The sequence below is a fragment of the Arthrobacter sp. RIT-PI-e genome, from assembly GCF_001187915.1.
Lineage (GTDB): Bacteria > Actinomycetota > Actinomycetes > Actinomycetales > Micrococcaceae > Arthrobacter_D.
This window is the reverse complement of sequence record NZ_LGIU01000045.1, coordinates 57672-113250: the sequence shown is the minus strand read 5'-3', so window position 1 is coordinate 113250 and position 55579 is coordinate 57672. Positions and strand designations below refer to the sequence as shown.

Annotated in this window: 50 protein-coding genes, 1 other RNA gene and 2 pseudogenes (1 of these 53 running past the window's edge); 28 read left to right on the top strand and 25 right to left on the bottom strand. The window is 69.7% G+C overall.

Annotated elements, in window-relative coordinates:
- The 4 genes and pseudogenes from AC792_RS05815 to AC792_RS17505 form a co-directional block, all read left to right on the top strand.
- Window positions 1-967, top strand: a pseudogene (locus AC792_RS05815) (DUF58 domain-containing protein); the annotation flags it as partial.
- Window positions 964-1551 (top strand): hypothetical protein, encoded by a 588-nt coding sequence (locus AC792_RS05810; protein WP_049829618.1) that lies wholly within the window; start codon window positions 964-966, stop codon window positions 1549-1551. The pseudogene AC792_RS05815 and the gene AC792_RS05810, both read left to right, overlap by 4 nt.
- A 14-nt stretch (window positions 1552-1565) precedes the next feature.
- Window positions 1566-4835 carry an ATP-dependent RNA helicase HrpA gene (hrpA, locus tag AC792_RS05805; RefSeq protein ID WP_200903375.1) on the top strand — a complete coding sequence of 1090 codons (3270 nt, stop codon included), beginning with the start codon at window positions 1566-1568 and terminating at the stop codon, window positions 4833-4835.
- On the top strand, window positions 4736-5581 hold the full coding sequence (locus AC792_RS17505) for a DUF3418 domain-containing protein (protein WP_200903374.1): 846 nt from the start codon (window positions 4736-4738) through the stop codon (window positions 5579-5581). The genes hrpA and AC792_RS17505 overlap by 100 nt, the downstream gene beginning before the upstream one ends.
- 6 nt (window positions 5582-5587) lie before the next feature.
- Here AC792_RS17505 and AC792_RS05800 read toward each other — a convergent pair whose 3' ends face one another.
- Complete coding sequence (locus tag AC792_RS05800; protein WP_049829617.1) at window positions 5588-6028, bottom strand: HIT family protein; 441 nt, start codon at window positions 6026-6028, stop codon at window positions 5588-5590.
- A 295-nt stretch (window positions 6029-6323) separates the two neighbouring features.
- Window positions 6324-7148, bottom strand: coding sequence for a sulfurtransferase (locus AC792_RS05795; RefSeq protein WP_049829616.1), 825 nt, complete (start codon window positions 7146-7148; stop codon window positions 6324-6326).
- Window positions 7149-7294: 146 nt separating this feature from the next.
- Here AC792_RS05795 and AC792_RS05790 point away from each other — a divergent pair, with 146 nt between their 5' ends.
- Window positions 7295-8380, top strand: a complete 1086-nt coding sequence (locus AC792_RS05790) for a PLP-dependent cysteine synthase family protein (RefSeq protein ID WP_049829615.1) — start codon at window positions 7295-7297, stop codon at window positions 8378-8380.
- 40 nt (window positions 8381-8420) lie between these two features.
- Here AC792_RS05790 and AC792_RS05785 read toward each other — a convergent pair whose 3' ends face one another.
- A complete protein-coding gene (locus AC792_RS05785; RefSeq protein WP_049829614.1) occupies window positions 8421-9080 on the bottom strand; it encodes an MBL fold metallo-hydrolase in 660 nt (219 codons plus the stop codon).
- Window positions 9081-9158: 78 nt separating this feature from the next.
- On the opposite strand from AC792_RS05785, the gene AC792_RS05780 reads away from it, so the two are divergent.
- The 3 genes from AC792_RS05780 (at window position 9159) to AC792_RS05770 (ending at window position 10911) form a co-directional block, all read left to right on the top strand.
- Window positions 9159-9692: a Fur family transcriptional regulator gene (locus AC792_RS05780; protein ID WP_049829613.1), complete on the top strand. Its 534-nt coding sequence runs from the start codon at window positions 9159-9161 to the stop codon at window positions 9690-9692.
- Between the two features lie 44 nt (window positions 9693-9736).
- Window positions 9737-10279 (top strand): MarR family winged helix-turn-helix transcriptional regulator, encoded by a 543-nt coding sequence (locus AC792_RS05775; RefSeq protein ID WP_049829612.1) that lies wholly within the window; start codon window positions 9737-9739, stop codon window positions 10277-10279.
- Between the two features lie 89 nt (window positions 10280-10368).
- Window positions 10369-10911: a MarR family winged helix-turn-helix transcriptional regulator gene (locus AC792_RS05770; RefSeq protein ID WP_082177503.1), complete on the top strand. Its 543-nt coding sequence runs from the start codon at window positions 10369-10371 to the stop codon at window positions 10909-10911.
- Between the two features lie 30 nt (window positions 10912-10941).
- Here AC792_RS05770 and AC792_RS05765 read toward each other — a convergent pair whose 3' ends face one another.
- The 6 genes from AC792_RS05765 to AC792_RS05740 all read right to left on the bottom strand — a co-directional run bounded on the left by AC792_RS05765 (window position 10942) and on the right by AC792_RS05740 (window position 18133).
- On the bottom strand, window positions 10942-11814 hold the full coding sequence (locus tag AC792_RS05765) for a metal ABC transporter permease (RefSeq protein ID WP_049829610.1): 873 nt from the start codon (window positions 11812-11814) through the stop codon (window positions 10942-10944).
- Between the two features lie 4 nt (window positions 11815-11818).
- The gene (locus AC792_RS05760; protein ID WP_200903373.1) at window positions 11819-12658 is read right to left on the bottom strand and encodes a metal ABC transporter ATP-binding protein; all 840 of its coding nucleotides are present in this window, start codon (window positions 12656-12658) and stop codon (window positions 11819-11821) included.
- 46 nt (window positions 12659-12704) lie between these two features.
- Window positions 12705-13694, bottom strand: coding sequence for a metal ABC transporter solute-binding protein, Zn/Mn family (locus tag AC792_RS05755; protein WP_049829609.1), 990 nt, complete (start codon window positions 13692-13694; stop codon window positions 12705-12707).
- A gap of 49 nt (window positions 13695-13743) precedes the next feature.
- On the bottom strand, window positions 13744-14880 hold the full coding sequence (locus AC792_RS05750; protein WP_082177502.1) for a hemolysin family protein: 1137 nt from the start codon (window positions 14878-14880) through the stop codon (window positions 13744-13746).
- The gene (locus tag AC792_RS05745; RefSeq protein ID WP_082177501.1) at window positions 14877-16304 is read right to left on the bottom strand and encodes a hemolysin family protein; all 1428 of its coding nucleotides are present in this window, start codon (window positions 16302-16304) and stop codon (window positions 14877-14879) included. The genes AC792_RS05750 and AC792_RS05745 overlap by 4 nt, the downstream gene beginning before the upstream one ends.
- A gap of 377 nt (window positions 16305-16681) precedes the next feature.
- Entirely contained in the window at window positions 16682-18133 is a 1452-nt protein-coding gene (locus tag AC792_RS05740) for a GuaB1 family IMP dehydrogenase-related protein (protein WP_049829608.1), read from the bottom strand.
- A gap of 206 nt (window positions 18134-18339) precedes the next feature.
- On the opposite strand from AC792_RS05740, the gene AC792_RS05735 reads away from it, so the two are divergent.
- From AC792_RS05735 to AC792_RS05710, 6 genes are all read left to right on the top strand, one after another.
- Window positions 18340-22176: a multifunctional oxoglutarate decarboxylase/oxoglutarate dehydrogenase thiamine pyrophosphate-binding subunit/dihydrolipoyllysine-residue succinyltransferase subunit gene (locus AC792_RS05735; RefSeq protein ID WP_049829607.1), complete on the top strand. Its 3837-nt coding sequence runs from the start codon at window positions 18340-18342 to the stop codon at window positions 22174-22176.
- Between the two features lie 123 nt (window positions 22177-22299).
- Complete coding sequence (locus AC792_RS05730) at window positions 22300-22899, top strand: GDSL-type esterase/lipase family protein (protein WP_082177500.1); 600 nt, start codon at window positions 22300-22302, stop codon at window positions 22897-22899.
- Between the two features lie 229 nt (window positions 22900-23128).
- Window positions 23129-24892, top strand: coding sequence for an ABC transporter family substrate-binding protein (locus tag AC792_RS05725; RefSeq protein ID WP_049829606.1), 1764 nt, complete (start codon window positions 23129-23131; stop codon window positions 24890-24892).
- 101 nt (window positions 24893-24993) lie between these two features.
- Window positions 24994-26526: an ABC transporter permease gene (locus AC792_RS05720; RefSeq protein ID WP_049829605.1), complete on the top strand. Its 1533-nt coding sequence runs from the start codon at window positions 24994-24996 to the stop codon at window positions 26524-26526.
- A gap of 8 nt (window positions 26527-26534) precedes the next feature.
- Window positions 26535-27569, top strand: coding sequence for an ABC transporter permease (locus AC792_RS05715; protein WP_082177498.1), 1035 nt, complete (start codon window positions 26535-26537; stop codon window positions 27567-27569).
- Window positions 27569-29353 carry an ABC transporter ATP-binding protein gene (locus tag AC792_RS05710; RefSeq protein WP_049829604.1) on the top strand — a complete coding sequence of 595 codons (1785 nt, stop codon included), beginning with the start codon at window positions 27569-27571 and terminating at the stop codon, window positions 29351-29353. The genes AC792_RS05715 and AC792_RS05710 overlap by 1 nt, the downstream gene beginning before the upstream one ends.
- A 109-nt stretch (window positions 29354-29462) precedes the next feature.
- Here AC792_RS05710 and AC792_RS05705 read toward each other — a convergent pair whose 3' ends face one another.
- Window positions 29463-30428: a zinc-binding dehydrogenase gene (locus AC792_RS05705; protein WP_049829603.1), complete on the bottom strand. Its 966-nt coding sequence runs from the start codon at window positions 30426-30428 to the stop codon at window positions 29463-29465.
- Between the two features lie 159 nt (window positions 30429-30587).
- Here AC792_RS05705 and AC792_RS18170 point away from each other — a divergent pair, with 159 nt between their 5' ends.
- Window positions 30588-30662, top strand: coding sequence for a 50S ribosomal protein bL37 (locus AC792_RS18170; RefSeq protein ID WP_369299106.1), 75 nt, complete (start codon window positions 30588-30590; stop codon window positions 30660-30662).
- A gap of 113 nt (window positions 30663-30775) precedes the next feature.
- Here AC792_RS18170 and rsrA read toward each other — a convergent pair whose 3' ends face one another.
- Entirely contained in the window at window positions 30776-31036 is a 261-nt protein-coding gene (gene rsrA / locus AC792_RS05700; RefSeq protein ID WP_049829602.1) for a mycothiol system anti-sigma-R factor, read from the bottom strand.
- Window positions 31033-31833 carry a sigma-70 family RNA polymerase sigma factor gene (locus AC792_RS05695; protein ID WP_082177495.1) on the bottom strand — a complete coding sequence of 267 codons (801 nt, stop codon included), beginning with the start codon at window positions 31831-31833 and terminating at the stop codon, window positions 31033-31035. Before AC792_RS05695 ends, rsrA begins: the two co-directional genes overlap by 4 nt.
- 237 nt (window positions 31834-32070) lie before the next feature.
- Here AC792_RS05695 and AC792_RS05690 point away from each other — a divergent pair, with 237 nt between their 5' ends.
- The 10 genes and pseudogenes from AC792_RS05690 (at window position 32071) to AC792_RS05650 (ending at window position 41418) form a co-directional block, all read left to right on the top strand.
- Complete coding sequence (locus tag AC792_RS05690) at window positions 32071-32619, top strand: DoxX family protein (RefSeq protein ID WP_049829601.1); 549 nt, start codon at window positions 32071-32073, stop codon at window positions 32617-32619.
- Between the two features lie 71 nt (window positions 32620-32690).
- The gene (aroA, locus tag AC792_RS05685) at window positions 32691-33989 is read left to right on the top strand and encodes a 3-phosphoshikimate 1-carboxyvinyltransferase (RefSeq protein ID WP_235436412.1); all 1299 of its coding nucleotides are present in this window, start codon (window positions 32691-32693) and stop codon (window positions 33987-33989) included.
- Window positions 33986-35116: a ribosome small subunit-dependent GTPase A gene (rsgA, locus tag AC792_RS05680; RefSeq protein ID WP_049829599.1), complete on the top strand. Its 1131-nt coding sequence runs from the start codon at window positions 33986-33988 to the stop codon at window positions 35114-35116. Before aroA ends, rsgA begins: the two co-directional genes overlap by 4 nt.
- Before the next feature lie 59 nt (window positions 35117-35175).
- Window positions 35176-35985 carry a histidinol-phosphatase gene (gene hisN / locus AC792_RS05675; RefSeq protein WP_049829598.1) on the top strand — a complete coding sequence of 270 codons (810 nt, stop codon included), beginning with the start codon at window positions 35176-35178 and terminating at the stop codon, window positions 35983-35985.
- Between the two features lie 39 nt (window positions 35986-36024).
- On the top strand, window positions 36025-36804 hold the full coding sequence (locus AC792_RS05670) for a class I SAM-dependent methyltransferase (protein WP_049829597.1): 780 nt from the start codon (window positions 36025-36027) through the stop codon (window positions 36802-36804).
- A 15-nt stretch (window positions 36805-36819) separates the two neighbouring features.
- Window positions 36820-37737 (top strand): metal ABC transporter substrate-binding protein, encoded by a 918-nt coding sequence (locus AC792_RS05665; protein WP_049829596.1) that lies wholly within the window; start codon window positions 36820-36822, stop codon window positions 37735-37737.
- Window positions 37738-37799: 62 nt separating this feature from the next.
- Window positions 37800-38234, top strand: a pseudogene (locus AC792_RS17705) (metal ABC transporter ATP-binding protein); the annotation flags it as partial.
- A 309-nt stretch (window positions 38235-38543) separates the two neighbouring features.
- Window positions 38544-39452 carry a metal ABC transporter permease gene (locus AC792_RS17495; RefSeq protein WP_049829627.1) on the top strand — a complete coding sequence of 303 codons (909 nt, stop codon included), beginning with the start codon at window positions 38544-38546 and terminating at the stop codon, window positions 39450-39452.
- Window positions 39452-40180: a metal-dependent transcriptional regulator gene (locus AC792_RS05655; protein ID WP_049829595.1), complete on the top strand. Its 729-nt coding sequence runs from the start codon at window positions 39452-39454 to the stop codon at window positions 40178-40180. The genes AC792_RS17495 and AC792_RS05655 overlap by 1 nt, the downstream gene beginning before the upstream one ends.
- 140 nt (window positions 40181-40320) lie before the next feature.
- On the top strand, window positions 40321-41418 hold the full coding sequence (locus AC792_RS05650; protein ID WP_049829594.1) for a carboxylate-amine ligase: 1098 nt from the start codon (window positions 40321-40323) through the stop codon (window positions 41416-41418).
- Between the two features lie 112 nt (window positions 41419-41530).
- Here the strand turns inward: AC792_RS05650 and AC792_RS05645 are convergent, their stop codons facing one another.
- The 4 genes from AC792_RS05645 to smpB all read right to left on the bottom strand — a co-directional run bounded on the left by AC792_RS05645 (window position 41531) and on the right by smpB (window position 45025).
- The gene (locus AC792_RS05645) at window positions 41531-43675 is read right to left on the bottom strand and encodes an alpha-galactosidase (RefSeq protein WP_049829593.1); all 2145 of its coding nucleotides are present in this window, start codon (window positions 43673-43675) and stop codon (window positions 41531-41533) included.
- Window positions 43676-43717: 42 nt separating this feature from the next.
- A complete protein-coding gene (locus AC792_RS05640) occupies window positions 43718-43945 on the bottom strand; it encodes a hypothetical protein (protein WP_049829592.1) in 228 nt (75 codons plus the stop codon).
- 123 nt (window positions 43946-44068) lie between these two features.
- Window positions 44069-44436, bottom strand: a transfer-messenger RNA (tmRNA) gene (gene ssrA, locus AC792_RS16275).
- A gap of 115 nt (window positions 44437-44551) precedes the next feature.
- Window positions 44552-45025, bottom strand: coding sequence for an SsrA-binding protein SmpB (gene smpB / locus AC792_RS05635; protein ID WP_049829591.1), 474 nt, complete (start codon window positions 45023-45025; stop codon window positions 44552-44554).
- Window positions 45026-45256: 231 nt separating this feature from the next.
- Here smpB and rfbA point away from each other — a divergent pair, with 231 nt between their 5' ends.
- The gene (rfbA, locus tag AC792_RS05630) at window positions 45257-46138 is read left to right on the top strand and encodes a glucose-1-phosphate thymidylyltransferase RfbA (RefSeq protein ID WP_049829590.1); all 882 of its coding nucleotides are present in this window, start codon (window positions 45257-45259) and stop codon (window positions 46136-46138) included.
- 105 nt (window positions 46139-46243) lie between these two features.
- Here the strand turns inward: rfbA and prfB are convergent, their stop codons facing one another.
- The 9 genes from prfB to AC792_RS05585 all read right to left on the bottom strand — a co-directional run bounded on the left by prfB (window position 46244) and on the right by AC792_RS05585 (window position 52697).
- Entirely contained in the window at window positions 46244-47359 is a 1116-nt protein-coding gene (gene prfB / locus AC792_RS05625) for a peptide chain release factor 2 (RefSeq protein ID WP_049829589.1), read from the bottom strand.
- Between the two features lie 93 nt (window positions 47360-47452).
- On the bottom strand, window positions 47453-47959 hold the full coding sequence (locus tag AC792_RS05620; RefSeq protein ID WP_326947774.1) for a pilus assembly protein TadG-related protein: 507 nt from the start codon (window positions 47957-47959) through the stop codon (window positions 47453-47455).
- Window positions 47956-48396: a hypothetical protein gene (locus AC792_RS05615; RefSeq protein WP_049829587.1), complete on the bottom strand. Its 441-nt coding sequence runs from the start codon at window positions 48394-48396 to the stop codon at window positions 47956-47958. The genes AC792_RS05620 and AC792_RS05615 overlap by 4 nt, the downstream gene beginning before the upstream one ends.
- A 115-nt stretch (window positions 48397-48511) precedes the next feature.
- Window positions 48512-48937 (bottom strand): TadE family protein, encoded by a 426-nt coding sequence (locus AC792_RS05610; protein ID WP_049829586.1) that lies wholly within the window; start codon window positions 48935-48937, stop codon window positions 48512-48514.
- Entirely contained in the window at window positions 48938-49153 is a 216-nt protein-coding gene (locus AC792_RS05605) for a hypothetical protein (RefSeq protein ID WP_049829585.1), read from the bottom strand.
- Between the two features lie 30 nt (window positions 49154-49183).
- Entirely contained in the window at window positions 49184-50125 is a 942-nt protein-coding gene (locus tag AC792_RS05600; RefSeq protein WP_049829584.1) for a type II secretion system F family protein, read from the bottom strand.
- Window positions 50122-50979 carry a type II secretion system F family protein gene (locus tag AC792_RS05595; protein WP_049829583.1) on the bottom strand — a complete coding sequence of 286 codons (858 nt, stop codon included), beginning with the start codon at window positions 50977-50979 and terminating at the stop codon, window positions 50122-50124. Before AC792_RS05595 ends, AC792_RS05600 begins: the two co-directional genes overlap by 4 nt.
- Window positions 50976-52202 (bottom strand): CpaF family protein, encoded by a 1227-nt coding sequence (locus AC792_RS05590; protein ID WP_049829582.1) that lies wholly within the window; start codon window positions 52200-52202, stop codon window positions 50976-50978. Before AC792_RS05590 ends, AC792_RS05595 begins: the two co-directional genes overlap by 4 nt.
- A 282-nt stretch (window positions 52203-52484) precedes the next feature.
- A complete protein-coding gene (locus AC792_RS05585; RefSeq protein ID WP_152916045.1) occupies window positions 52485-52697 on the bottom strand; it encodes a hypothetical protein in 213 nt (70 codons plus the stop codon).
- Between the two features lie 16 nt (window positions 52698-52713).
- Between AC792_RS05585 and AC792_RS05580 the strand changes: the two genes are divergently transcribed.
- Together AC792_RS05580 and AC792_RS16270 are read left to right on the top strand one after the other, a co-directional pair.
- Window positions 52714-54828: an LGFP repeat-containing protein gene (locus AC792_RS05580; protein WP_049829580.1), complete on the top strand. Its 2115-nt coding sequence runs from the start codon at window positions 52714-52716 to the stop codon at window positions 54826-54828.
- Window positions 54829-55350: 522 nt separating this feature from the next.
- On the top strand, window positions 55351-55579 hold the 5' portion of the coding sequence (locus tag AC792_RS16270; RefSeq protein WP_235436411.1) for a GH25 family lysozyme. Its footprint extends 1235 nt past the window's final position; the window shows 229 of its 1464 coding nt (coding positions 1-229); it begins with the start codon at window positions 55351-55353; its stop codon lies beyond the right edge, outside the window.

Sequence of the window (55579 nt, the reverse complement as noted above, 5' to 3'; positions counted from 1 at the left end):
CGCTGCGTCCGGAACCGTCCTACCCGAGCCCCTCGTGCAGGCGCCGCCGGTGCGGGTCAGCATCCGTCCTCCCGTGGGGCAGGGCCTGCCGCGGCCGGTGGCGGCGCGTCTGCGCGGCAGCACCGGCGGGCCCGTGTCCCGCCGACCGGGTGAGAGCACCGAGCTGCGGACCGTCCCCCCGCGCCAGCAGGGTGACCGGGTGCCGCGGATCGACTGGCGTGCCACGGCCCGCCGTTCCACCGACCAGGACCGGCCCATGGGGCGCCGCAGTTTCGCCGAGGCCGAAGCCACCGTGTACCTCGTCCTCGACACGGCACACGATCTGCCGAAAGGCCCCCTGGCCTGGTTCACGGCCCGGCCCCCCGGCCCCCGTCCGAGCTCGCTCCATCGCGCGCGGACCGCCGCAGCAGTGATCGCCTCCTCCTATCTCGGCGGGGGTGACCGCGGGGGCCCCGACGGGCTCTCGGGCTCGCGCCGGGCCCTGCGCTCGGCCGCCGGGCCCCGCCCCCGCGCCCAGCCCCGGGCACGGCTCGCGGCCCCCGGCGTGAGTCCGCGCCGTCCGCGCCGCCGGGACCCGGTACCCCCGCCGGGCTCCTTCGTGGTGCTCCTCTCCGCCTTCCTTGACGACGAACCCGGACGCCTGCTGCGGCTCTGGCACGCCCAGGGCCACCTCGTGGCAGGGGTGGACTGCGCATCCGGGGTACAGCGGACGGAGACCACGCGTGCGCAGACCTCCGCCGTGCGGCTGACGCTCCTGCGACGAGGAGCGCGTCTCGAAGCCCTGCGGAAGTCCGGCATTCCGGTGTTCGCGGCGACCCCGGCCGGGGAGGCTGCACCTCCAGGCGGACCTGGCCCGGACGGACCTGGCTCGAACGGTACGACGGCGCCCGGAGCCCGCGACCTGGAGACCGGCCTCCGGGTCCTGTCCCGGCAACGGCGGCGCGCCGCCGGCGGGAGGAGGTCATGAGATCCCGCTCCGCCCGGCGCATGGACGGAGCGCCTCCCGTCCCGGACCGGGGCGGACTCGTGCCGCTCCTGGTGATCCGCGTGCTCACCGTCCTCGTCGCCGTCGTGCTCGGGGCCCTGGTCTGGGAGGGCTCCGCCTGGATCCTGGTGCCCGTGGTCCTCGCGAGCGCAGCCGCGGTGCTCCCCTCGATCGGCCTGGTGGCCCTGTCCCTGCTGCTCCTGGTGGTCTCATACGCCGTGAACGTGCCGCCGGGCCCCGTGCTCCTGGGGTTCCTGGCCGGGATCCACGCCCTCTTCGTGCTGTACCTCCTGCTGCTGCCCCTCCCCTTGCACGGGTGGATCAGCCACACGGCCCTGCGGGAGATCGCGCTGTCCTACCTGAGGATCCAGGCCCTGGCGCAGCCCGTGGCGATCGTGTCGCTCCTGCTCGGCGGCATGCCGCCCAGCCTTCCCCTGGTGCTCGCCGGAGTGGGTGCGTTCTCCGCCTGGGCGCTGTGGACCGTGCTGGGGAGCAGCGGGAGGGGCCCGCGAGGGAAGGCTCACCCCCGAGCGAACGGGCGCCGTCCGCCGGGTGCGAGCAACTAGACTGGCGAGCAACTATGGCACTGACAATCTCCTACCCCGCGGACCTTCCCGTCTCGGAACGCTGCGCGGACATCATGGCCGCCATCGCCGCCAACCAGGTCACCATCATCGCCGGCGAGACCGGCTCCGGGAAGACCACCCAGATCCCCAAGATGTGCCTCGAGCTGGGCCTCGCCGAGCATGGGCTGATCGGCCACACCCAGCCCCGGCGGCTCGCGGCGCGGACCGTCGCCGAGCGCATCGCCGAGGAGCTGCAGGTGCCCCTGGGTGAGGAGGTGGGCTACCAGGTCCGCTTCACCGGGTCGGTGGGCCGGAGGACGAAAATCAAGCTGATGACGGACGGCATCCTGCTGGCCGAGATCCAGCACGACCGCATGCTGCGCAAGTACAGCACCATCATCATCGACGAGGCGCACGAGCGCAGCCTCAACATCGACTTCATCCTCGGCTACCTGCGGCGGATCCTGCCCGAGCGGCCGGACCTCAAGGTGATCATCACCTCCGCCACCATCGACCCCGAGCGCTTCGCCGCCCACTTCGCCGCGGACGCCGCGGTGGCGGACACCTCGCCCGCGCCGATCATCGAGGTCTCCGGCCGCACCTACCCGGTGGAGATCCGGTACCGGCCGCTGGACCAGCCGCCGGGAGGCACGGACGACAGCGCCGACGACGACGGCGAGCTCGAGGAGGAGCGCGACCCGCTCGACGCCGTCTGCGACGCCGTGGACGAGCTCTCGCTCGAGGCACCCGGGGACATCCTCGTGTTCTTCTCCGGCGAGCGCGAGATCCGCGACGCCGCCGACGCCCTCCGCGCCCGCATCCAGGCCACCACACGGTTGCGCGGCACCGAGGTGCTGCCCCTGTTCGCCCGGCTCTCCCTGGAGGAGCAGCACCGCGTCTTTCGCCCCACGGGCAGTCACCGGCGGATCGTCCTGGCCACCAACGTCGCCGAGACCTCGCTGACCGTGCCGGGCATCAAGTACGTGATCGACACCGGGACGGCGCGCATCTCGCGCTACTCCCACCGCACCAAGGTGCAGCGCCTGCCCATCGAGCGGGTGTCCCAGGCGTCGGCGAACCAGCGCTCCGGGCGCAGCGGTCGCGTCTCGGACGGCATCGCCATCCGCCTCTACTCCGAGGAGGACTTCGAGGCCCGGCGCCCCTTCACGGAACCGGAGATCCTGCGCACCAGCCTCGCCTCCGTGATCCTGCAGATGACGGCCATGGGGGTGACACGCGGGCCGAAGGACATCGCGGACTTCCCGTTCGTGGAACCGCCGGAGTCCCGGGCCGTCACCGACGGCGTGGCCCTGCTGCGCGAGCTCGGTGCGCTGAAGGACGACGGCGGGCTCTCCCCCGTGGGGCGCAAGCTCGCCCAGCTCCCGGTGGACCCGAGGCTCGGGCGCATGATCGTGGAGGCCGGTGCCCGCGGCGCCGTCAAGGAGGTCATGGTGCTCGCCGCGGCCCTGACCATCCAGGACCCCCGCGAGCGGCCGTCCGCGGACCAGCCCGCCAAGCAGCAGCAGGCCGCCGAGAAGCACAAGCGGTTCGTGGACGAGAACTCCGACTTCACCGCCTACCTGAACCTGTGGCGGTACCTGCAGGAGAAGCAGGACGAGCTCTCCTCCACCCAGTTCCGGAAGCTCTGCCGCACGGAGTTCATCAACTACCTGCGCGTGCGGGAGTGGCAGGACCTCTTCCAGCAGCTGCGGCCGCTCGCCAAACCGCTGGGCATCACGCTGCCGGCGGGACCCGTGGACCCCGTGGGCCTGCACGAGCAGGTCCACGTCAGCCTCCTCGCCGGGCTGCTGGGCAACATCGGGCTCTACGACCAGCGCAAGCGCGAGTACGCCGGCGCGCGCGGCACGCGCTTCGCCGTCTTCCCCGGGTCCGCCCTGTTCAAGAAGTCACCCGACTGGGTGATGTCCGCCGAATTGGTGGAGACCTCGCGGCTCTGGGCGCGCGTGGTCGCGCGCATCGACCCGCTGTGGGCGGAGCAGGTGGCACCGCACCTCGTGAAGCGCTCCTACAGCGAGCCGCACTGGTCCCGGAAGATGGGCTCGGTGATGGCGTACGAGAAGGTCACCCTCTACGGGGTGCCGATCGTCGCGCAGCGCCGGATCAACTACGGGCGGATCGACCGCGAGGTGGCGCGCGAGCTGTTCATCCGGCACGCCCTCGTGGAGGGGGACTGGAAGACGCACCACACCTTCTTCAGCCGCAATCAGGCCCGCCTGGCCGAGGTGGAGGAGCTCGAGAACCGGTTGCGCCGCCGGGACCTCCGGGTGGACGACGAGACCCTGTTCGAGTTCTACGACCGGCGGATCGGCCCCGACGTCGTCTCGGAACGGCACTTCGACTCCTGGTGGAAGAAGGCCCGCCACGAGGCTCCCGACCTCCTGGACTTCGACCCGGAGCAGCTCCTCAGCCAGGACGCCGCGGAGCTGGACGAGGCCTCCTTCCCGAGCGTGTGGCACCAGGCGGGCTTCGAGCTGCCCCTGGCCTACGAGTTCTCCCCGCTGACGCCGGGGGCGCACGACGGCGTCACGGTGACCATCCCCGTCCTGTTCCTCAACCAGCTCGAGGCCAAGCCCTTCCGCTGGCAGATCCCGGGTCAGCGCGCGGAACTCGTCACGGCGCTCATCAAGTCCCTGCCCAAGCAGGTGCGCAAGAACTTCGTGCCGGCCCCCGACGTCGCCCGGACCGCCGTCGCCGCGCTCGCCGCGGACTTCGACCCCGCCGTGGACGATCTCGAGACGTCCCTGGAGCTCGCCCTCCGGCGCCTGCGCGGGCACATCGTCCCGCCCGGTTCCTGGAGCTGGTCCGCTGTGCCGGCGCACCTGCTTATGATGTTCCGGATCGTCGACGCCGAGGGACGCGTGCTCGACGAGTCCCGCGACCTCGACGCGCTCAAGGAGTCCCTGGCGCCGGCGGTCAGCCGCGCCATCGCCCAGTCCCTCGGCGCCAGCCCGGCCAGTACGCGGCCGGGGACCAGCCCGGGACGCGGGACGAAGGGCGGGGGCGGGAAGCGCGGCACCGGCCCTGCAGGACGCGATGACGCCCACAGCACCTCGGCGGGCGGGGGGCGGGGTGTCCCCCCCGCCGCCGGCGCCCCGGATCCGGGCAGGGCGGGGTCGCCGCCGCGGCGCCCGCCGTCGCCGAACGCACGGGTGAGACGAGCTGGGTGTTCGGCGCGATCGAGCGGGAGGTGTCCCGCACCGTCGCCGGGCACCGCGTCACCGGGTTCCCCGCACTCGTGGACGAGGGCACCTCGGTGGGGCTGAAGGTGTACCCCACCCCGGGTGAGCAGGCCGCGGTGATGCGGGCCGGGATCATCCGGCTGCTGTCCCTGCGCGTGCCCAGCCCCGCGAAGTACGTGCTGGAGCACCTCAGCAACACCGAGAAGCTCACCTTCAGCCAGAACCCCCACGGCAGCGTGGCCGAGCTGATCCGTGACTGCTCGATCGCGGCGATCGACAAGCTGGTCCCCGAGGAGCTGCCCGGGACGCAGGATGCCTTCGACCGCCTGTACGAGGAGGTGCGGGCCGAGCTGATCGACACCGTCTTCACGGTCACCGCGACGGTGGAGAAGATCCTCGCCAGCACGCGCCGCATCCAGAAGCAGCTCAAGGGCACCACGAGCCTCGCACTGATCACCGGGCTCAACGACGTCCGCAGTCAGCTGGAGCACCTGGTGTACCCGGGGTTCGTCGCGGCCACCGGGTACGCGCAGCTGGCGCACCTGCCCCGGTACCTCCGTGGCATCGAGGTGCGCCTCGAGAAGCTGCCCACGAACGTGCAGCGCGACGGCCTCGGCGTGGCGGTGGTGCAGCGGCTGGAGGACGAGTACGACGACGCCGTGGCGTCCCTCGCCGCCGGTCGGCACCGCCCCGCGGCGCTGGGCCGGGTGCGCTGGATGATCGAGGAGCTGCGGATCAGCCTCTTCGCCCAGGACCTCGGCACCGCCTACTCGGTGTCCGAGAAGCGGGTGCGGACGGCCCTGAACGAGGCGCTCGCGGCGACCCGCTGACGCTGCTCAGTCCGCAGCGTCCTGGTCCGGGACGTAGGCGCCGTGGCCGGCGTCGCGCAGCGCGGAGCGCAGGCTCTCGGCCGCGGCGTCCATGGCCTCCGGGTCCGGGTCGGCGTCCACGCGGTGGAGGTCGAAGTCCGCGGGCGACTGCGTGGGCCAGACGTGCACGTGGAGGTGGGGCACCTCGTAGCCCTCCAGGAGCACGCCGACGCGCTCGGCGCCGAAGGCCTGCTCCTGCGCCCGGCCGATGGTCTGGGCCACTCCCATCACCCGGGTGAGGGTGTCGGTATCCGCCTCCAGCCAGTGCTCGATCTCCCGCCGGGGCACCACGAGGGTGTGACCCGGTGTGATGGGGGCGATGGTGAGGAACGCGACGACGTCGTCGTCCTGCCACACGAAGCGGCCGGGGATCTCCCCGTCGATGATCCTGGTGAAGAGCGTGGGCACGGAGCGTCCTCCTGGGGTGTCGGGATCCTGTCCGCCGTCCGTCACGTCAGCGGGCAGGGGGACGGGTCCGCGCAGCGGCGGGGGTACGGGGCGGCCTGGGGTCATGGCTCGACGCTACCGCGCCCGGCTGTCCCCGGGCCAGCATCGGGTGGACGTCCCGGCCCCTGCCCGGTCGTACCGACCCACCCGGCCGGCCGCGCCCGATCCCTGGCCGGCCGGACCGATCGCGCACCGACACCGGAGAACCGTGGTCGGTGCGCGAGCAGGCGCGGACGTCGGGGCCGGGAGGGCCCGGTCAGGAACCCGTGGCGACGGGCAGGCCCTCGGTGGTGGACCACTGCGACCACGAGCCCGGATACAGCGCGGCGCGGACACCCGCGATCTCGAGCGCGGCGATCTCGTGGGCGGCGGTGATCCCCGACCCGCAGTAGACGGCCACGGGCCCCTGATCGGCTCCGAGGTCCGCGAACCGGCGCCGTAGTTCCTCGGCGCTCCGGAACCGGGAGTCCGCGCCGAGGTTCTCCGTGGTCGGTGCGCTCAGCGCGCCCGGGATGTGCCCCGCCCTCGGGTCGACGGGCTCGTTCTCACCGCGGAACCGCTCCCCCGCCCTGGCATCGAGCACGGTGCCCTCCACCGGCGCGCGCAGGTCCTCGAACGAGACCACGGGCATGTGCCCGGAGGACAGCACCACGGTGCCGGTGGCGTTCCGCGCCTGCCCGCCCTCGACGTCGGACCCGGCCGCCCGCCACGCGGCGAGCCCTCCGTCCAGCAGGTGCACCGACTCGAACCCCGCATCCCGCAGCAGCCACCAGAGGCGTGCGGCCGCGAGATTGCCGGAGTCGTCGTACGCCACCACGGTGTCGCCGTCGTCGATCCCCCAGCGGCGTGCCGCCTCCTGCAGCGCACCCGGGGCCGGGAGGGGATGCCGCCCCGATCCCGGAGCGCCGGGTGCGCACAGCTCGCGCTCGAGGTCCACGAACACGGCGCCCGGGAGGTGGGCTGCGAGGTAGTGGTCGTGGCCGTGGGGATCACCCAGGGCCCAGCGCACGTCCAGCAGCACGGTGCGCAGCCCGGCGTCCCTGCGCTCCTGCAGCTCGCGGACTTCCAGCAGGGTCTTCATGAGCCTCCTGACGGCGAGGGGTGCCGGGCACGGGCATCCGCATCCGGTTCTTGTCGCCGTCAGTCCACCACATCCCGGTCCGCGCGGCCAAGGAGGACCGCGCCCGCGGCACACCCGGGTACGTCGGCAGCTTGTAGGCTGGCGCGATGCCCAGGTTCCCCACCCACGACAGGTCGTGGTCCGACGACGCCGTGCGCCGCATCGAGGCGGACGGCAACCGGTCCGCCGACACCCACCTCTTCGCCGTCCCGCTGCCGGAGCGCTGGGGTGTGCAGGTGTACCTGAAGGACGAGTCCACGCACCGCACCGGCAGTCTCAAGCACCGGCTCGCGCGCTCGCTGTTCCTGTTCGGCCTGGTGAACGGCTGGATCACCGAGGGGACCACGATCGTGGAGGCCTCCAGCGGGTCGACGGCGGTGTCCGAGGCGTACTTCGCGCAGCTGCTCGGGCTCCCCTTCGTCGCGGTGATGACCGCCACCACGAGTCCGGAGAAGATCGCCCTGATCGAGCGCTACGGCGGCACCTGCCGGTTCGTGGCGCACGCGTCGGAGGTCTACGCGGAGGCCGAGGAGGTGGCGCGCCGCACCCGCGGCCACTACATGGACCAGTTCACGTACGCCGAGCGCGCCACGGACTGGCGGGGCAACAACAACATCGCCGAGTCGATCTTCGAGCAGCTGGCCCTGGAACCGCACCCCGTGCCGGACTGGATCGTGGTGGGAGCGGGCACCGGGGGCACCAGCGCCACGATCGGCCGTTACCTCCGGTACAACCGGCACCCCACGCGGCTGGCCGTCGTGGACCCGGAGAACTCCGCGTTCTACCCGGCGTGGGCGGACCCGGGCGCACCCGCCGTCGGGGCACCCTCGCGGATCGAGGGCATCGGCAGACCGCGCCCCGAACCGAGCTTCGTGCCGTCGGTGATCGATACCATGATCCGGGTGCCCGACGCCGCCTCCGTCGCCGCGTCCCGCCACCTGCGCACCCTCACCGGGTTGCACGCCGGACCCTCCACGGGAACCAATCTCTGGGGCGTCTGGCAGCTCGTGGCCGATCTCGTGGCCGAGGGCCGGTCCGGCAGCATCGTGTCCCTGATGTGCGACTCCGGCGAGCGCTACGCCGCCACGTACGACGACGACGCCTGGCTGGCCCGCCACGGTCTGGACCCCTGCGGGCCCACGGACACGCTCGAGGCCTTCTTCTCCACGGGCCGGTGGCCGCTCGATCCCTGACACGCCTGCCACCATCCATCACATGGCGGCGACGACGGCATCAGATCTCGGCGGCCTCCCGGACGGCCAGGTGCCGGAACCCCGAGCCGTACCGAGCCCCGAGGCGCGTGAGGTGGCCCTCCACCATGCCCAGCCCCGTCTCGTTCAGCAAGGCGTCATGGATCTGGAAGACCTGCGGCGCCCGGACGGACACCACGAAGTCCACCACCTCCGCCAGCTTCGACCACGGGGCGTGCACGGGGACCAGCAGGGTGCCGACCTCCATGGCCTCGGGGACGATCAGCGAGTCCCCCGGGTGGTAGAGCGTGTCCTCGATCAGGAACCCGACATTGGCCACCAGCGGGATCAGCGGGTGGATGAGGGCGTGCTGGCCCCCGACGGTCCGCACGCGGAAGCCTGCTGCGGTGAACTCCTCGCCGCCCGCAACGGCGTGGATGCGCTCCCCGGCGGCAGCCCCGAGCCGCTCGGTCAGGGTTGCGGCGACCCCGTGCGGCGCCCACACCCCGAGGGACTCGCGCTCGACGAGCGCGTCCACCACCCGGTCGACGTCGAGGTGGTCCGCGTGCTCGTGCGTCACGAGAACGGCCGACGCACCCTCGAGCGCCTCGTCCACCTCGGAGAACATGCCCGGGTCGAGCACCAGCACCGAACCGTCGAGCTCGAGCCGGATGCAGGAATGGGAGAACTTGGTGAGCAGCATGCGCCCACCCTACCCAGGTCGGCGCTGATAATCTGGACCGTGGCCCAGGCCCCCAGAAGCCCGCGGAAGGGGTAGAGCATGACACCCGAGGGAACGCCCTCCACTCCTACGAGCACCTCGCCGGCGACACCTCCGGGCACGGGGTCCGAGCCGGTGCAGGCTCCCCGCAAGGGGTCCGAGCAACGGGTCACCCGTCAACGTCGGGCGGTCGGCGCAGCACTGGACGGATCGGTGGACTTCGTCAGCACCCAGGAGCTCCACCGCACGATGCACGACCGCGGTGAGCAGGTCTCGCTCGCCACCACCTACCGGATCCTGCAGTCCATGGCGGACGACGGACTCGTGGACGTCCTGCGCAACGGGGACAACGAGGCCGTGTACCGCCGCTGCGCGGTGGAACACCACCACCACCACCTCCTGTGCCGCAACTGCGGGCATGCCGTGGAGGTGGAGGCACCCGCCGTGGAGCAGTGGGCCGCACGCATCGCAGCGGAGCACGGGTTCAGCGACGCCACCCACACGGTCGAGATCCACGGACTCTGCCCGCGCTGCACGGAGTCCGCGGCACGGGACCGAGCACGGTCACGGACGGAACAGGTCACGGGCCCCTGATCCCGCGTACTGACGATCCCGCCGCCCTCCATTACGCTGGAGCGGTGACGTCCACCGACACTCCGGCACCCTTCGCCTCCGGCCCGGAACCGACTCCCGCCGGGCACGGGCCCGCGACCGGTTCCCCGGCCGAGGCCCTGGTGGACGCCGTGCGCCGCTACCGCAACGCCGAGACGGCCATGCGCGGCAGGAGCCGGGACTCGATGCACCTGGGCCGGACCGACATGGCCGCCCTGCGCTTCCTGTTCCGCGCCCGGCAGACCGGCCGGCCCCTGAACGCCGCCGAACTCGCACGCAGCCTGGAGATCTCCACGGCGGCCACCACGGTGCTCATCGATCGGCTGGTCGGCAGCGGGCACGCCGAGCGCCACCGCAGCGCCACCGATGGCCGGGCCATCGAGATCCGTCCCACGGCCTCCTCCGACTCGGAGGTGCGCTCCACCATGGGGGTGCTGCACGAGCGGATGATGGAGGTCGCCGGTGCCCTGTCAGCCGGGGAGAGGCGGGTGGTCCACGCGTTCCTCGTGGGTCTCGGAATCGCACTGTCGGATCTCGACGTCCCGGACACGGCCCTCGAAGGAGTCTGACCGGACGCACACGCGATGGCAGGTGTCACTCCCTCATGCGGACGGGCTTACCTAGAGAGATTGACTACTAGATGGTCTAGGCTGTGCATATGGAATCTTCGGGTGCACGACAAGGAGCGGGGTACTGGTACCCCGCATCCCCTGAGAGCACACCTGAACAGGTGGTCAGTGGCGTGGACGTACTCAACGCCCTCCGTGCGTACCGCACCGTCGAGAACGGCATTCGGCGAAGCCTCAGCCAGCGGCTCAACATCAACGAGACCGATCTGAGCGCCCTCCGTTTCATGCTGGCCGTGTGGCAGCGTGACCAGAGCGCCAGCCCTAAGGAGCTCGCCCTGGCGCTGGGTATCTCCAGCGCATCGACCACCCTCGTGATCGACCGCCTCGAGCGGGTCGGCTTCGTCCGGCGCCGCAGGCATCCTGTGGACCGCCGGGCCGTGATCCTGGAACCGGGCGAGAGGGCCACCGAGGAGTTCCGCTCGGCCTTCGACGTCGAACGGCGCGGCGTCCTCGCCGCCGCGGACTCCCTCAGCAGCGAGGAGACCGAGACCGTCACCCGCTTCCTCCGGAGCATGGAGCAGGCCATCGTCGACGCCGTCGCGGAGCCCGAGCCGACGCGCGAGGCCCGCTGACCACCTCGCGGTACCGGGCGCCGGGCAACGTCAGGCCTGCTGCAGCTCGGCCCGGTTCCTCCTCGCCGTCCTCCGTGAACCGATTCCACGGCAGATGACGTAGATCGCGAAGGAGATGGTGGTCACGTAGGGGCTGATCGGGATCCGACCGCCCAGTGCCAGCAGGATCCCACCCAGCACCGCGGTGCACGCGAAGACCACACTGAGCGTTACCACCAGCGCGGGCGAGGATGTCACCCGCAGGGCCGCCGCGGCCGGGGTGATCAGCAGCGCGAGGACGAGCAGTGCACCCACCACCTGGATGGACAGGGCCACGGCGACGCCGAGCAGCACCATGAAGAGGATCGACAGTCCCCGCACGGGCACACCGCGGGCCTCGGCGAGTTCGGCGTCCACGCTGGCGAAGGTCAGGGGCCGCCAGATGACGACCAGGGCCAGCATGACCAGGACGGCGCAGCCCACCAGGAGATTCAGCTGCACGCTGTCCACGGAGACGATCTGCCCGGTCAGGAGCCCGAACTTGTTGGCCGCGCGCCCCTGGTAGAGCGCGAGGAAGAGGATCCCGAGTCCCAGGCCGAAGGGCATCACCACCCCGATCACCGAGTTCCGGTCCCGCGCGCGGATGCCCATCACCCCCAGCAGCAGGGCGGCGAGGACCGAGCCCACGAGTGATCCGGCCACCACGTTCGCGCCGACCAGCAGGGCGAAGGCCGCGCCCGCGAAGGAGAGCTCGGCGATCCCGTGCACCGCGAAGGCGAGATCGCGCATCATCACGAAGGTGCCGATCAGGCCGCCGAGCACTCCCAGCACCGCACCGGCGATCAGCGAGTTCCGTACCAGCGGCAGGAGCTGGGCGTAGTTGTCGAAGGTGAAGACGGCGCTGACGATCTCCTGGAAGTCCACGGTGCTACCTGTCCTCGTGGTGGTGCGTGGTGGCGTCGGGCAGCCCCACCACCACGATCCGCCCGTTGGTGTGCATGACCTCGACCGGACTGCCGTAGAGCTCGGAGAGCACCTCACCGGTCATGACGTCGTGCGGCGTACCGATGCGGAACTTGCCGTCGGCGAGATAGAGCACCCGGTCCACGTAGTCGATCACGGGGTTGATCTCGTGCGTCACGAACACCACCGCACTGTTGCGCTCATGGCACTGCCGATCGATGAGTGCGCTCACGGCCTGCTGGTGGTGGAGGTCCAGCGACAGCAGGGGTTCGTCGCACAGGAGCACCGCCGGATCGGTGGCCAGAGCCTGGGCTGCACGGAGCCGCTGCTGCTCACCGCCGGAGAGGAGCCCTACGGGCGCGTGGGCGTAGGGCTCCGCGCCCACGTCCCGCAGGAGGGCGTCCACCCGCTCCGCGTGGCCGCGCGAACGGAACCGCGGACCCCAGCGGTGGCCGTCGACACCGAGACCCACCAGGTCGCGTGCGCGCAGCGGGGTCTCGGGCGGGAACGACTTCTGCTGCGGGATGTACCCCAGCTGCGGACTCCCGCGGCGGATGGGCCGGCCCCCGACGGTGGCCGTTCCGGCGTCGAGCTGCTGGAGGCCGAGGAGCACCCTCAGCAGGCTCGTCTTTCCGGATCCGTTGGGGCCGAGTACGGCGAAGAACTCACCCGGCCGGATGTCGAGGTCGAGACCGTCCCACAACGTGCGTCGGCCGAAGGAGAGCGCCGCCCCGCGCAGACTGATCACCGGTCCGTCCGCCGGTCGCCGCGGGGTCGTGGCCTCGCCAGTGGTGGTCGGGGACATGCGGTGCGGGTCCAGTCTGTAGAGGGGGTGGGATACGGCGGAGCGGTCAGGAGCCGAGCACGTCCACGATACTGTCCGTGTTGGCGGTCATCCAGGACACGAAGTCCTCGCCGTCGGGCAGTGTCTCGGTGAAGTCGACCACCTGCAGCCCGGCGTCCTCCGCCTCCGAGCGCACCACCTCCGTCTGGGGACTCTCGGTCTGCTCGTTGTACGCGAGGAACGCGGCCGTACCGCCGGAGACGAGTTCCTTCATCTCCTCGAGCACCGCGACGGGGACGTCACGCTCCTCCTCGACCGCCCTGCTGTAGTCCTCGGGGGTCCCGTTCTCCAGCCCGGCGGCCTCGATCAGGTAGAGGGGTACGGGCTCGGTGACGGCGACCATCTGACCTGAGTGCTCGGTCGCCAGCCCGTCCAGCCGGTCCAGGAGGGGCTGGAGGTCCTCCGCGAAGGCGTCCGCCCGGTCCTGGTACGCGTTCGCGTTGGCGTCGTCGAGGCGCCCGAGCTCCTGTGCGAGGGTGTTCGCGAAGGAGATCATCACCGGCAGGTTGTACCAGACGTGCTCGTTGAAGTCACCGTGCCCGTGGTCGTCGGCGTCGCCGTCGTGCTCTTCGTCGTCGTGCTCTTCGTCGTCCGCGTGGCCGTCACCCTCGCCCTGCAGGCCCGAGAGGTCCACCACGTTCAGTACCGTCGCGGCGTCCGCGTCCTCGATCAGCTGCTCGAGGAAGGGATCGTAGCCGCCCCCGTTCTGGATGACGACGTCCGCCTCGGAGACCGTGAGCCTGTCCTGGACGGTGGCCTCGTAGGAGTGGGGATCCTGCCCGAGGCCGTTGATGATGGCACTCACCTCGACGTCGTCCCCGCCCACCGCGGACGCTATGTCGCCGTACACGTCGGTGGAGGCGACGATCCTCAGTGGGCCGCCACCCGCCGTCTCCGGCCCCGACGCACCCTGTCCGTCCCCACCGCCGCAGGCGCCGAGCGCGAGCGCGGAGACGGTGATGAGTGCGGGAACGCCGAGACGGCGGGGGAAGGACATGGGAACCTCGATCAAGCGAATGAGAACGGTTTACGTTAGTCCCCCCAGACTAACGCAGACCACGCCCTCCGGCGTCCACGCGCGTGGAGCCTCCCGCCGGGTGCGACGTCGGTTCCGTCTCGCTGCTCGCCTCACCCGACCGCCGCGCCCCACGGTTCTGGGTCGCATCACGGATCTCCCCGATCAGCTGCTCGATCACGTCCTCGAGGAAGAGGACGCCGCGTGTGGTGCCGTCCGGGCCGAGCACGCGGGCCAGGTGCGAGCCCGTACGCTGCATGACCGTGAGGGCGTCCTCGATCTCCTCGGTGAGGGGGAGGTTGGCGAGCGTGCGCACCTTGTTCTCGGTGATCGGCCGGCGGTACATGACCTGCGGCATGGACATGATGTCCTTGAGGTGCATGTAGCCGGTGAGGTTGCCCGCCTCGTCCACCATCACGAAGCGGGAGAACCCGGTACGGCCCACGGCCCGTTCGAAGTCCTCGGGCGTGGAGTCCGTCCGTACCGTCACCAGTTCCTCGAGCGGCACCATGATGGTCTCCGCCGTCTGACCCGAGAACTCGAGGGCTCCCGTGATCAGACCTGACTCGTCCACCACGAGCCCGCTCTTGGTGGACTCCTCGACGATCGACTGCACCTCCTCGAGCGTGTACGTGGAGGACACCTCGTCCTTCGGCTCCACGTTCATCGCGCGCAGGATGTGGTTCGCCGACCAGTTCAGCGTCGAGATGATCGGGTTCACCACGCGGGCGATCATGACGAGCGGTGGGGCGAGGAGCAGCGCGGCCTTGTCGGCGACGGACACCGAGATGTTCTTCGGGACCATCTCGCCGAACGTCACGTGGAGGAAGGTCACGACCAGCAGGGCGATCGCGAACGCGATGCCGCCGGCCAGTGCCTCGGGTACACCGAGCGCCTCGATGGGCACCACCAGCAGGTGGTGGATCGCGGGTTCGGCAACCTGGAGGATGAGCAGGGAGCACACCGTGATGCCCAGCTGGGCGCAGGCGAGCATCAGCGAGACGTGCTCCATGGCCCACAGCGTCGTCCTGGCGCGCTTGGAACCGGCCTCGGCCAGCGGTTCGATCTGGCTGCGCCGGGCGGACATGACCGCGAACTCCGAGCCCACGAAGAAGGCGTTGCCCAGCAGGAGGATGACGAGCCAGAGAATGCCTGCCCAGTCGCTCATCGGTGGTCCTTCTCTGTCAGGGTGGTGCCGGGACGGTCCGGGCGTGATGCCGCGGGACCGGCGGAGCTCCGGGACACCGGCTGGTGCTCGGGCACCACGGCGTCCAGCGGCCCCTCCCCGGTCTCCTCGGTGGGAGCGGGGCGGAAGTGCAGCCGGTCGATCCGGCGTCCGTCCATGCGCTCCACGGTGATGGTGCCGGCCGGGATCCCCACGCGGTCACCGGGCTCCGTGACGCGACCGAGCTCGGCCATGATGAATCCGGCCACGGTCTCGTAGCCCGCCTCGTCCGGTACCACGAGGCCGGGGATCTGCATGGTGACCTCGTCGGGCCTCATGAGACCGGAGAAGTACCAGTCCCCCGCCGCGCTCTGCAGCACACCGGGCTGGAGCTTGTCGTGCGCGCCGGCCACCCCGCCCCCGCTCCCCTCCCCGAGGTCCTCGAGGGTGGCGACACCCGCCGTTCCCCCGTACTCGTCGAGCACGACGGCGAGCTGCAGGTTGGCCTCGCGGAGCTCGCTCAGCAGGCTGTCGAGGTGCACCGTCTCCGGCACACGCAGGACGTCGGTCATGATGGTGCCGGCGGGGAGCTCCGCGCGCTTGTGACGGGGCACGGCCACCGCCTTCTTGACGTGCACCACACCGCGGATGTCATCGGCGGAGTCGCCGATGAGGGGGAAACGCGAGTACCCGGTGCGCCGCGCGAGCTCCACGACGTCCGCCACGGTCTGCTCCGAGTCGACCACCTCCATCCGGATACGGGGCGTCATGACGTCCGCCGCGGTCTGCTCCGAGAAGTTGAAGGTGCGGGCCAGGAAGTTCGCGGTGCCCTGGTCGAGCGTCCCCATCTCGGCGGACCGCCGCACCAGCGAGGAGAGCTCCGACGGCGTCCTCGCACCCGAGATCTCCTCCTTGGCCTCGAGGCCGAAGATGTTCAGCACCCGGTTGGAGAAACCGTTGAGCACGATGATCGCGGGCTTGAACACACCGGTGAAGACGAGCTGCGGCCGCGCAAGGGCCCTGCCCACCTTGAACGGAAGGGAGATCGAGAGGTTCTTCGGGACCAGCTCCCCGATGAGCATGGAGAGCAGCGTCGCGAGTGCCATCGCCACGATCAGCGAGGTGGAGGCGACGAGCGCCTCGGAGAGTCCCAGTGCGCCGAGCGGGGTCTCGAGCAGCCGCCCCACGGACGGCTCCATGACGTACCCGGTCAGCAGGGTGGTGAGGGTGATGCCCAGCTGGCAGCTCGAGAGCTGGGTGGACAGCGACTTCAGACACCGCAGCAGGGGCTCGGCCTTCGTGTCGCCCTCGTCGATCGCCCGCTGGACGTAGGTCTGGTCGAGGGCCACGAGCGCGAACTCCACCGCCACGAAGAAGCCGGTACCGAGGATCAGCAGCAGCCCGGCACCGAGATAGATCCATTCCACCGCTACACCCCTTCCTCGGCCGTGCCGGTCGAGGAGTGCAGCGGTCCGCGTCTGAGAGGGTCCGCGAGGTCCGTGGCGAGGTTCACTGCCGGGGAGTCCGCTCCGGCGTCGGCCGGATGTCCGGCCCCGGGATCAGGCAGTGGATGGGCAAGAGGAGAGGGTGCGCCGGCCATGAGCCGGCCCCTAGAAGGACTGTCCATAAGAAGGCCAGTGTAGCGGCTCACCGGAGGCACGCGGCATACATCTCATCACTCGTGGAAAGGCCTCTTCCCACCGGTCGCCGCGCCGCCCCTAGCCATCATCGGACCGGATCGGCAGAACAGGAAAGGCCGACGGCGAGCCGACCCGGTGGTGATGTGTGTCCTCCCGGCCGGACGTCACCAGCTCTGCTGGAGCGGGCGCCCTTCCTCGTACCCCGCGGCGGACTGCAGACCCACCAGTGCCCGTTCCCGGAACTCGGCGAGGGAGGCGGCTCCCGCGTAGGTCATGGAGCTGCGCACGCCCGCCGTGATCATGTCGAGCAGGTCCTCCACACCGGGGCGGGCCGGGTCGAGGTACATCTTCGAGGTGGAGATGCCCTCCTCGAAGAGTCCCTTGCGGGCGCGTGCGAAGACGTCGTCGCGCCGGGTCCGGTTCTGCACCGCGCGGGCGGAGGCCATCCCGAAGCTCTCCTTGTACCGGCGTCCGCCGCTGTCGGTCTGCAGGTCCCCCGGGCTCTCGTAGGTGCCGGCGAACCAGGACCCGATCATGACCTGGCTCGCTCCGGCCGCGAGGGCCAGGGCGACGTCGCGCGGGTACCGCACACCGCCGTCGGCCCAGACGTGGGCCCCGAGCTCGGCAGCGGCCTCCGCGCACTCGAGGACGGCCGAGAACTGGGGGCGTCCCACCGCCGTCATCATGCGGGTGGTGCACATGGCCCCCGGGCCCACGCCCACCTTGACGATGTCCGCGCCGGCGGCCACGAGGTCCCGCACGCCGTCGGCGCTGACCACGTTGCCGGCCACCACGGGCACCTGGGGGTCCAGGCCGCGCACGACGGCGAGCGCATCCAGCATCTTGCGCTGGTGGCCGTGCGCGGTGTCCACCACGAGGACGTCCACGCCCGCGTCCAGCAGCGCCGACGCCTTCGCACCCACGTCCCCGTTGATGCCCACGGCGGCGGCCACGCGGAGCCGCCCGGCGGCATCGAGCGCGGGGTCGTAGATGGTGGAGCGGAGCGCACCCTTGCGGGTGATCACACCCTGCAGGATCCCCTCGCGCACCACCGGCGCCAAGGAGCTCCGGGCGTCGTCGAGGTCCTCGAAGGCCTTCTGGAGTGCGGCGGCGGGATCGGTCTCGAACAGGGCGGCCTCGAGCGGGGCCGGGGCCGGGCGCATCACCGACTCGAGCGAGGCGAACCGGTCCACACTCTCGCAGTCGGCGGCGTTGACCAGGCCCACGCAGCGATCGGCGTCGTCGACGATCAGCACCGCCCCGTGCGCCCGCTTGTGCACCAGGTGCAGGGCGTCGATCACGGTGTGGCCCGGCTGCAGCTTGAGGGGCGTCTCGAAGACGGGGTGACGGCCCTTGACCCACGAGGTCACCTCGGCGATCACCTCGACCGGCACGTCCTGCGGAAGCACGGCGATCCCGCCGCGCCGCGCCATGGTCTCCACCATGCGCCGCCCGGTCACGGCCGTCATGTTGGCCACCACCAGCGGGATGCTGGTGCCCGTGCCGTCGTCGGAGGAGAGGTCGACGTCGAACCGGGACACGACCTCGGAGGACGAGGGGACGAGGAACACGTCCGAGTAGGTGAGATCGGTGGTGGGCTGATTGATGAAGCGCATTTCTCTCCCTGGTTCGAGTGCCGCGAGGAGTCTAGTGCGTCCCGTGATCCCGCAGCGATTCAGGCTCTCCGGACGCCACTCCGAGAGGCCCGCTGATTGGATTGTTCGTAACGGGAGTCACTACACTTGGAGCGGGTCCAGGCTCGGCCGACGCCGATGTGCCGACCGCTCAGCGCTCAGGGTTACTACGGAAGAGGCGTATACACGTGCCAGAACAGACCAGCCACCGTCTACCTGAAGAGTTCGGCGGGAACGAGTGGCTCGTTGACGAACTGTACGAGCAGTTCCGGAAGGACCGCCACTCGGTGGACAGGAAGTGGTGGGACCTCTTCGACTCCTTCGCGGCGGAGGACGGCGGATCCACCACGGGTAACGGCGCCGCAGGGACCGATCCACGCCCCGCCGTAGCCCCGGAGGGCTCCGCGGCCCCCGGCAGCGCACCGGCGAAGGATGCCCATCCCAGCACCGAGCAGCTCCCCGTGGTGAAGACGGAGGCGCCCGCCCCCAAGGCCTCCGGCGAGTCCCCCGCGGCGACGCAGCAGAGCGGCAAGCCGCCCGTGGCGAAGGAACCGGCGAAGAAGCCGGAGACCGCGCGCGAGGACAAGCCCGCCGGCAAGCCCATCCCGGCACAGCTGCCGGCGTCCGACCGCAACGCGGAGATGGAGGAGAACAAGGTCAGCGTGCTGCGCGGACCGGCGAAGGCCATCTCCACGAACATGGAAGCCAGCCTGGGCGTCCCCACCGCCACGAGCGTCCGGGCCATCCCCGCGAAGCTGCTGATCGACAACCGCGTGGTGATCAACAGCAACCTCGCACGGGCCCGCGGCGGCAAGGTCTCCTTCACGCACCTCATCGGGTACGCGATCATCCGGGCCCTGGCACAGTTCCCCTCCCAGAACGTCTACTACGACGTCGTGGACGGCAAGCCCTCGGCGGTGCAGCCCGCGCACGTGAACTTCGGCCTGGCCATCGACATGCCCAAGCCGGACGGCACGCGCTCGCTCGTGGTGCCCAACATCAAGAAGGCCGAGACCATGAACTTCTCGGAGTTCTGGCAGGCGTACGAGAACCTCGTGAAGAAGGCGCGCGCCGGGAAGCTCGGGGCCGACGACTACGCGGGCACCACGGTGTCCCTGACCAACCCCGGCGGCATCGGCACCGTCCACTCCGTGCCGCGCCTGTCCAAGGGCCAGGCGTGCATCATCGGCGCGGGTGCGCTCGAGTACCCGGCCGAGTTCCAGGGCTCGAGCGAGAAGACCCTGGCCAAGCACGCCATCAGCAAGACCATCACGCTGACCTCCACGTACGACCACCGGGTCATCCAGGGTGCGGGCAGCGGCGAGTTCCTCAGGATCATCCACCAGCTGCTGCTCGGTGAGCAGGGTTTCTACGACGAGATCTTCGAGTCCCTGCGGATCCCCTACGAGCCGGTGCGCTGGAGTGCCGACATCCAGGTGGACCCGATGGACCAGATCAACAAGGTGGCCCGGATCCAGCAGCTCATCCACGCCTACCGCGTGCGTGGTCACCTCATGGCGGACACCAACCCGCTGGAGTACGTGCAGCGCAAGCACGCGGACCTGGACATCCGCACCCACGGCCTCACGCTGTGGGACCTGGACCGCGAGTGGCCCACCGGCGGGTTCGGCGGGCAGCCGATGCTCAAGTTCCGGGACATGCTCGGCGTGCTCCGGGACGCCTACTGCCGCACCACCGGCATCGAGTACATGCACCTGCAGGACCCGGTGGAACGCCAGTGGTTCCAGGACGAGCTCGAGCACCCCTACCGCAAGCCGAGCCGTGAGGAGCAGCTGCGCATCCTGCACAAGCTGAACTCGGCGGAGGCCTTCGAGACGTTCCTGCAGACCAAGTTCGTGGGGCAGAAGCGGTTCTCCCTCGAGGGCGGTGAGTCCCTGATCCCGCTGCTCGACGCCGTCATCTCCGGTGCCGCCGACGACGGCCTGGACGAGGTGGCCATCGGCATGGCCCACCGCGGGCGCCTCAACGTGCTGACCAATATCGCCGGGAAGACCTACGCGCAGGTGTTCCGCGAGTTCGAGGGCACCCAGGACCCCCGCTCCGTCCAGGGCTCCGGCGACGTCAAGTACCACCTGGGCACCGAGGGCACCTTCACCTCCGACGCCGGCAACGAGACGAAGGTCTACCTCGCCGCGAACCCATCCCATCTGGAGGCGGTGGACCCCGTCCTCGAGGGCATCGTCCGCGCCAAGCAGGACCTGCTGGACCAGGGCGACACCTTCCCGGTGCTGCCGATCCTCATCCACGGCGACGCCGCGTTCGCAGGTCAGGGCGTGGTGGCGGAGACGCTGAACCTCTCGCAGCTGCGCGGGTACCGCACCGGTGGCACCATCCACGTGATCGTGAACAACCAGGTGGGCTTCACCACGAGCCCCACGTCCTCGCGCTCCTCCGTCTACTCCACCGACGTCGCCAAGATGGTGCAGGCGCCCATCTTCCACGTCAACGGTGACGACCCCGAGGCCGTGGTACGCGTGGCGCAGCTTGCGTACCAGTTCCGCCAGCGGTTCAACAAGGACGTCGTCATCGACATGGTCTGCTACCGGCGTCGCGGCCACAACGAGGGCGACGACCCCTCGATGACCCAGCCGATGATGTACAACCTCATCGAGGCCAAGCGCTCGGTGCGCAAGCTCTACAACGAGGCGCTGATCGGCCGCGGTGACATCACGCAGGAGGAGGCCGAGCAGGCCCTGCGCGACTACCAGGAGCGGCTGGAGCGGGTCTTCGCCGAGACCCACGCTGCCCAGACCTCGCCGATCCCGGTGGTCTCCAAGGACCCGCAGGCCGTCTCGGACCTCGAGCGGCCCTACGCGCAGCAGTCCGACGGCGGGGAGAGCGGCAACCCTGCCACCGCCATCAGCGTGGACACCCTCGCACGCATCGGGGCAGCCCACACCGCCGTCCCCGAGGGCTTCACGGTGCACCCGAAGCTGAAGGCGCTGCTCGAGAAGCGCGAGCAGATGTCCCGCGAGGGCGGGATCGACTGGGGGTTCGGGGAGATCGCGGCCTTCGGTTCGCTCCTTCTGGAGGGCGTGCCGGTCCGCCTGGCGGGCCAGGACTCCCGACGCGGCACCTTCGTGCAGCGCCATGCCGTGTTCCACGACCGCGCAACGGGCAACGAATGGCTCCCGCTCGACGACCTCGGCGAGGACCAGGCGAAGTTCTGGGTCTACGACTCCCTGCTGAGCGAGTACGCCGCCATGGGCTTCGAGTACGGCTATTCCGTGGAGCGACCTGATGCGCTGGTGATCTGGGAGGCGCAGTTCGGCGACTTCGTCAACGGCGCGCAGACCATCATCGACGAGTTCATCAGTTCCGCGGAGCAGAAGTGGGGGCAGCGCTCCTCCCTGGTGCTCATGCTCCCCCACGGCTACGAGGGGCAGGGGCCCGACCACTCGTCGGCGCGCATCGAGCGCTTCCTGCAGATGTGCGCGGAGCAGAACATGGTGGTGGCGAACCCCAGCAATGCGGCCTCACACTTCCACCTCCTCCGGCAGCACGCCTACAAGCGCCCGCGGAAGCCGCTGATCATCTTCACGCCCAAGCAGCTCCTCCGGCTCAAGGCCGCGGCGAGCTCGGTGGAGGACTTCACGCAGGGCAGCTTCCAGCCGGTCATCCCGGACACCCTGGAGACCGCGGGGAAGGACGTGAAGCGCGTCGTCCTGGTCTCCGGCCGCCTGTACTACGATCTGCTCGCCTCGCGCCAGAAGCAGGACGACGGCACCACCGCCATCGTCAGGGTGGAGCAGCTCTACCCGCTGCCGGTGGACGAGATCAAGGCGCAGCTCGCCGCCTACCCCGACGCGGAGATCGTCTGGGCGCAGGACGAACCGGCGAACCAGGGGCCGTGGCCCTTCATCGGGCTGAACCTGCCGCAGGAGCTCGACCGCCCGGTGCGTCTGGCCTCCCGCCCGGCGTCGGCGTCCACCGCCACCGGTTCCGCGAAGAACCACGCGGTGGAGCAGGAACTGCTGCTCAAGAACGCCTTCGGTCGGCAGTAGCGGGTCATCAGTATGATGTTGGGTGGGGTCCAGGCCCCACCCGACGGCTTTAACGGCTTCCGCCCTTCCAGGGCACGGGAGCGCGCGGCGGCGACATTCATCGATCAGCACACCGAGGGACCAGTGGAACAACGCAGAATCCGGCTAGCAGCAGTGGGCGACGAACTCCTCGCGGGGCTCGGTGATCACCGGGCCCTGGGCTGGCTGGGACGCGTCATGGCCCGCACCCGGCCCGAGAACGCCTCGGTGCAGACCTTCGCCCTCCCGGCCCCGGACGAGGGCACGGAGGACCTCGCGAACCGCTGGCTGCAGGAGGCCGGACGCCGCTTCGGCGAGGGGTTCGAGAACCGCCTGGTGATCGGGCTCTCGGACCGCGACCTCGACCTCGAGCTGTCCACCGCCCGCAGCCGGCTGAATCTCGCCAACATCCTAGACGGCGCCTCGCACATGAGCGTGAAGGTGCTCGTGGTGGGCCCCCCTCCGGGTCTCGACGCCGAGCGCAACCGCCGGCTCGCCGATCTCTCGGCGGCGTTCGGGGACGTCACGACGCGCCGCAAGCACGTGTTCGTGGACACCTTCACACCGCTCCTGGCCCATGAGCAGTGGCGTCATGACCTGGCCGCGAACGGCGGGACGCCGGGTCAGGCCGGCTACGGCCTGATGGCATGGCTGGTGCTGCATCGGGGCTGGTTCCAGTGGCTCGAGCTGCCGGCGCCAGAGTAGCCGATCCTCTCCTCAGAACATCCCGTGGACACGCCGTCCGCGGGATGTTCCTTTTGATGCCGAGTCCTTATATTTCCTCCACGTAACAGTTGGGTTATTCCTGGTTCACTGAGTGTCCGGAGGCAACGATCATTCGGTAAACTGTCGGCATGTGATCCGGCTCACTTACCGGATCGCGTCTTGAGGGACCTCTTGCACCCCTCGCGCCCAGCACAGTTAGGACTATCGAATGCGTAACAAGCGCACCATCTCGCTCGCAGCCCTCTCCATCGGGGCCCTCATGCTGAGCGCCTGCGGTTCCGCGGGCGGAACGGCCAACGACTCGCCCTCCGAGGACGCCGGTGAGAACCTGGCCACCACCATCAACATCGCCATCAGCCAGGCGCCCTCCGGTTACAACGGCAACACGTCGAGCACCAACTCCGTGTACAACACGTACATCGACAACCTCACCTCGAGCGGATTCGCCGCCTTCGCGGCGAACGGCAACCTGGAGCCCAACGAGGACTTCGGCAGCTACGAGAAGATCAGTGACGATCCCCTGACCATCCGCTACACCATCAACGACGATGCCGTGTGGTCCGACGGCGTGCCGATCGACTACGACGACGTACTGCTCACCTGGGCCGCCATGTCCGGCACCCACCCGATCGAGGACGACGCCGATCTCTTCCAGGCCTCCTCCACCAACGGCTTCGCCTCCATGGAGATGATCGAGGGCGAGCCCGGCGACAAGGAGTTCGAGGCGGTCTTCACCGAGCCCTACGCAGACTGGGAAGCACTGTTCACCACGGGCACCTTCCTGCCCGCGCACATCGCCGCCGAGCAGGGCGGACTGTCGACGGACGACAACGGCGCGGCCCTCGTGGACGCCATCAAGAACGACGACCGCGACGCCCTCACACCGGTGGCCGAGTTCTGGAACTCGGGATGGAACTACCAGGTGGACCTGCCGAGCCTGCCGGACACCGCGCTGCTGCCCACCTCCGGCCCGTACAGCTACGTCAACGCCGTCAACGGGACCCTCACGCTGCAGAAGAACGAGCAGTACTGGGGCGAGGACCGCGCAGGCCAGACGGACACCATCGTGTTCAAGACCATCGTCGACGAGGAATCCGTGCAGGCGCTGCAGAACGGCGACGTGGACATCATCGAGCCCTCCAGCCCCACGGTGGACACCAAGGCCGCTCTGGAGCAGATCGGCGAGACGGTCACGGTGGACACCGGGCAGTCGCTCACGTTCTCCCACGTGGACCTCGACCAGCGCCCTGGCGCCGTCTTCGAGGACCTGCGCGTCCGCCAGGCCTTTGCGGCCTGCATGCCCCGCGCGGACATGGTGGACAAGTTCGTGACCCCGGTGGACCCGGAGGGGACGGTCATGAACCTGCACGAGTACCAGCCCGCACAGGAGGACTACCAGACCGTGCTCGACGGCGCTCCCGCGGCCCAGGGTGACGGTGTCGCCGACATCGAGCGGGCCCGCGAACTGCTGGAGGAGGCCGGGAAGACCGAGCCGGTCCGCGTCTCGATGATGCATGCCTCCACCAGCCAGCTGCGCGCCGACCAGGTGGCCCTGGTCAAGGATTCCTGCGATCAGGCCGGCTTCGAGATCATGCCCCAGCCCGAGGCCGAGTGGAGCGCCAAGCTCTCCCAGCCCGGGTCCTGGGACGCCGTGGTGTTCGGATGGGCCGGTTCCGGCCTCGTGGCCTCCGGCCAGTCGATCTACATCTCCACCGGTGAGCAGAACTACGGTGGGTACACCGACTCCGAGGTGGACAGCCTGTGGGACGAGATCGTGACGACCACGGACGCCGAGCAGGTCATCCCGCTGAAGACCGATCTCGAGCAGCGCCTCGCCGAGACCCAGTACAACGTGGTGCTCTACGCGAACCCGAACATCGCCGGGTACTCCTCGAAGCTCGAGGGCGTGGAACTGAACCCGACGCAGACCGGCATCACCTGGAACGCCTACAGCTGGACGAAGCAGAACTGACCGCAGTCCCCTGATCACGCATGAGGACGGGCAGGCCCTCGGGCCTGCCCGTCCTTGCGCCCGTCACAGCGTTCACCTGTACTGCTTCCTAGGAGCTCCCCGTGTTTCACTTCATCGCCAAGCGGACGATCATCTCGATCTTCATCCTGTTCGCAGCGACCACCCTGATGTACTTCCTCACCATCTTCTCGGGTGACCCGTTCGAGGACCTCGGTGAGACCAGCGGACCGGAGCGGGCCGCCACCATCGCCGCCCGCACCGCCGCCATGAACCTGGATGTCGCCCCGATCCCCCGCTACTTCCTCTGGCTCCAGGAGGTGGGTGGGTGCCTGATCCCCGGCGGCGACCCCTGCACCCTCGGCACCGACCGCACCGGTGCCGCCGTGCTCCCGCAGCTGCAGAACGCCATGGGTTCCACCCTGCGCCTCGTGGTGGTCGCCACGGTCCTCGCCCTGGTGCTCGGTGTGATCGTCGGGATCGTGACCGCGATCCGCCAGTACACCACCTTCGACTACTCGATCACGTTCATCTCCTTCGTCCTGTTCTCGCTGCCCCTGTTCTGGCTCTCCACGCTGCTCAAGCAGTACCTGGCCATCGACCTGAACACCTGGCTCGCCGATCCACAGGCCTCGTACCTGACGATCGCCCTGATCGGGGTGGTCGCCGGCGTGATCTGGGCGCTCGTGATCGGCGGGGACCGCCGACGTCGTGCACTGGTCTTCGGCACCACGGCCGTGGCCACCGCCGTGATGCTGTACCTCCTGCTGGTGACCAACTGGTTCGTGGATCCCGGCTTCGGGGTGGTCGGCATGCTCGTCTCCTCCGCGGGTGTGGCCGTGCTGTGGACGGCGCTGCTGGCCGGTTTCCGCCGTCGCCGGATCCTGTACGCCGCCCTCGCCGCCGGCGGGGTCGGCTTCCTCGCCTACCTGATCTCCGTCCCCCTCCTCGCCGATCCGCACTGGGCGGGCGTGGTGGCACTGCTGGCCGGTACCGTCGTGGTGGCCTACCTCGTCGCAGGTCTCATCGGTGGTCCCTTCCGTGCGCAGGCCGCGAGGATCGGCGCCGTGATCGCCGTGTCCATCGGCCTCCTGCTCGTGGTGGACCGCCTCCTGCAGGCGTACCCGACGCTGTCCGCGAAGTCCGGGGGCAGGCCCATCCCCACCACCGGGTCCGAGACCGCGAATCTCACCGGGACGTTCTGGGAGATCAACCTCGACTACGCCCTGCACCTGATCCTGCCGACCATCGCGCTCACCCTGATCTCCTTCGCCACCTACACCCGGTACACGAGGGCCAGTCAGCTCGACGTCATGAACCAGGACTACATCCGCACCGCCCGGGCCAAGGGCCTCAGCGAACGCACCGTCCTCGTGAAGCACGCCTTCCGCAACGCGATGATCCCCATCACCACCCTGATGGCCTTCGACTTCGCGGGCGTCCTCAGCGGCGCCGTCATCACCGAGACCGTCTTCGGGTGGAACGGGCTGGGCAACATGTTCGTCACCGGGATCAACAACGTGGACCCCGGTCCGGTCATGGCGTTCTTCCTGGTGGCCGGCACCGCCGCGGTGCTGTTCAACATGCTGGCGGACATCGCCTACGCCTTCCTCGACCCGCGCATCACCCTGAGCTAGGACATCCCATGAGTACTTCCGACAAGCGGCGGGACGATTCCCGCGCGTCAGCAGAGCTGTCCGAGCTGACCCTGCAGAGCCAGGACACCGACATCGTCACCCAGGCCCCCACCCGGGCGCAGACCGATCGCATCCGCACCACCGACGCCAAGAGCCAGGGCCGGTTGATCCGGGAGCGGTTCTTCCGGCACAAGGGGGCCCTCGCCGGGATCGCCCTGCTCGTGGCCATCTTCCTCCTCGCCTTCACCTCGATCGGGTACGCGGGCATCCCGGGCTGGTGGGACAAGCAGTACGACGTCCTCGCGGCCCGCTTCAACGAGGGGCGGCCCACCCTGACCCTCTGGCCCTTCAGCCTCGGCGAGCACCCCTTCGGGCAGGACGTCCTCGGCCGGGACTACTTCGCCCTGACCATGCGCGGCATCCAGACCTCCCTGATCATCGCGTTCGTGGTCGGACTCGTGGCCATGGTCATCGGCACCACCGTCGGCGCGGTGGCCGGGTACTTCCGCGGCTGGACCGAGGCGGCACTCATGCGCTTCACCGACGTCGTCATCACCATCCCCACCCTGGTGATCGCCGCGGCGGTCGCGGGGATCGTGGCACGGCACGGAGTCATCCCCTTCGCGATCTTCCTGGGCCTGGTCACGTGGACCGGCCTGGCACGTCTGGTGCGCGGGGAGTTCCTGTCGCTGCGCGAGAAGGAGTTCGTGGAGTCCGCGAAGTCCGTGGGCGCCAGTTCGGCGCGCATCATCTTCCGGCACATCCTGCCCAACACGGTGGGCGTGATCATCGTGTCCACCACCCTCGCCATCTCCGGTGCGATCCTCCTCGAGACCGGCCTGAGCTTCCTCGGCCTCGGCGTCACGGCGCCCGACACCTCCCTGGGCAAGGCCATCAACGACAACCGCTCCGCCCTGAGCGTGCGCCCCTGGCTGTTCCTCTGGCCCGGTGCGTTCATCATCGGCATCGCGCTCGCCGTCAACTTCATCGGCGACGGCCTGCGCGACGCGTTCGACCCCAAGCAGACAAGGGTGAAGCAGTAATGGCAGCACACAGTTCCACCGTCATCTCCGACGAGCAGTCCCGTCCCGCGGACGGCCCCATCCTCGCGGTCGAGGGCCTCGGCGTGGAGTTCAACGTGGACAACGAGTGGGTGATGGCTGCCGAGGACGTCTCCTACGAGATCCATCCCGGGGAGATCCTCGCGATCGTCGGTGAGTCCGGCTCCGGCAAGAGCATGTCCTCGATGGCCCTGCTGGGTCTGCTCCCCCGCAACGGGCGGTCCTCCGGGAGCGCCAGGATGCTCGGGAGGGAACTCATCGGCGCCCCGCAGAGCACCCTGCGCCGGGTCCGCGGCAAGGAGATCGCCATGATCTTCCAGGAGCCCATGACGGCGCTCAACCCGGTGCTGACCGTCGGGGAGCAGATCCGCGAGGCCGTGGAGCAGCACACCGAGCTCTCCCCGGCCCAGGCGAAGCAGCGGGCCGTCGAGCTGCTGCGCATGGTGGAGATCCCCGAGCCCGAGCGGCGCTACGACAACTTCCCGCACCAGTTCTCCGGCGGGCAGCGCCAGCGGGCCATGATCGCAATCGCGCTCGCCAACGACCCCATGCTCCTCATCGCGGACGAGCCGACCACGGCGCTCGACGTCACGGTGCAGGCCGAGGTGCTGGATCTGCTGCGCACACTCAACAAGAGGCTCAACAGCGCGGTGCTGCTCATCACCCACGACATGGGGGTGGTGGCCGATCTCGCCGATCACGTGGTGGTCATGGAACGCGGCCGCATCGTGGAGACGGCACCCACGGCGCAGCTGTTCGCGGCCCCGAAGGAGGCCTACACCCAGCAGCTCCTGAGCGCGGTGCCCCACCTCGGGTCCAAGGTGGGCGGCGTGCTGGCGGACGTCGAGGTGGTGGACGGGCGGCTGAGCATCCACGAGGAGTACGCGGAGACGTCCCTGCGCGAGCAGGAGGGTCATGCGGCCTCGGGGGTGGTGCCCGCGCTGGAACTCCGGGACGTGGACATCGAGTATCCCGGGCGGTTCCGCCAGCCGGCGTTCAAGGCGGTCAACGGGGTGTCCTTCACCATCAACCCCGGGGAGGTGCTGGGCCTGGTGGGGGAATCCGGTTCCGGCAAGTCGACGATCGCCCGGGCCGTCACCGGTCTCATCAGGACCTCCGGCGGAACGGTGGGCATCGGCGGGACCGACATCACGAAACTCAGCACACGGCAGCTCCTGCCGCTGCGCAAGAAGTTCGCGATCGTGTTCCAGGATCCGGCGGCCTCACTCAATCCGCGCCTGTCCATCGGCGACAGCATCGGTGAGCCCCTGCTCCTGCACGAGAAGCCGGGCCGGGCGGAGCTGGACAAGCGCGTGGCGGGGCTGCTCGAGGACGTCCAGCTGCCCGTGGGCTTCCGCCACCGGTACCCGCACGAGCTCTCGGGCGGGCAGCGTCAACGCGTGGGCATAGCCCGTGCGCTGTCCCTGCGCCCCGATCTGCTGGTCGCCGACGAGCCCACCTCCGCGCTGGACGTCTCCGTGCAGGCCAAGGTGCTCGAGCTCCTGCAGGAGCTGCAGCGCGAGCGCGGCTTCGCCTGCCTGTTCGTGAGCCACGACCTCGCGGTGGTGGAGCTGCTCGCCAGCCACATCGCCGTGCTGAACAAGGGCACGCTCGTGGAGCAGGGCAGCACCGAGCAGATCCTCAAGTACCCCCGCGATCCCTACACCCGGCGCCTGCTGGCCGCAGCACCGGTGCCGGATCCGCAGGTCCAGTCGCTGCGGCGCGAACAGCGCTCGGCCATCCTCGCCGCGGGGAACGCCGAGTAGGAGGAACCCCGGTAGGTGCTGCGACGGAACCGCCCCCGGTGGAAGGGGAGATCCTTCCACCGGGGGCGGTGCTGCACGCGGGCGGTGTCCTGAGCCGCGGGCCCCGACGTCAGTGGCGGAAGACGATCTTCCCGAACACGTCCCCCTCCAGCAGCCGGCGGAACCCCTGGTCCGCCTGCTCGAGCGGCAGGACGGCGTCGATGACCGGGCGCACGCCGGTGGCCACGAGGAACCGGGTCAGCCGGACCAGTTCCTCCCGCGTGCCCATGGTGGAGCCCAGGATGCGCAGCTGCAGGAAGAACACCCGGTTCAGCTCCGCCGACGGCGCCGCCCCACTGGTGGCTCCGCAGGTCACCACCGTGCCTCCGGGCACGAGGGCCTTCAGCGAGTGCGACCACGTGGCCTCCCCCACGGAGTCGAACACCACCTCCACACGCTCGGGCAGGCGCTCCCCCGCCTCGAACACCTGCTCCGCGCCCAGCTCGAGCGCCCTCCCACGCTTTGACCCGCTCCGGCTCGTGGCCCACACCCGGTACCCGGCCGCGCTCCCCAGGGCGATGAGGGCGGACGCCACCCCTCCCCCGGCTCCCTGCACCAGGATCGTGGACCCCGGTGCCGCGGGGGACACAGTGAAGAGCATCCGGTAGGCCGTGAGCCACGCCGTCGGCAGGCACGCCGCTTCCTCGAAGGAGAGCTCGGGGGGTTTGGGCACCAGGTTCCGCGCCGGTACCCACACGTGGTCGGCCATGGTCCCCGGATACCGCTCGGAGAGCAGGCTACGGCGCGGATCGAGTGTCTCGTCCCCGCGCCAGTCCGGCGAGGACACGACGCCGTGCACGATCACCTCGTTGCCGTCGTCGTCGACGCCGGCGGCGTCGCACCCCAGCACCATGGGCAGCCGTTCCTCCGGCAGCCCCACACCGCGGAGGGAGAAGAGGTCGTGGTGGTTCAGGGAGGAGGCGAGGACGCGGACGCGGACGAAGCCCTCCGGCGCCTCGGGCGGATCGACGTCCTCCACCGACAGTCCGGAGAGAGGCGAATCCGCCGACTGACGGACGGCAAGGGCGGCACGCATGCAGGAACTCCTTCGTCGACGGATGGTGCCCTCATCCTAGGCGTGCGCACCCGGATCCCGCCCGCGTACCGGAGCTGTTTAGGTGCGGTCCTCAGCCGTGTGGGAGACTGGGGTGCAGTTTCTGCACATTCACAGTGCCGGAAAGAAAAGGAGGCAGCCATGAGCAAGCGAGCACGCAAGCGTCGCGACAGGAAGCGTGGCGGCGCGAACCACGGTAAGCGCCCCAACACCTGAGTCCAGGCGTTGTCAGAGTTAACAGGAGAACCTCCGGCCCAGTAGGGTCCGGAGGTTCTTCCATGTGCAGCGGATAGCCATGACCGGGTGGTCAGCGGCCGGTCGCCGGTCCGTCAGTGGTCCGCGGTCTTCAGCTGGCTGATGCGGTCCAGGATGCTGGTCTTCAGGGTGGAGGGAGCCACTTCCGTGCAGGAGCGTTTCACCACGGAGCGGATGACACACTCCAGATCGTGCTCCTCGGCGCACTGCGGGCAGTCGTCGAGGTGGTCCTTGATGTCCACGAGGTCCTGGTGCGACAGCGCACCGTCGAGGTACTCGTAGAGCCGTTCGATCCTGGAGTCGGCGCAGTTGCCGAGGCTCTCGCAATCGCTCATTTCTGCATCTCCTGTTCCTTGCCCCGTGCTCCCGCGGGAACCGCCGTCCGTGCGTCCGTCTTGACCCCGAGGCCACGCTCGCGGGCATAGTCCGCGAGCAGCTCGCGGAGCAGCTTGCGTCCGCGGTGCAACCGGGACATGACCGTCCCGATCGGGGTGTTCATGATTTCCGAGATCTCCTTGTAGGCGAAGCCCTCCACGTCCGAGAAGTACACGGCGAGCCGGAAATCCTCGGGGATGGCCTGCAGCGCCCTCTTCACATCCGAATCAGGAAGGTGGTCCAGCGCCTCCACCTCCGCCGAACGCAGACCCAGCGAGGTGTGCTCCGCGGCCTTGGCCAGCTGCCAGTCCTCGATGGTGTCCGAGTGCGATTGCAGGGGCTCGCGCTGACGTTTGCGGTACAGGTTGATGTAGGTGTTCGTGAGGATGCGGTAGAGCCAGGCCTTGAGGTTGGTTCCCGGCTTGTACTGGTGGAATGCGGAGAACGCCTTCGTGTAGGCCTCCTGCACCAGGTCCTCGGCGTCGCTCGGGTTCCGGGCCATCCGCATCGCCGCGGAGTAGAGCTGGTCCACGTACTGCATCGCATCGCGCTCGAAGCGCGCCTTGCGATCCGCCTCGGACTCCGTGGCCACGTCCACATCGGCGTCTTCGGCGGGGTTGCTACCTGCGGGGGCTGTTGTATTCATCGAGCTGAAGTCTACGCGTCCGCGCTCCCGTGAGCCCTGGACGGCGGGACGCCGCACCGTGGTGGAGAGCTGGAAATCCGCCACCTGTGCCGTCTCGGTGGTGAGGTTCATCGACCTCTCCCTCCCTGGTCCGTTGCCATTCTGTTCACCTCTTCTCCAACCCGGGTGCCCCGGGGCTTATTCCTCCTGTACGCACCATGCACCGATGCGCCGGGGATGCGAGGGACGACCGTGCTCCTGCCGGGGATCGCACGCGGCGGGGTGACATGCAAAACTGGACCCAGCATGCTTCGTCTTGATCGTGTACCCGATGCCCGGCGGGAGACCGTCGGCAACCAGGAGGCAGTTGTGACCCTTGCCCGCGTAATCGCCCGTCCCTTGATCGCCAGCAGCTTCGTCTTCTCAGGAGTCGACAGGCTGCGGAACGCCGGTACCACCGCCCCCCAGCTGAAGCCCGTCCTCGCGGGCGTGAGCAAGGTGGTGCCGTCGGCGGCCTCGGTCACCAGCAACGAGAAGCTCGTGGGCCAGGTCCTCGGAGCCACCCAGGTGGGGGCCGCGCTCCTGCTCGGGATCGGGCGCTTCTCCCGCGTCGCCGCGCTCCTGCTGACGGTCACCGCCACGGTCAACACCCTGGTGGACTACCGCTCCGCCGATGCCTCGACGGCCGAGGGCAAGAAGGCTCGGCGCTCGCAGCTGCTCAAGAACCTCTCCCTCATCGGCGCCGTGCTCCTCGCCGCGGTGGACACCAACGGACGTCCGGGCCTGGCATGGCGCGCCGGTCACCTCGCCTCGGGTGCGCGCAGGAGTGCGGGCGGTCTCGGCAAGGACGCCCGCAAGCAGCTGAAGAAGGCGGACAAGGCCGTACGCAAGACCGCGTCCGACGTCGTCGGCTCCTGAGGTCGGTGACACCTCCACGCGGCGGGGCGCCCTTCCAGGGGAACTGGCGGGGGCCCCCCCTTCGTTCTGCCGTGGACGCGGAGTTCTCCGTCCCCGGCTCGAAGTCCCTCACCACCCGCTACCTGGTGCTCGCCGCCCTCGCCGACGGGCCCTGCCTGCTGCGCAGGCCCCTGCACTCGCGTGACTCGGCCCTCATGATCGGTGCACTGCGCGAGCTGGGTGCCGGGATCGAGGAGGTCCCGGGCGACGGCGGCTTCGGCCCCGATCTGCGCGTCACCCCGCTGCCTCCCGCCCCGGCGTCCTCCTCCGCGCGCGACCGCACCGTGGACTGCGGGCTGGCCGGCACCGTGATGCGCTTCGTGCCCCCGCTGGCCGGGTTCGTGGCCGGGACCACCACCTTCGACGGCGACCCGCACGCCCGGCGCCGCCCGATGGGCAGCATCATCACCGCCCTCCGCGGCCTCGGCCTGCCCGTGCAGGACCACGACGCCGGCTCCCTCCCCTTCACCGTGACGGGGGACGGCTCCGTGCGCGGCGGCCGCCTGGTCATCGACGCCTCGGCCTCGTCCCAGTTCGTCTCCGCACTGCTGCTGGTGGGTGCCCGCTTCACCGAGGGGCTGCACCTCGAGCACGTGGGCAAGCCCGTGCCGAGCCTGGACCACGTCCGCATGACGGTCCGGACACTGCGCTCGCTCGGCGTCGACGTGGACGATTCCGTGCCGGACCACTGGCGGGTGTCCCCCGGACCCATCCCCGCGTTCGACGTGGCGGTGGAGCCGGACCTCTCCAACGCCGGCCCCTTCCTCGCGGCCGCCCTGGTCACGGGCGGCACCGTACGGATGAGGAACTGGCCGGCAGCCACCACCCAGGTGGGGGACGAGTGGCGGCGCATCCTCCCCGCGATGGGGGCCCGGGTGGAGCTCGACGGCGATGTGCTGACGGTCTCGGGGACCGGGAGCATCACGGGCGGGACCTTCGCCGACACCTCCGAGCTCGCGCCGACGGTGGCTGCGCTGTGCGCGCTGGCGACGACGCCGTCGACCCTCACCGGGATCGCGCACCTGCGCGGTCACGAGACCGACCGCCTCGCCGCGCTGGTCGTCGAGATCAACGCGCTCGGCGGGGACGCGGAGGAGACCGCCGACGGCCTCGTGATCCGGCCCGCACCACTGCACGGCGGGGTGTTCGCCACCTACGAGGACCACCGGATGGCCACGGCCGGGGCGATCATCGGGCTGGCCGTGGACGGCGTGGACGTGGTGGACATCGGCACCACGGCGAAGACCCTGCCCGAGTTCCCCCGGCTCTGGGCCGAGCTCACCGCGACCGCACGGCAGCCCGGGACGGACGAGGGGACGCACACACCATGAGCGAGACCGGGAACCGCCGCGGAGCGCGGGCCTTCGACGAGTCCGACGTCCGGATCCGCCCCAACAAGAAGGGCACCCGACCGCGCACTAAGAACCGGCCCGCCCACGAGGACGCGACGACCGGCCGGGTGGTCACGGTGGACCGTGGCCGGTACACCGCCGTCGTCGACGAGGACACCCCCGACGAGCGGATCGTGGTCGCGGCGCGGGCGCGGGAGCTGCGGCGCAGCCCCGTGGTGGCCGGGGACCTCGTGGCGCTCGTGGGTGACGTCTCCGGAGGGCCGGACTCCCTGGCACGGCTGGTGCGGATCGAGGAGCGGCGCACCGTGCTGCGCCGCAGCGCCGACGACACCGACCCGGTGGAGCGCGTGGTCGTGGCCAACGCCGACCAGCTGGTGATCGTGGTGGCCGCGGCGAACCCCGAACCGCGGACCGGTTTCATCGACCGCGCCCTCGTGGCGGCGTACGACGCCGGGATCGAACCGTTGCTGTGCATCACGAAGGCCGATCTCCGGGACCCCGCCGCCCTGCTCGCCAACTACGAGCACCTGGACCTGCGGGTGATCATCAGCCGCACGGACGAGACCGTGGGCGTGGAGGCCACCTCCGACGACGGCGAATCCGCCCGGCTGTCCGGCGGGGCGGTGGATGCACTGCGCGACGAGCTCGACGGCCAGGTGAGCGTGCTCCTCGGCCACTCCGGGGTGGGCAAGTCCACCCTGGTCAACGCCCTGACCGGGAGCACCCGCGCCACGGGCGGGGTGAACGCGGTGACCGGGCGCGGCCGCCACACGTCGTCGTCGGCCCTGGCCCTGAAGGCGTCCGACGCCGCACCGGGGACGTGGATCATCGACACCCCCGGGATCCGCTCCTTCGGGCTGGCGCACGTGGACGCGGACCGCATCCTGCAGGCCTTCCCCGACCTGGAACCCGGCACCGAGGGGTGTGAGCGCGGATGCCGGCACGACGACAACGCGGTGGACTGCGGGCTGGACGGCTACGTGGCGGAGGGCCTGGCCGGTGATTCCGGCCCGGTGCGGCTCGCCTCCCTGCGGCGTTTGCTCGGTGCGGGCATCGCGGAGGCGCGCGGGAGCACCTCGGACGCGAAGGAGCTCGGGCAGCACTGACATCGGCCATCGGCTCCGCCGGGGCTCGGTAGCCGGAGGAAGAGGATAGGTTGATCCGTATGAGTTTCACGCAGGGCTACAACGACGACCTCCGTCTCGCCCACATCATGGCCGATTCGGTGGACGACCGGACGATGGCACGTTTCAAGGCCCTCGACCTGCGGATCGAGACCAAGCCGGACCTGACCCCGGTGACGGACGCGGACAAGGGGGCCGAGGAGGCCATCCGCGGGCAGCTCTCGAGGGCGCGGCCGCGCGACGCCGTGTTCGGCGAGGAGTTCGGCAGCACCGGGTCGGGCTCGCGGCGCTGGGTGATCGACCCGATCGACGGCACCAAGAACTTCGTGCGCGGGGTCCCGGTCTGGGCCACGCTCATCTCCCTGATCGACGACGGCCGGCCCGTGGTGGGCCTGGTCAGCGCCCCGGCCCTCGGGAAGCGCTGGTGGGCGGCCGAGGGCACGGGCGCGTACACGGGCAAGTCCCTCGCCGCCGCCCAGCGGCTCCGCGTCTCGAACGTCACCGACCTCGCTGACGCCTCGCTCTCCTACTCGAACCTGTCCGGCTGGCGGAAGCGCGGATCGCTCGCGGAGTTCGTCAATCTCACGGACCGGGTGTGGCGCACGCGGGCGTACGGCGACTTCTGGTCCTACTGCCTGGTGGCCGAGGGCGCGGTGGACATCGCCTGCGAGCCCGAACTGAACCTGTACGACATGGCGGCGCTGGTGCCGATCATCTCCGAGGCCGGCGGCCGGTTCACCTCGCTCGAGGGGGAGGACGGCCCGTTCGGCGGCAATGCGCTGGCCACCAACGGGGCCCTGCACAGCGAGGTGCTGCGCACCCTGAACCCGGACGTGGATGACCTGCTCTGATCGCTCCGACATGCGCGTACAGCGCGCCCCGGCACCCGGATGGTGAGGGGTAGGCCCCACCTCGGCGAGGAACGACGGCGGGACCTGGCCCGCGCCTACCTCTCGGGAGCCGGACGCTACGACCGCGTGCGCCCCGCCTACCCCGCCGAGGTCGCGGACTGGGTGGTGCCCGCGCACGCACGGACGGCGGCCGATCTCGGCGCGGGGACGGGGATCTTCACGGCGCTGCTCGCCGAGCGGGGACTCGGGGTGACGGCGGTGGACCCCTCCGAGGACATGCTGGCCGTGCTCGCCGCCCGGATGCCGGACGTCCCGCGACTCCGCGCCACCGCGGAGCACACGCTGCTGCCGACCGCCTCCACGGACCTGCTGACGCTCGCCCAGACCTGGCACTGGTGCGACCAGCCCGCCGTCCTGCGAGAGGCCGGGCGGGTGCTGGCACCGCGCGGCAGGATCGCGCTGGTGTGGAACCAGCTCGACGTCTCCGTGCCCTGGGTGCACCGGCTGTCGCGCATCATGCACGCCGGTGACGTCTTCGCGCCGTCCTACCGCCCGGCGTTCGGTGACGTCTTCGCCCCGCCCGAGGAGCTGCTCGTGCACTGGAGCCAGGAGCTCACGGTGCCCGACGTCGTCGACCTCGCCCGGTCCCGCAGCTACCACCGGCGGGCGTCCCCGGAGGTGCAGGCGCGCGTGGAGTCCAACCTTCGCTGGTACCTCACCGAGTACCTGGCCTTCCCCCCGTCGGCGACCCTCCACCTGCCCTACTACACGCACGCGTGGCGGGCGGATCTTCTCGGGGCTGGATCCCGGCCGCACTGAGGCTTAGATTTAGGTATGACTAAATCTCCGGGCGTCCGACGTCGGTCCGCCGGGGTGTGCGCGGCCCTCGCGCTCCTGACGAGCGGGTGTGCGGCTCCCACTCCCCCGGCACAGGCCGACGACGACCGCCCGGTGGTGTTCACCACCTTCTCCGTGCTCGCCGACCTCGTGGACACGGTGGGCGGGGGACATGTGCGCGTGGAGTCCATCACCAAGGTGGGCGCCGAGATCCACGGGTACGAACCGACGCCCTCGGACCTGGTGCGCGCGCAGGACGCCGATCTGGTCCTGGACAACGGGCTCGGGCTGGAACGGTGGTTCGAGCGCTTCCTGCAGTCCGTGGACGCGCCCCGCGCCGTCCTCTCCGACGGCGTGGACCCGGTGGACATCCGTTCCGGGAGCTACTCGGGCCTGGCGAACCCGCACGCCTGGATGTCCCCCACCGCCGCAGCGACCTACGTGGACAACGCCGTCGATGCGCTCTCCGCGCTGGAACCCGCCCACGCAGCCGACTTCGAGGCCAACGGCGAGGTGCTGAAGGGTGAGCTCGCAGCACTGCTCGCGGACTTCCGGGCCGGGCTCGCGGACGCCGACGCGCAGGCACTCGTGACCTGTGAGGGTGCGTTCTCCTACCTCGCCCGCGACGCCGGACTGACCGAGGCGTTCCTATGGCCCGTCAACTCGGACTCCGAGGGCACGCCGCGTCAGATCGGGAACGTGATCGGCTTCGTGGAGGAGCACCGCGTGCCCACGGTGTTCTGCGAATCCACCGTGAACCCCTCCGCCCAGGAGCAGGTGGCACTGGCCACGGGGGCGGACCTCGGCGGCACCCTCTACGTGGACTCGCTCTCCACCGCCGACGGCCCGGTCCCCTCCTTCGTGGAACTGATCCGCCACGACCTCGACACCATCACGGAAGGACTCACGCGTTGACACCCCGCCGCCCCGACCCCGCCCCTCCGCATGCCCGAACCGAGCACGGTCACCTCGGACCCGTGCTCGAGGTGGACGGCGTGAGTGTCCGGTACAACGACGTCCAGGCGCTCCACGGCGTCTGTCTCAGGCTCGGTGCCGGCCGTATCTGCGGGCTGATCGGCGTGAACGGGTCTGGGAAGTCCACGCTCTTCAAGTCCCTCATGGGCCTTCTCGTACCGCAGCAGGGCGAGGTCCGCCTGTTCGGGGGCACCACCGCGAGCGCGCGGAAGCAGGCGCTGGTGGCCTACCTGCCGCAGGCGGAGGAAGTGGACTGGACCTTCCCCGTGTCCGTCGCCGACGTCGTCTCCATGGGGGTCTACGGACGGCTCGGCGCCGCACGGCGCCTGGGTACGCGCGAGCGTGGGGTGGTGGCGGACGCGCTCGACCGCGTGGGGCTGGCGGAGATGCGCACGCGGCAGATCGGCATGCTCTCCGGCGGCCAGCGCAAGCGCGTGTTCCTGGCCCGGAGCATCGCGCAGGACGCGCGGCTGCTCCTGCTCGACGAACCGTTCGCCGGGGTGGACCAGGGCAGCCAGCAGACCATCGGTGCGCTGCTCGGCTCCCTGCGCGACGAGGGGAGATCGGTGCTGATCTCCACCCACGACCTCGCCGGGGTGCCCGAGCTGTGCGACGAGGCCGTCCTGCTGCCCCGTCGCGTGGTGGCACACGGGGATCCCGCACCCGTGCTCTCGCGCGGCACCTCGCGCTGGCGTTCGGCCCCGCCTCGTCCATCACCCCCGCGTCCTCGATCGGTCAGGCCTGACATGGACCTCCTCGCCCTTCTCACCGAACCGCTGCAGTACGGGTTCCTCACCCGGGCACTCGCCATCACCGTGGCCGCCGCCGTGGTGTCCGCCGTCCTCTCCTGCTGGCTCATCCTCATGGGGTGGTCGCTCATGGGGGACGCCGTCTCGCACGCCGTCCTCCCCGGGGTGGCCCTCGCCTACATCATCGGGATCCCGTTCTCCATCGGTGCCTTCGTCTTCGGGATGGGGGCCGTGGCCCTGATCGGCGTGGTGCGGTCCACCACCAAGCTGAAGGCGGATACCGTGATCGGCGTGGTGTTCACCGCCCTGTTCGCCGCCGGACTGGCGATCGTCTCCGCCACGCCGTCCCAGATCGACCTCATGCACATCCTCTTCGGCAATGTGCTGGGGGTCTCCTCCGCGGAGGTGTGGCAGGTCCTGGTGCTCGGTGCCCTGACCCTCGGCGTCCTGCTGTTCAAACGGCGTGACCTGACCCTCCTGGCGTTCGACCGCACCCACGCCCACGTGATCGGGTTGAACACCCGGCTGCTCTCCGGGTTGCTGCTCGGGCTCCTCGCCCTCACCGTGGTGGTGGGCCTCCAGGCCGTGGGCATCATCCTGGTGGTGGCCATGCTCATCACCCCGGGCGCCACCGCGTTCCTGCTGACCCGCAGCTTCGACCGCATGCTGGTGATCGCCGTCGTCCTCACCGTCACCGCGTCCGTCGCCGGGATCTACGCGAGCTACTACCTGGACATCTCCACCGGCGCCTCCGTGGTGCTGTGCCAGGCCGTGGTGTTCGCCGTCGTCGACCTCTTCGGGCGCCCCGCCGGCGTGGTGTGGCAGGCTCGACGGCGGAGGCGGTCCGGAGCTCCCACCCGCGGGCCGGCCCGCCCCGCGGACACCGGTGCGGACACCCCCGCGTGATGGCGGTACGTCCGGGCTCCGTGCTCAGCATCGGGTCCACGAGTGTGCAGGACTACGTGAAGGCCGTCTACGCCGCCACGGAGTGGCGGGGGGGCACCGTGACCGCCGGTGAGCTCGCCCCCCCCCTCTCGGTGGCCAATTCCTCGGTCACCGGCATGGTGACCAAGCTCGTGCAGCTCGGCCTGGCGCGGCACCGGAAGTACGGGCCGATCTCTCTTACCCCGGACGGCGAACGACTGGCGCTCGCCATGGTGCGGCGCCACCGGCTCATCGAGACCTTCCTGGTGACGGAGCTCGGGTACGGCTGGGACGAGGTGCACGACGAGGCCGAGCTGCTCGAGCACACGGTCTCGGACGCGTTCGTGGAACGTCTCGACGTGAAGCTCGGACGCCCGCGGCGTGACCCGCACGGGGACCCGATCCCGGCGTCGGACGGGTCCGTGCACTACCCGGTGGCGCACCGCCTCGACGAGCTCGACGACGGGCACCCAGGGCGCCTGGTGCGCGTGAGCGATGCGGACCCGGCGGTGCTCCGCCTCCTCGACCGCCACGGGATCGGGCTCGACGACGACCTCCTGGCCCGCCGCGGTGAAGACACGGTCGTCGCGGTGCGGCGGGGCGGGCCGGGGGCCCCTGACCTCCCCCTCGGGGAGGGACTCGCCGGCGCCCTCTGGATCGAGAGCACCTCACCCCACGAGGGGTGCACCGTACTCGACGGCGAGCGCTGAACCGGCTACCTGCCCACCGGGCCCCGTGCGGTCCGCCCCCCCGGCGTCACGGTCCCGCGGCCGAATCGCCGTGCTCGCGGCCCCGCTCCTACACTTGAGCAGATCACACCGAAGCGCCACCGGCCGAACGGAGCCCTGACATGACCACTCTCGGAGTGGAGGAGGAGTACCTCCTCCTCGATCCGGCGTCCGGTTTGCCCGCTGACCACGCCGACGAGGTGGAGGAACTCCTCGGGAGGGTCCCGGAGCTCAGCGCCGACGAGATCCAGCGTGAGCTGCTCACGTGCCAGATCGAGACCGCGACGTCCGTCTGCGAGACGCTGCCGGAGGCGGAGAATGCCCTCCTGGCCTTCCGCAGGGAGCTCTCCGGGGCGGCCACGCGCGTGGGCAGTCTCGCGGCAGCCACGGGGACCGCGCCCTGGATCCGTCCCGAGTACCCGCAGCTCACGGACAAACCGCGGTACCAGGAGCTGAGGGCCAGTGCGCCGGGGATCGTGGGCGACCAGTTCGTCAACGGCCTCCACATCCACGTGGCCGTGCCCGACCAGGAGCGCGGCGTCCAGGCGCTCAACCGGATCCGCCCCTGGATCCCGCTGCTCACCGCACTCGGCGTCAACGCGCCGTTCTGGATGGGCCGCGACAGCGGGTTCGGCAGCTGGCGGGTGATCCACTACCGCCGCTGGGCCGTGCAGGGCATTCCCCCCTACTTCGCCGACGCCGCCGACTACGAGCGCCGGATCAGCCGGATCGGTGCCACGGGCGCCATCCTGGACCGCGGTGTGCTCACCTGGGTGGCACGGCTCTCCGACAGCTTCCCCACCCTCGAGCTGAGGTCCTGCGACGTCCAGCTCGAGGCGAAGGACACCGCCCTGCTCGCCGCCCTCACCCGGGCCGTGGTCGTCACCGCCCTCCAGGACGCCGAGGCGGACACCGCGCCGCTGGTCCCGGACCCCGAACTGCTGGACGCAGCCCTGTGGCAGGCGGCGCGTGACGGCATGGAGGGCACCCTGGTGGATCCGACGTCGTCCGCACCGGTCCCTGCACACCAGCTCCTCGAGACCTTCCTGGAGCTGGTGGGCCCGGCGCTGGAGGCCGAGGGCGACGCGACACGGGTGGGCGAGGAACTGGCCACGCTCCGGGAACGCGGCACCGGGGCGCAGCGCCAGCGCGCTGCCCTGCGGGACGGCGGCGACGAGGCACTGCTGGCCCTCTACCGGGACGCCCTGACCGCTCCGTAGTGCTCGCCGTCCGCTGCTGATCCGGCACGGACGGGACCCGGGCGGATCATCAGCAATCGGCGGACCTCGGTGCAGCCGTGCCGGCCGTGCGCCGCCCTCCGGAGGACTCCGGTCAGGGTGCCTCCGCCCGCAGCTCGATGAGCAGCGTCTGCTCCGGCAGCAGGACCGGGGCCTGCAGACCCACCTGCTGCAGCACGCGCCCGGACAGCCGGAGCGGGGCGCCGTCGAGGGCCGCCTGCAGCCAGGGAAGCGGTGACTGCCCGTTCCCGGGATGGCCCTCCTCCGGGACGGCGAGGTCCACGACGTAGAGCGCATCCGGGTCCAGCCCCGGGAAGGTCAGGGCCCCGGGCGGGTAACTGGCACTCGATCCGGTGAGCGAGTAGCCGAACAGGGCCCGGGAACGGTCCCCGGAGACCGTGCCCCGCAGATCCATCGCGGGGTCGGCGAGATCCGCGTGCACCACGGTTCCGGCGTGCAGGTCCTCGCGCCGGGCGCGGTGCAGCCGCACGTAGCGTCCCAGCACCTCGGCATCCCCCGCCGACAGGTCGGAGATGTCCCACTCGATGCCGTAGTGGCCGAAGATCGCCGTGCCCGCACGGAACGGGAGCGTGTGCGCGCGTCCGGTGGAGTGCGAGACCGGCCCGCCCACGTGCATGCCCATCAGCTCCGGCGGGACCACGAGGCCCGTGTACTTCTGGTTGACGAGACGCTCGATCGGGTCGATGCAGTCACTCGTCCAGATCCTGTCCGTGCGGGCGAGGATCCCGAGATCCACCCGGGCACCGCCCGAGGCGCAGCTCTCGATCTCCAGCCGCGGATGACGGCGCCGGAGCTCGTCGAGCAGGCGGTACAGCGCCTGGACGTGGCGGTGCACCCCGGCCTGCCCCGTCCGTGCGTCCGCGGCCTCGAGCAGATCCCGGTTGTGGTCCCACTTCACGTACGCGATCTCATTCGCGGACAGGATGTCGTCCAGCCGTTCCAGGATGTAGGCGTACGCCTCCGGGTGCCCGAGGTTCAGCACCTGCTGCTGACGCCCGGGGAGCGGCAGCCTTCCCTCGGGTCGCAGGATCCAGTCCGGGTGGGCCCGGGCGAGGTCCGAGTCGGGGTTGACCATCTCCGGCTCGAACCACAGCCCGAACTCCATCCCCGCACGGCGCACATGGTCGATGATCGGCGCGAGCCCGTCCGGCCACACGGTCTCGTCCACGTACCAGTCCCCGAGGCCCGAGGTGTCGTCGCGCCGGCCGCGGAACCAGCCGTCGTCGAGCACGAAGCGCTCCACGCCGAGCGCCGCCGCACGGTCCGCCAACGCGAGCAGCCGCGGGAGGTCGAGATCGAAGTACACCGCCTCCCAGGTGTTGAGCGTCACCGGACGGGGCCTGCGCGGGTGCACGGAGCGGCTCCGCAGGTGGGCGTGGAACCGGCTCGAGAGCTCGTTGAGGCCGTTCCCCCAGGAACCGAGCACCTCGGGAGTCGAGTAGCTCTCCCCCGGACCCAGGACCACTTCCCCGGGGGAGAGTTCCTCACCCGCCGCCAGGTACGCGGGTCCGGCCGGGGTCTTCTCCACGAGCACGTGCTGGTTGCCGCTCCAGGCCACGTGCACACCGTGGACCGCACCGTGCTCGAAGCCGAACCCGGCCACCCCGGCCGCGAGCAGCACCGTGGCATCCGCCCCCGGCCGTCCGCGCCGACTCGTCCGGGCGTGCGTCCCGGCCGTCAGGGCGGAACGCTGGGGCGAGCGCTCGCGGAGGTGCCGGCCCGTGGTGTCGAGGATCTCGGTGGCGGACGGCGGCAGGGGGAGGAAGACCCTCAGTGCCCGTACCTCGTAGGGCCCGCTCCCCGTGTTGGTGAGGACGATCCGCTGGCCGATCAGACCCGAGGCGGTGAGCGCGAGGTGCGCGGTGACGGTGAGGCCCGCGACGTCGTCGTGCCCTTCGATCAGCACGGCGGCGTCCTGCTGCTCGACCGTGATGCCGTCGAAGCGCGGGTGGAGGTGGGTTCCCCCGCGGTCCCCCACCAGCCCGGGTGTGCCCTGCCAGCCCACGGACTCGAGCGGGAGCATCCCCGTCCGGGCGGGCACGTCGATCCCGCCGGAGACCCGCTGCGGTTGCTGGGCGCGAACGACGCCGGCCAGTTCCGCGGCACCCAGGGCACCGAGGTCCGGGCCCCAGTAGATGAGGGCGGGAAGGCCGTGCGGCTGGGGTTCGAGGACCACGCTGGTCCCTCCACGGGACAGGTGGAGGGGAGCAGAGGTCATGGTTCTTTCTACCCCGGCGCAGGACGGGCGGACAACCGAGGGCTATCGTGGGCGGTTGTCCCGCCGGAGCAGCCCGACGATCAGGCAGAGCAGCCCCAGCACGAGCGGGATCAGCGTGTAGAGGGTGTGCGTACCGCCGAGATAGCTCATCGCGAAGATGTAGACGAAGGTCCCGCCGACGAGCAACCACCCGAGCACGATCAGCGCGCGGCCCCTGTGGGGCGGCGGAAGGGGTGGGAGCCACGACGGCGTCCGGTCGGTCCAGCTCATCGTCCCAGTGTAGGTGCCGCGTTCCACGGCGGCACGGGTGCCTTCACCCCTGGACGGAGGAACCCGCCACCGCCCGGGAACGACGAAGCGCCCCACCGGTATCCGGTGGGGCGCTTCGCAGGGATGTGGAGATGGCGGGAATTGAACCCGCGTCCGATGCGGTGTTGTCAGGGCTTCTCCGGGCGCAGTTCGCGTCGGTTTTTCTCGGCTTCAGCCATCGTGCGAACGAGTGGCTGCCAAGCCCAGTTGTATAAGAGTCCCCCCGGTCCCTACAACGAGGACCGGGAGCAGTGGCCCTCTAAATGACGCCAGTATCCGGGGCGAGAGCAAACCCGGGCTGACGGACTAGCTAGGCTGCTTAGGCAGCGAGAGCGAAGTCAGTGCGCTTTTGTTCGGCACTTATTGTTTTACAGGGAGCGTTCACGAGATAACCCTGTATCCTCGGCCCGCTTCCCCTGTCGCGACCAACATCGTCGAAACCTGTCATCCCCTATGCAGTTGTCAAGCTGCGTCCCCGGATCCAACCGGTGAACCCGATCAGTCTAACCCACCGGCCCGGGGAGCGCAGCCCGGGCCGGTACGCTCCGAGCGAAAGGCCGTCACCCGTCAGGCGCCGAGGTTCTTCTCCCGCATGGCCCGCAGTGCCTCCCGGTTGTCCTGCTTCTCCCGCAGGGTCTGGCGCTTGTCGTAGTCGCGCTTACCCCGTGCCACCGCGATCTCCACCTTGGCCCTGCCGTTGAGGAAGTACAGCTGCAGCGGTACGAGGGTGAAACCCGATTCACGGATCTTCTGCGAGATCTTCGTGAGCTCCTCCCGGTGCAGGAGCAGTTTCCGGCGTCGCCGTGCAGCGTGGTTGGTCCAGCTCCCCTGGGAGTACTCGGAGATGTGGATCCCCTCGAGCCAGAGCTCGTCGTTGTAGAAGATGGCGAAGCCGTCCACGAGGGACGCCCGGCCCGCGCGGAGGGACTTGACCTCGGTTCCCATCAGCGCGAGGCCGGCTTCGTAGGTGTCGAGCACCGCGTAGTCGTGGAAGGCCTTCCGATTGGTGGCCACGACTTTCCGGCCACTTTCCTTCGGCACGGCAAACTCCTTCGCAGAACTGCTGCGGGCGGTGGCCCGCGAGTGGACAGTGCCTACCATCCTACGACCTGGGGCCTCCCGACCCGGATCCATGAGCCTGTCATTCAACATGGCCTCGAAGTACGAGTGGTACCAGGAGCACTTATCAGCCCTGCGAGGGTGGCATGAATATCACCCGGACACTGGCGTGCCCCGACATTCAACGGGCCGTGCCTGGACGATGATGGGACGATGCGCGGAATCATCCTCGCCGGCGGCACCGGCTCACGACTTCATCCCATCACGCTCGGTATCAGTAAGCAGCTCGTACCGGTGTACGACAAACCGATGATCTACTACCCGCTGTCGACGCTGCTATTGGCCGGTATCAGTGAGATCCTCATCATCACCACACCGAAGGATGCCGAGCAGTTCCAGAGCCTGCTCGGTGACGGCGCGTGGTGCGGGGCCAACCTCACCTACGCGAGCCAGCCGGCGCCCGATGGTCTCGCCCAGGCCTTCGTCATCGGGGAGAGCCACATCGGCCAGGACGACGTGGCACTCGTCCTCGGCGACAACATCTTCTACGGCCCCGGTATGGGTGCAACCCTCAGCCGGTTCTCGGGCATCGACGGTGGGGCCATCTTCGGCTACCACGTGCAGAATCCTCGTGAATACGGTGTGGTCGAGTTCGACAGCGAGTTCAGAGCCCTGAGTCTCGAGGAGAAACCGGACAAACCACGCAGTAATTACGCGGTACCCGGACTGTACTTCTACGACAACGATGTCATCTCCATCGCGAAGTCACTGAAGCCGTCGCCGCGGGGTGAACTCGAGATCACCGACGTCAACAGAACCTACCTCGATGCGGGCAGGTTGAGAGTCGAGGTTCTTCCACGAGGTACGGCGTGGCTCGATACCGGAACCTTCGACTCGCTCAATGATGCCGCAACCTTCGTGCGGACGATCGAGCATCGGCAGGGACTGAAGATCGGGGTGCCGGAGGAGATCGCCTGGCGTCGCGGGCTGCTGAACGACGACGACCTGCTCGTCAGGGCCGAGGGGCTCCTCAAGAGCGGGTACGGGCATTACCTGAAGAACCTCGTCTCCCGCGAGAGGGAGAATTTGCGGTAGCCGAGACCCCTGGGTCCACTTGAGGTCGCCGAGGTCACCGAGGTCACCGGCTCGGGACGAAAGCGGTATCCAGCCGCACCCTGCCCGGAAGCAGCGACGCGGGTGTCAGCCGGCGTCGTTGCGGTTGTTCGTCCGCCACCGGATACCGGCGTCGATAAAGTCGTCGATCTCGCCGTCGAGCACCGAGGAGGTGTTCCCCACCTCGTGGTTGGTGCGGAGGTCCTTCACCATCTGGTACGGGTTCAGCACGTAGGAACGCATCTGGTCGCCCCAGGACGCCTTGACGTCACCGGCGAAGGCCTTCTTCTCGGCGTCCTCCTGCTCCTTCTTCAGCAGCAGGAGCCGCGACTGCAGCACGCGCATCGCCGCTGCGCGGTTCTGGATCTGGGACTTCTCGTTCTGCATGGAGACCACCACGCCCGTGGGGAGGTGGGTCAGCCGCACCGCCGAGTCGGTGGTGTTCACCGACTGCCCGCCCGGGCCGGAGGAGCGGAACACGTCCACCCGGATCTCGTTGTCCGGTACCTCGATGACGTCGGTCTGCTCGATGAGCGGGATCACCTCGACGGCGGCGAACGAGGTCTGGCGGCGCCCCTGGTTGTCGAAGGGGCTGATGCGCACGAGGCGGTGGGTGCCCGCCTCCACGGACAGGGTGCCGAAGGCGTAGGGGGCCTTGACCTCGAACGTCGCCGACTTCAGTCCGGCCTCCTCCGCGTAGGAGGTGTCGAGTACCTGGGTGGCGTAGCCGTGGCGCTCGGCCCACCGCAGGTACATCCTCAGCAGCATCTCGGCGAAGTCCGCGGCATCCACGCCGCCTGCTCCGGAACGGATGGTGACCACGGCCTCGCGTTCGTCCCACTCCCCCGCCAGCAGGGTCACGATCTCGAGGTCGTCGAGGGACTTCCCGAGCAAGCCCAGCTCCTTCTCGGCCTCGGCGAGGGAGTCCTCATCGCCCTCCTCCTCCCCCAGCTGCACGAGCACCTCGAGGTCGTCGATGCGACCCTCGAGGGTCTCCAGCCGTTCGAGCGCGGACTGCCGGTGGGAGAGCTTCGACGTGACCTTCTGGGCGGCCGCGGGATCGTCCCACAGATCCGGGGCACCCGCTTCCTCGCTCAGTTCCGCGATGTCCTTGCGGATCCCCTCGACGTCGGAGACCTGCTCGATGGACTGGTACTTGGCGCGGAGCGCACGGATCTCTGCCGGAAAATCGATGGTTGCCATGGTATCTCCAGCCTACGTCATCGAGGTGGTCGGGCCGCGGGTGCGGAAGAGCGGACGGACCCGCGGCAGAGTCCTGCACGAGCGGGCCGGGCGTCACCGGGTCAGTTCCGCCCGGGCGTCGGCCTGGGCCACGATCGGGATTCCGGCGGGCACCAGGAAGTTCACGATGGGCGGGTGGACGACGGCGGTGAGGACCACCCGCGCCGTGCGGCCGTCCGGCGCACCGGTCGCGGGATCGACGGTCAGGAGCTCGAACCGGTCCCCCGCCCCGATCGCGGTGAGGTACGCCGTCGTCGAGTCCGCCACCCGCGCGCCGTCCAGGGTGGGAAGGGGCGGCGCTGCACCCGGACCGCCGGTACCGACGTCGATGCTGTAGTCGTCCGCGGCGGCGAGCGCCGCTCCGTCCGCAGCGGAGAGCAGCTTCTTGTGCTCGATGTAGACGGCGGACACCGCGAGCACCACGGTCACCACCAGGAGGGAGACCAGGAGGTACCCGATGATCAGCACACCCACCTGTCCCGCGTCGGGCTCGACGGCGGTACTGCGCGGGCGACGCCGCATCCGTGGGACTGCACGACGTCCGCCCAGCCGGATGCTCACCCGAAACGCTCCACGATCTGCACAGCGACGGCGTCGACGGTCGCGGCGGACGGGTTCGATCCCAGGAGCTCGGGTAGGAGAGGAAGCGGGACGTCGAGCCGCACCACCACCTGCACACTGGAACCCGGTGCCAGGCACTCGGCGTCACACGTGATATCGATCGAGGCCTGTTCCTCGGCGAAGTCGAAGTCCGAGAGCGTGAGCAGGGCCGCCGCCCGGGCACGGGCGTGTGCCTCCTCGGTGGTCGGGGCGTCCACGAACACCTTCGCGGCCTGGTCGGCGGCGCCGACCACGGCGAAGGACCCGCCCTGGAGCTGCCCCACCGTCAACACCAGGTAGACCACGGGGATCAGGAGCAGGACGCCGAGGAAGATGAACTCCACCACCGCGCCGCCCTGCTCGGCGTCGTACTCCGCGTCCGGACCTCCCTCGGACATCAGCCGCCGGAATCTCCCCGTCCACGGTGCTCCGCGGCCCGCTCTCCTCGGCCCCTCGAGCGGTACTGATCCCATGGTGGGTTTCGCGGCGCGTACAACCGTGGACGCGCGTGGCTCAGGACGGTAGGGCGGCATGTCCTCGCACCTCCATCACCCCTCCGGGTCCCACCAGTCCGATCACGGGCAGGGGTGCGCGCACCACCACCTCCAGGGTCACCACACCGCCGAGCGTGCTCTGACCGACCGTGACGTCGGAGCTGTAGGTCTCGGAGAGGGAGCCCCGGATCAGCTCCTCCGTCCTGGTGGCCGCGTCCTGCGGATCACGATCCGCGAGCGCACCGTAGCGCGCCCCGGAGGACGCCGCGTCGATCAGGGTGTTGCGGACGTGCAGTACGAGGGTGAGCTGCAGGATCGCCACGAAGATGACCGTCAGCAGCCCGCCGATCAGCGCGAAGTCCACCACCGCGGCACCGCGCTCGTGGTCCTCCTCGGGCGGTCGCGACCTGCAGCCCTCCGGGGCCGCTCCGTCCGCTCGGGTCACCTAGCGGGAGACCTGGTCGATGGCCGAGTTGAACAGCCCCTCGAGCGCCGGGCCGGCGATGGCGAGCAGCGCGGCCACGAGGACCGCCGACATGAGCGTGATCATCACCCAACCCGGTACGTCCCCCCGCTCGGGGTCCTCGGGCACCCTCACCAGGGCGGAGACGGCGGCGACCAGGAGGAGGGCGAGGCGGAGGGCGGTGGTCGTGATCTTCATGGGAGTACTCCTGCAGTAGTGGTGGGCGGATCAGAAACCGAGGTTGATGAGGGCGATCCCGGGATAGACGGCGAAGAGGACGGTGAGGGGAAGGACCCCGAACACGAGGGGCACCATCATCGCGATCTCCTTCTTCCCGGCGGACTCCATGAGGTCGCGTTTGGCGAGGTCCCGGACGTCCTGGGCCTGGGCGCGCAGCACGTCGGCCAGCGGTGTCCCGCGTTGCACCGCGACGGTGATGCCGTCCACGAAGCGGGCCAGCGGTGCCAGGCGGGTGCGGTTCGAGAACTGCTGCAGCGCTTCCACCAGTGGTTTACCGGCACGCGTCTCGGCCAGGACCAGCCCGAACTCTCCGGCGAGCTCACCGCTGGCGGTCCTGCAGATGCGCTCGAGCGCCCCAGTGGTGCTCTCCCCCGCGGAGACGGCGAGCGCCATGAGCTCCGCGAGGCTCGGGAACTCCGCGAGCATGCGCGCCTCGCGACGTTTGATGTCCGCGGAGAGCAGGTACTCGCGTCCCACGAAGCCCAGCACGGCGCAGGAGAGGATGATCACCACCGCCAGGGGCACGTTGACGGACCCCGAAGCCGCGAGGAGCACGGTGACCACGGTGGACAGCCCCAGCGCACCTGCGGCCCAGAGCAGCTGCTGCGCCCTGAAGTCCGCGGTGCTCTGACCCTTCCCCGCCTGCGCGAGGCGCCGCGCCAGACCGGCCGACGCCGGGTTGAACCGGTGGGACCAGGAGACGGCGTCGGCGAGCAGGGGGCGGAGGATCCGCTCGAGCGGACCGAACGGCGTGACATTGGCCGGGGTCGCCGCCAGCAGCCTCGACTGCATGTCCACCGCCCGGAGCTGGGGTGCGATGCGCTGCGTCAGGGTCACGGGTCGCATGGGAGGCAGCCGGACCAGGACGAGCCACAGCCCGATGCCCAGGACGAGTCCGCACAGCGCCGCCAGGGCGAGGACCGGTGTCATCTCAGGACCCTCTCGTCCTCGGGCAGCGCTCCCACCCGCAGCATGATGCGGTAGCAGACCACTGAGATCACCAGTCCGCTCAGGAGCACAGCCACTCCGCCTGCGGAGTTGTACGCCCGGACGGCCTCGGGCCGGGTGGCGAGCAGCATCAGGACGAACCAGGGCGCCGCCACCGCGAGCCGCGCGGCGTTCACCGTCCAGGACTGCCGTGCCTCCAGTTCGCTGCGGGTCCGTGCCGAATCGCGGAGGAACTCGGACAGCGTGCCGAGTAGCCGGCCGAGATCGGATCCGCCCACCTCCCGGGTCATCCGCAGCGCCTCGACGATCCTGTCCGACACCGGATCCGCCAGGCGCTCCTTCAGCCGGTTCAGGGCGTCGTCGAACCGGCCACCCGAACGGTAGTCCGAGGCGAAGGCCTGGAACGCCCCGCGGAGTTCCAGCGGGCCCTTGTCCCCCAGCTGGATCAGGGCCTCCGGGAGGGAGAGTCCCGCCCGGATCGCGGACCGCAGGTGGTCGACGGCATCCGGCCAGAGCTCACGGAGCGACGCCGTGCGCTTCGCAGCCCTCCAGCGGACGAGCGAGAAGGGCAGGAGACCCCCGAACAGTGCGAAGCACAGGGCGATGGGGGTGGAACCGGTGAGGACGACGACGACGAGCAGCACCACCGTGCCCACCCCGATGCAGGAGGCGATCAATCCTCTGGCGGACACCCGCTCCACACCGGCCCGGAGCAGGAGCTCATCCAAGCGGCGCTGCCGGACACGGTTCTTCCGCTTTCCGGGCGGACGGTCCCAGCACGACCACCAGATGAGGAACAACCCCGCACCGAGGAGGACGCCGAGGCCGGCGCTCATTGCAGTGCACCGAGGAGAGCAGAGACGTCAATTCCGGCAGCCGCGAACTTCTCCTCGGCGGGCATGCCGGTGACGGTCAGCTCGAGGACGCCGTCGATCCTCTTGAACACGGGGGAGGACTCGATCACGCCGTTCTCCACTCGCCGCCCGAGGGCCATGATCTCCATGACCCGTCGATGCCCGCCCGGCAGTCTCGCGCAGTGCACCACGAGATCGATGCAGGACGCCACGGTGGGCACCACGAAGCTGCTCGAGATGTTCTCCCCCGCGAGGAGGGGCAGCGTGCAGATCTTGGTCACGGCGTCGTGCGCGCTGTTGGCGTGCACGCTGCACATCCCGGGCAGGCCGCTGTTGAGGGCGATCAGCATGTCCAGGCTCTCCGCCTCGCGGACCTCCCCGACGATCAGGCGGTCGGGTCGCATCCGAAGGGCCTCCTTCACGAGGCGGCGGAGCGGGATCTCCCCGTGTCCCTCGAGGTTCGGCTGCCTGCACTGCAGCCCCACCACGTCGCGGAGCGGGAGCTGCAGCTCGAAGATCTCCTCCACCGTGATGACACGTTCCCGTGACCCGATGGACGCACCGAGGCAGTTCAGCAGAGTGGTCTTGCCCGCCTGGGTGGCACCGGACACCAGGATGTTGAGGCCGCTCGCCACCGCCGCGTTGAGGAAGCGCGCCGCCTGCGGGGACAGTGAACCGAGTTCCATGAGGTGGTCCAGCCTCGACGCCCGTGCGATGAACTTCCGGATGTTCACGGACCAGTGCCGCCGGGTGACGTCGGGGATCACCACGTGGAGGCGGGAGCCGTCCGGCAGGGAGGCATCGACGAACGGGGGCGACAGATCCAGCCGCCTGCCCGAGGACTTCAGCATCTTCTCCACGAGGTCGCGGACCTGCTGGTCGGTCAGCGAGAGCGCGGTCAGCTCGGACTCCCCCGCCCGGGCCACGTAGACCTCGGAGGGCGCGTTGATCCAGATCTCCTCGACGGTGGGGTCGTCGAGATACGGTTGCAGCGCCCCGAACCCGGCCACCGCGTCGTAGATGGTCTTGCGCGCGAGATCGACCCTGCCGAGCGGCGGGAGGACGCCGAGGAGGGAGCGCTCGTCGTAGTCCGCCACGGCGTCGTTCACGAGGAGCTGCACTTCCGCCACCTGCCGTGAGGGGTCCAGCCCACGGCGTCGGATCAGCTCGCGGACCTCGCCCTCGACCATCCGCACGGCGTCCATGGCGTCCCCTCTACACATTCGGCGACGTCGCGGACGACGCCGAGGACGGCGACCCGGGTGGCTCCGCCGGATTTCACAGTAGCGAAGGGCACACGGACGCAGTAGAGATCCGACTACCTGTGTATATTCTGCGACTACCTATTTCGCGGGTTTTCGAAAGCGAGTACGAAACACCGATACATGGCGGCTCGTGGTCCGGCGCAGGTTTTACCAAAGATCTCGTCTGCACTTTTACAACCCCGGTCACAGCCGTGACCGAACTGTAGTCTGCTCGGGATTCACTCAGCTGGCTGACGCCCGGATTCTGCTGGAGAAACCCGTGAACCTGCCCTCCCCTGCCCGCCTCCTCTGCGCCGCATTGCTGTCCGTCGGTCTCATCGGCAGCGCTGTACCTGCGGTCGCGAACACCGTGACACCACCACCGACGCCGTCGGCGACCACGTCGTCGTCGCCGACCCCATCCCCTTCGTCATCGCCGTCGCCGTCGGTGCTCACGGGCCCCGGCACGGAGGTGACGGCTGTACCGGAGGAGCCGGTCACCCCGGTCCAGGAGGCCACGACGACGCCGGTCGAACCAGCGGACGCGGCGCCCACCGAGGTGGAGGAAGCCCCGGCGGCACAGGACGAGATCACATCCTTCGTCCCGGACCTGACCTGGAACCCGCTGGACGACCCCAACTCGAATGCACGGTACGGCGATGATCCCGGCGATCACGACCACGAGCACGACCACGGGTCCGGGGCTGCTGCGATGTCGGGCCTCGACGACGGCGGTGGCCTGGCGGCGATCGCCCCGCGATCGGGTGAGTACAAGATCACCCTCGTCACGGTGCAGCTCACCGGCAAGACCGTGGCCGACACCGACGCCATCAACATGACAGCGGCCAGGAACTCGATCGACAGCGCCAACAACTACTGGCGCTCGGCCTCCGACGGCAAGATCTCGCTCCGCAGGGTGAACGAGTTCCGTCACAAGTCCGCGGCCCGCATCACCGACTCCTACTCCTCGATCATGGACACCGTCACCCGGGAACTGAAGTGGCAGGCGCGACCCTACGAGAGCCTCGTGATCTTCGTTCCGCACAAGGACCTCAGCTACGGCGGATCCTGGGGCATCCTGGGTGGCGGCTTCACGGACGGTCCGACCAGTGGGCGTGTCATCATGCCGTACCCCTCGGCGCTGACGAACAACGTGGTCACCCATGAGTTCGGCCATGTGCTCGGTGTCCACCACGCCAACACCCTCGCCTGCAACAACGGACGTCAGGACGTCCCGAGGAACGGCAGGTCCTGGGGTGACGGCAACTGCTGGTCCGCGGAGTACGGCGATGTCACCGACCTCATGGGGTACGCCCAGGTGAGCCAGCCCATGATCAACTCCCTCATGTGGGAGTACGGCGGATTCGGCCGCGGGGACGAGATCCAGAACCTCGGCAAGATCACGAACGACCGCCAGGTCACCCTGCGTCCCTGGGCCGGCAGGAGCGCCAACCGGGCGGCCAAGTTCACCGATCCCGTCAGCAACGAGGTGTACTACCTCGAACTGCGGACCCCGGAAGGGTACGACGCCGCAACGGCAGTCGGCGGGAACCGTGGCGTGAAGATCATCAAGCAGGACCCCGTGTACGGCTGGGACGGGAACGCTTCCGCAGCGTTGACGCCGAACAGCAGGATCTCCGGGTACGGTAACAAGTCGCTGACCTGGCAGGCCGGACAGACGTTCACCACGCATGCCGGTACGAGAGTACGCATCGACTCCATGGACAACGGGAGTGCACAGATAAGAGTCATGGCCCCAGGAGCTGCGGCGTCGCCGGGTGTGTCGGCGATTGCGGCTGCTGCCAGTAGGACACCCGGACTCGGCGCCACGACCACCGGCGTGGTCTGCGGACTGGTCCGAGGCGGCTGCTATCAGAAGTTCCAAGGCGGCGACATCCACTGGACCTCCTCCACCGGAGCACAACCCACCAAGGGTGGCATCCGCACCGCCTGGGGAACCACCGGCTACGAGAACGGACGCCTCGGCTACCCCACCCGCGCCGAAGAATGCGGACTCACCGGCGGCGGCTGCTACCAGCGCGACGAGAACGGCGGCATCCACGGGACCCCCGCCATCGGCGCACGCCCCACCAGGGGGGGCATCCGCACCGCCTGGGGGACCACCGGCTACGAAACTGGAGGCCTCGGCTCCCCCACCGGGTCCGAAGCCGGCGGCCCCGCCGGCGGCGGCTGCTACCAGAAGTTCCAGGCCGGCGACACCCACCCGGCCCCCGGCGTCGGGGCACACCCCACCAGGGCAGGCATCCGCACCGCCTGGGCAAACACTGGCTACGAAAGAGGAAGCCTCCGCTCCCCCACCGGCGGCGAGGTCTGCGGACTCGTCAAAGGCGGCTGCTACCAGAACTTCCAAGGCGGCGCCATCCCCTGGGCCCCCGGCGTAGGAGCACACCCCCCCAAGGGCGCCATCCGTACCGCCTGGGCCAACACCGGCTACGAAACCGGACGCCTGGGCTATCCCACCAGCTCCGAGAACTGCACCACCACAACCCGATGCACCCAGACCTACGAAGGAGGAACCATCACCTGGACCCCAACCACCGGCGCCACCCCCCGCTACAACCGATAAACCACTCGTAACAAAGCCCTGCGGAACCAGAATCGTCCAGGCAGCGTCCGAGCTGACGGTTGGACATCTCAATCCATGGAGAGAACATTGACATCATCACCAGTGCGTCTACTGGCAACCACTGCGGTTCTACTAGCCGCGCTCGTATCCGGTTCGATCCCTGCGGCACACGCCGTGACACAGCCAGCGCCACCAATCGGAACAGGTGGATTACCGGGGGGGCCCGCAAGCGGCGCAGGTAACGAGGCGGCTGCCCTGTCAGTGGGGGAAGAGGCAGTCGCCCCTCCCGTTTCAGACTCATCAGCCAACGAGCCTCTGTCTCAGGAACAGATGGCAGCGAATGAGAAGTCTCTGGCTGCTGAGATCGGTACTGATGGAGCATCACTGGGTCAAGGACTCAGACGTATCGCCGTATCAGGAGACGCGCAGCTTGAACCACCGACGGGCGACAGGGGCTCAGATCTGCCTCAGGGGTCAGCGGCCATCAACCCCTGGAAGCCCTCGGGCGTTCTCGGGGTCGACGTGAGCAGCCATCAGTTGACGGTTGATTGGCGCGCTGCGTGGAACAATGGGGCGCGGTTCGCGTATGTGAAGGCTACGGAAGCGACCAGCTATGTCAATCCATACTTCAATCCTCAGTACCGCGGTTCCGAATCGGTCGGCATGTTGCGTGGCGCTTACCACTTCGCCATCCCGAATGTCTCTACTGGCGCTCAGCAGGCCAACTACTTGATCAACAACGGCGGCGGCT

Excerpts from the sequence above, each read along its gene's own strand:
- AC792_RS05810 (WP_049829618.1), top strand. The coding sequence starts at position 964 with ATGAGATCCCGCTCCGCCCGGCGCATGGACGGAGCGCCTCCCGTCCCG.
- hrpA (WP_200903375.1), top strand. The coding sequence starts at position 1,566 with ATGGCACTGACAATCTCCTACCCCGCGGACCTTCCCGTCTCGGAACGC.
- AC792_RS05795 (WP_049829616.1), bottom strand. The coding sequence starts at position 7,148 with ATGAAGACCCTGCTGGAAGTCCGCGAGCTGCAGGAGCGCAGGGACGCC.
- AC792_RS05790 (WP_049829615.1), top strand. The coding sequence starts at position 7,295 with ATGCCCAGGTTCCCCACCCACGACAGGTCGTGGTCCGACGACGCCGTG.
- AC792_RS05785 (WP_049829614.1), bottom strand. The coding sequence starts at position 9,080 with ATGCTGCTCACCAAGTTCTCCCATTCCTGCATCCGGCTCGAGCTCGAC.
- AC792_RS05780 (WP_049829613.1), top strand. The coding sequence starts at position 9,159 with ATGACACCCGAGGGAACGCCCTCCACTCCTACGAGCACCTCGCCGGCG.
- AC792_RS05770 (WP_082177503.1), top strand. The coding sequence starts at position 10,369 with ATGGAATCTTCGGGTGCACGACAAGGAGCGGGGTACTGGTACCCCGCA.
- AC792_RS05760 (WP_200903373.1), bottom strand. The coding sequence starts at position 12,658 with ATGTCCCCGACCACCACTGGCGAGGCCACGACCCCGCGGCGACCGGCG.
- AC792_RS05755 (WP_049829609.1), bottom strand. The coding sequence starts at position 13,694 with ATGTCCTTCCCCCGCCGTCTCGGCGTTCCCGCACTCATCACCGTCTCC.
- AC792_RS05750 (WP_082177502.1), bottom strand. The coding sequence starts at position 14,880 with ATGAGCGACTGGGCAGGCATTCTCTGGCTCGTCATCCTCCTGCTGGGC.
- AC792_RS05740 (WP_049829608.1), bottom strand. The coding sequence starts at position 18,133 with ATGCGCTTCATCAATCAGCCCACCACCGATCTCACCTACTCGGACGTG.
- AC792_RS05725 (WP_049829606.1), top strand. The coding sequence starts at position 23,129 with ATGCGTAACAAGCGCACCATCTCGCTCGCAGCCCTCTCCATCGGGGCC.
- AC792_RS05715 (WP_082177498.1), top strand. The coding sequence starts at position 26,535 with ATGAGTACTTCCGACAAGCGGCGGGACGATTCCCGCGCGTCAGCAGAG.
- AC792_RS05710 (WP_049829604.1), top strand. The coding sequence starts at position 27,569 with ATGGCAGCACACAGTTCCACCGTCATCTCCGACGAGCAGTCCCGTCCC.
- AC792_RS05705 (WP_049829603.1), bottom strand. The coding sequence starts at position 30,428 with ATGCGTGCCGCCCTTGCCGTCCGTCAGTCGGCGGATTCGCCTCTCTCC.
- rsrA (WP_049829602.1), bottom strand. The coding sequence starts at position 31,036 with ATGAGCGATTGCGAGAGCCTCGGCAACTGCGCCGACTCCAGGATCGAA.
- AC792_RS05695 (WP_082177495.1), bottom strand. The coding sequence starts at position 31,833 with ATGAACCTCACCACCGAGACGGCACAGGTGGCGGATTTCCAGCTCTCC.
- rsgA (WP_049829599.1), top strand. The coding sequence starts at position 33,986 with ATGAGCGAGACCGGGAACCGCCGCGGAGCGCGGGCCTTCGACGAGTCC.
- hisN (WP_049829598.1), top strand. The coding sequence starts at position 35,176 with ATGAGTTTCACGCAGGGCTACAACGACGACCTCCGTCTCGCCCACATC.
- AC792_RS05670 (WP_049829597.1), top strand. The coding sequence starts at position 36,025 with ATGGTGAGGGGTAGGCCCCACCTCGGCGAGGAACGACGGCGGGACCTG.
- AC792_RS05665 (WP_049829596.1), top strand. The coding sequence starts at position 36,820 with ATGACTAAATCTCCGGGCGTCCGACGTCGGTCCGCCGGGGTGTGCGCG.
- AC792_RS17495 (WP_049829627.1), top strand. The coding sequence starts at position 38,544 with ATGGACCTCCTCGCCCTTCTCACCGAACCGCTGCAGTACGGGTTCCTC.
- AC792_RS05655 (WP_049829595.1), top strand. The coding sequence starts at position 39,452 with ATGGCGGTACGTCCGGGCTCCGTGCTCAGCATCGGGTCCACGAGTGTG.
- AC792_RS05650 (WP_049829594.1), top strand. The coding sequence starts at position 40,321 with ATGACCACTCTCGGAGTGGAGGAGGAGTACCTCCTCCTCGATCCGGCG.
- AC792_RS05645 (WP_049829593.1), bottom strand. The coding sequence starts at position 43,675 with ATGACCTCTGCTCCCCTCCACCTGTCCCGTGGAGGGACCAGCGTGGTC.
- AC792_RS05640 (WP_049829592.1), bottom strand. The coding sequence starts at position 43,945 with ATGAGCTGGACCGACCGGACGCCGTCGTGGCTCCCACCCCTTCCGCCG.
- rfbA (WP_049829590.1), top strand. The coding sequence starts at position 45,257 with ATGCGCGGAATCATCCTCGCCGGCGGCACCGGCTCACGACTTCATCCC.
- prfB (WP_049829589.1), bottom strand. The coding sequence starts at position 47,359 with ATGGCAACCATCGATTTTCCGGCAGAGATCCGTGCGCTCCGCGCCAAG.
- AC792_RS05615 (WP_049829587.1), bottom strand. The coding sequence starts at position 48,396 with ATGTCCGAGGGAGGTCCGGACGCGGAGTACGACGCCGAGCAGGGCGGC.
- AC792_RS05605 (WP_049829585.1), bottom strand. The coding sequence starts at position 49,153 with ATGAAGATCACGACCACCGCCCTCCGCCTCGCCCTCCTCCTGGTCGCC.
- AC792_RS05600 (WP_049829584.1), bottom strand. The coding sequence starts at position 50,125 with ATGACACCGGTCCTCGCCCTGGCGGCGCTGTGCGGACTCGTCCTGGGC.
- AC792_RS05595 (WP_049829583.1), bottom strand. The coding sequence starts at position 50,979 with ATGAGCGCCGGCCTCGGCGTCCTCCTCGGTGCGGGGTTGTTCCTCATC.
- AC792_RS05590 (WP_049829582.1), bottom strand. The coding sequence starts at position 52,202 with ATGGACGCCGTGCGGATGGTCGAGGGCGAGGTCCGCGAGCTGATCCGA.